General features: G+C 71.2%; 48 protein-coding genes and 1 tRNA gene (1 of these 49 running past the window's edge). 40 read left to right on the forward strand and 9 right to left on the reverse strand.

Features of this window, described 5'->3' with window-relative positions; genetic code table 11:
• The 16 genes from ACJJVL_RS02920 to pyk form a co-directional block, all read left to right on the forward strand.
• The coding region (locus ACJJVL_RS02920; RefSeq protein WP_405216818.1) for an RsmB/NOP family class I SAM-dependent RNA methyltransferase at positions 1–1,411 on the forward strand (1,411 nt) is incomplete at its 5' end.
• Between the two features lie 29 nt (positions 1,412–1,440).
• A complete protein-coding gene (rpe, locus tag ACJJVL_RS02925) occupies positions 1,441–2,178 on the forward strand; it encodes a ribulose-phosphate 3-epimerase (RefSeq protein ID WP_405216819.1) in 738 nt (245 codons plus the stop codon).
• Positions 2,175–2,438 carry a phosphoribosyl-ATP diphosphatase gene (locus ACJJVL_RS02930; protein WP_405216820.1) on the forward strand — a complete coding sequence of 88 codons (264 nt, stop codon included), beginning with the start codon at positions 2,175–2,177 and terminating at the stop codon, positions 2,436–2,438. The genes rpe and ACJJVL_RS02930 overlap by 4 nt, the downstream gene beginning before the upstream one ends.
• Positions 2,439–2,477: 39 nt before the next feature.
• A complete protein-coding gene (gene hisG / locus ACJJVL_RS02935) occupies positions 2,478–3,317 on the forward strand; it encodes an ATP phosphoribosyltransferase (protein WP_405216821.1) in 840 nt (279 codons plus the stop codon).
• Positions 3,318–3,351: 34 nt separating this feature from the next.
• Complete coding sequence (gene hisF, locus ACJJVL_RS02940; RefSeq protein ID WP_405216822.1) at positions 3,352–4,110, forward strand: imidazole glycerol phosphate synthase subunit HisF; 759 nt, start codon at positions 3,352–3,354, stop codon at positions 4,108–4,110.
• Positions 4,111–4,166: 56 nt separating this feature from the next.
• A complete protein-coding gene (hisI, locus tag ACJJVL_RS02945; protein ID WP_405216911.1) occupies positions 4,167–4,499 on the forward strand; it encodes a phosphoribosyl-AMP cyclohydrolase in 333 nt (110 codons plus the stop codon).
• Positions 4,496–6,010: a chorismate-binding protein gene (locus ACJJVL_RS02950; protein WP_405216823.1), complete on the forward strand. Its 1,515-nt coding sequence runs from the start codon at positions 4,496–4,498 to the stop codon at positions 6,008–6,010. The genes hisI and ACJJVL_RS02950 overlap by 4 nt, the downstream gene beginning before the upstream one ends.
• Positions 6,007–6,567: a Trp biosynthesis-associated membrane protein gene (locus tag ACJJVL_RS02955; protein WP_405216824.1), complete on the forward strand. Its 561-nt coding sequence runs from the start codon at positions 6,007–6,009 to the stop codon at positions 6,565–6,567. Before ACJJVL_RS02950 ends, ACJJVL_RS02955 begins: the two co-directional genes overlap by 4 nt.
• A gap of 98 nt (positions 6,568–6,665) precedes the next feature.
• On the forward strand, positions 6,666–6,884 hold the full coding sequence (locus tag ACJJVL_RS02960) for a DUF6704 family protein (protein ID WP_405216912.1): 219 nt from the start codon (positions 6,666–6,668) through the stop codon (positions 6,882–6,884).
• Between the two features lie 2 nt (positions 6,885–6,886).
• Positions 6,887–7,675, forward strand: coding sequence for an indole-3-glycerol phosphate synthase TrpC (trpC, locus tag ACJJVL_RS02965; protein ID WP_405216825.1), 789 nt, complete (start codon positions 6,887–6,889; stop codon positions 7,673–7,675).
• Positions 7,672–8,895 carry a tryptophan synthase subunit beta gene (trpB, locus tag ACJJVL_RS02970; protein WP_405216826.1) on the forward strand — a complete coding sequence of 408 codons (1,224 nt, stop codon included), beginning with the start codon at positions 7,672–7,674 and terminating at the stop codon, positions 8,893–8,895. The genes trpC and trpB overlap by 4 nt, the downstream gene beginning before the upstream one ends.
• Positions 8,892–9,752 (forward strand): tryptophan synthase subunit alpha, encoded by an 861-nt coding sequence (gene trpA, locus ACJJVL_RS02975; protein WP_405216827.1) that lies wholly within the window; start codon positions 8,892–8,894, stop codon positions 9,750–9,752. The genes trpB and trpA overlap by 4 nt, the downstream gene beginning before the upstream one ends.
• Positions 9,749–10,939, forward strand: coding sequence for a prolipoprotein diacylglyceryl transferase (gene lgt / locus ACJJVL_RS02980; protein ID WP_405216828.1), 1,191 nt, complete (start codon positions 9,749–9,751; stop codon positions 10,937–10,939). Before trpA ends, lgt begins: the two co-directional genes overlap by 4 nt.
• 71 nt (positions 10,940–11,010) lie before the next feature.
• Positions 11,011–15,591, forward strand: a complete 4,581-nt coding sequence (gltB, locus tag ACJJVL_RS02985) for a glutamate synthase large subunit (RefSeq protein ID WP_405216829.1) — start codon at positions 11,011–11,013, stop codon at positions 15,589–15,591.
• Positions 15,584–17,035: a glutamate synthase subunit beta gene (locus tag ACJJVL_RS02990; RefSeq protein WP_405216830.1), complete on the forward strand. Its 1,452-nt coding sequence runs from the start codon at positions 15,584–15,586 to the stop codon at positions 17,033–17,035. The genes gltB and ACJJVL_RS02990 overlap by 8 nt, the downstream gene beginning before the upstream one ends.
• A gap of 90 nt (positions 17,036–17,125) precedes the next feature.
• Positions 17,126–18,619, forward strand: coding sequence for a pyruvate kinase (gene pyk / locus ACJJVL_RS02995; protein ID WP_405216831.1), 1,494 nt, complete (start codon positions 17,126–17,128; stop codon positions 18,617–18,619).
• A gap of 271 nt (positions 18,620–18,890) precedes the next feature.
• Here the strand turns inward: pyk and ACJJVL_RS03000 are convergent.
• Positions 18,891–18,972: transfer RNA gene (locus tag ACJJVL_RS03000), tRNA-Leu, on the reverse strand.
• 48 nt (positions 18,973–19,020) lie between these two features.
• On the opposite strand from ACJJVL_RS03000, the gene ACJJVL_RS03005 reads away from it, so the two are divergent.
• Positions 19,021–19,671: an ANTAR domain-containing response regulator gene (locus ACJJVL_RS03005; RefSeq protein WP_405216832.1), complete on the forward strand. Its 651-nt coding sequence runs from the start codon at positions 19,021–19,023 to the stop codon at positions 19,669–19,671.
• Positions 19,672–19,817: 146 nt separating this feature from the next.
• Here ACJJVL_RS03005 and ACJJVL_RS03010 read toward each other — a convergent pair whose 3' ends face one another.
• Complete coding sequence (locus tag ACJJVL_RS03010; protein ID WP_405216833.1) at positions 19,818–20,249, reverse strand: PaaI family thioesterase; 432 nt, start codon at positions 20,247–20,249, stop codon at positions 19,818–19,820.
• 118 nt (positions 20,250–20,367) lie between these two features.
• On the opposite strand from ACJJVL_RS03010, the gene polA reads away from it, so the two are divergent.
• From polA to ACJJVL_RS03040, 6 genes are all read left to right on the forward strand, one after another.
• Positions 20,368–22,989 carry a DNA polymerase I gene (polA, locus tag ACJJVL_RS03015; protein WP_405216913.1) on the forward strand — a complete coding sequence of 874 codons (2,622 nt, stop codon included), beginning with the start codon at positions 20,368–20,370 and terminating at the stop codon, positions 22,987–22,989.
• A gap of 40 nt (positions 22,990–23,029) precedes the next feature.
• Positions 23,030–24,040, forward strand: coding sequence for an LLM class F420-dependent oxidoreductase (locus tag ACJJVL_RS03020; RefSeq protein WP_405216834.1), 1,011 nt, complete (start codon positions 23,030–23,032; stop codon positions 24,038–24,040).
• A 220-nt stretch (positions 24,041–24,260) separates the two neighbouring features.
• Positions 24,261–25,958, forward strand: a complete 1,698-nt coding sequence (locus ACJJVL_RS03025; protein ID WP_405216835.1) for a DUF885 domain-containing protein — start codon at positions 24,261–24,263, stop codon at positions 25,956–25,958.
• Between the two features lie 12 nt (positions 25,959–25,970).
• Entirely contained in the window at positions 25,971–26,438 is a 468-nt protein-coding gene (locus tag ACJJVL_RS03030; protein ID WP_405216836.1) for a hypothetical protein, read from the forward strand.
• Positions 26,439–26,572: 134 nt separating this feature from the next.
• On the forward strand, positions 26,573–28,033 hold the full coding sequence (gene rpsA, locus ACJJVL_RS03035; protein WP_405216837.1) for a 30S ribosomal protein S1: 1,461 nt from the start codon (positions 26,573–26,575) through the stop codon (positions 28,031–28,033).
• A gap of 90 nt (positions 28,034–28,123) precedes the next feature.
• Complete coding sequence (locus ACJJVL_RS03040; RefSeq protein ID WP_405216838.1) at positions 28,124–29,485, forward strand: serine hydrolase domain-containing protein; 1,362 nt, start codon at positions 28,124–28,126, stop codon at positions 29,483–29,485.
• 7 nt (positions 29,486–29,492) lie between these two features.
• Here ACJJVL_RS03040 and ACJJVL_RS03045 read toward each other — a convergent pair whose 3' ends face one another.
• Entirely contained in the window at positions 29,493–30,110 is a 618-nt protein-coding gene (locus ACJJVL_RS03045; protein WP_405216839.1) for a DUF4126 domain-containing protein, read from the reverse strand.
• A 98-nt stretch (positions 30,111–30,208) separates the two neighbouring features.
• On the opposite strand from ACJJVL_RS03045, the gene ACJJVL_RS03050 reads away from it, so the two are divergent.
• Positions 30,209–31,834, forward strand: a complete 1,626-nt coding sequence (locus ACJJVL_RS03050; RefSeq protein WP_405216840.1) for a sensor histidine kinase — start codon at positions 30,209–30,211, stop codon at positions 31,832–31,834.
• Complete coding sequence (locus ACJJVL_RS03055) at positions 31,831–33,030, forward strand: diguanylate cyclase domain-containing protein (RefSeq protein ID WP_405216841.1); 1,200 nt, start codon at positions 31,831–31,833, stop codon at positions 33,028–33,030. Before ACJJVL_RS03050 ends, ACJJVL_RS03055 begins: the two co-directional genes overlap by 4 nt.
• Here ACJJVL_RS03055 and ACJJVL_RS03060 read toward each other — a convergent pair.
• Positions 33,012–33,824, reverse strand: a complete 813-nt coding sequence (locus ACJJVL_RS03060; protein WP_405216842.1) for a response regulator transcription factor — start codon at positions 33,822–33,824, stop codon at positions 33,012–33,014. The genes ACJJVL_RS03055 and ACJJVL_RS03060 overlap by 19 nt on opposite strands.
• Positions 33,825–33,938: 114 nt before the next feature.
• Here ACJJVL_RS03060 and coaE point away from each other — a divergent pair, with 114 nt between their 5' ends.
• The 15 genes from coaE (at position 33,939) to ACJJVL_RS03135 (ending at position 51,966) form a co-directional block, all read left to right on the forward strand.
• Entirely contained in the window at positions 33,939–34,556 is a 618-nt protein-coding gene (coaE, locus tag ACJJVL_RS03065; RefSeq protein WP_405216843.1) for a dephospho-CoA kinase, read from the forward strand.
• Positions 34,557–34,565: 9 nt separating this feature from the next.
• Positions 34,566–36,617 (forward strand): excinuclease ABC subunit UvrB, encoded by a 2,052-nt coding sequence (gene uvrB, locus ACJJVL_RS03070; RefSeq protein ID WP_405216844.1) that lies wholly within the window; start codon positions 34,566–34,568, stop codon positions 36,615–36,617.
• Positions 36,618–36,636: 19 nt separating this feature from the next.
• A complete protein-coding gene (locus ACJJVL_RS03075) occupies positions 36,637–37,407 on the forward strand; it encodes a LamB/YcsF family protein (protein WP_405216845.1) in 771 nt (256 codons plus the stop codon).
• Positions 37,404–38,999 (forward strand): carboxyltransferase domain-containing protein, encoded by a 1,596-nt coding sequence (locus tag ACJJVL_RS03080; RefSeq protein WP_405216846.1) that lies wholly within the window; start codon positions 37,404–37,406, stop codon positions 38,997–38,999. The genes ACJJVL_RS03075 and ACJJVL_RS03080 overlap by 4 nt, the downstream gene beginning before the upstream one ends.
• Positions 38,984–40,714: an acetyl/propionyl/methylcrotonyl-CoA carboxylase subunit alpha gene (locus ACJJVL_RS03085; RefSeq protein WP_405216847.1), complete on the forward strand. Its 1,731-nt coding sequence runs from the start codon at positions 38,984–38,986 to the stop codon at positions 40,712–40,714. Before ACJJVL_RS03080 ends, ACJJVL_RS03085 begins: the two co-directional genes overlap by 16 nt.
• Before the next feature lie 62 nt (positions 40,715–40,776).
• Entirely contained in the window at positions 40,777–43,653 is a 2,877-nt protein-coding gene (gene uvrA / locus ACJJVL_RS03090; RefSeq protein WP_405216848.1) for an excinuclease ABC subunit UvrA, read from the forward strand.
• Complete coding sequence (gene uvrC, locus ACJJVL_RS03095; protein WP_405216849.1) at positions 43,650–45,563, forward strand: excinuclease ABC subunit UvrC; 1,914 nt, start codon at positions 43,650–43,652, stop codon at positions 45,561–45,563. Before uvrA ends, uvrC begins: the two co-directional genes overlap by 4 nt.
• Positions 45,560–46,423, forward strand: coding sequence for an RNase adapter RapZ (gene rapZ / locus ACJJVL_RS03100; protein WP_405216850.1), 864 nt, complete (start codon positions 45,560–45,562; stop codon positions 46,421–46,423). Before uvrC ends, rapZ begins: the two co-directional genes overlap by 4 nt.
• A gap of 14 nt (positions 46,424–46,437) precedes the next feature.
• On the forward strand, positions 46,438–47,415 hold the full coding sequence (whiA, locus tag ACJJVL_RS03105; RefSeq protein WP_405216851.1) for a DNA-binding protein WhiA: 978 nt from the start codon (positions 46,438–46,440) through the stop codon (positions 47,413–47,415).
• A 91-nt stretch (positions 47,416–47,506) separates the two neighbouring features.
• Complete coding sequence (locus ACJJVL_RS03110; protein ID WP_405216852.1) at positions 47,507–48,130, forward strand: superoxide dismutase; 624 nt, start codon at positions 47,507–47,509, stop codon at positions 48,128–48,130.
• A gap of 83 nt (positions 48,131–48,213) precedes the next feature.
• Complete coding sequence (gene gap, locus ACJJVL_RS03115) at positions 48,214–49,221, forward strand: type I glyceraldehyde-3-phosphate dehydrogenase (RefSeq protein ID WP_405216853.1); 1,008 nt, start codon at positions 48,214–48,216, stop codon at positions 49,219–49,221.
• A 5-nt stretch (positions 49,222–49,226) separates the two neighbouring features.
• Positions 49,227–50,450, forward strand: coding sequence for a phosphoglycerate kinase (locus ACJJVL_RS03120; protein ID WP_405216854.1), 1,224 nt, complete (start codon positions 49,227–49,229; stop codon positions 50,448–50,450).
• Positions 50,447–51,232 carry a triose-phosphate isomerase gene (gene tpiA, locus ACJJVL_RS03125; protein WP_405216855.1) on the forward strand — a complete coding sequence of 262 codons (786 nt, stop codon included), beginning with the start codon at positions 50,447–50,449 and terminating at the stop codon, positions 51,230–51,232. Before ACJJVL_RS03120 ends, tpiA begins: the two co-directional genes overlap by 4 nt.
• Before the next feature lie 129 nt (positions 51,233–51,361).
• Positions 51,362–51,610, forward strand: coding sequence for a preprotein translocase subunit SecG (gene secG / locus ACJJVL_RS03130; protein ID WP_347753586.1), 249 nt, complete (start codon positions 51,362–51,364; stop codon positions 51,608–51,610).
• Positions 51,610–51,966 carry an RNA polymerase-binding protein RbpA gene (locus ACJJVL_RS03135; RefSeq protein WP_405216856.1) on the forward strand — a complete coding sequence of 119 codons (357 nt, stop codon included), beginning with the start codon at positions 51,610–51,612 and terminating at the stop codon, positions 51,964–51,966. Before secG ends, ACJJVL_RS03135 begins: the two co-directional genes overlap by 1 nt.
• A gap of 25 nt (positions 51,967–51,991) precedes the next feature.
• On the opposite strand, the gene pgl is transcribed toward ACJJVL_RS03135, so the two are convergent.
• The 5 genes in view from pgl to tal are tightly spaced (each overlapping or abutting the next) and all read right to left on the reverse strand, a layout consistent with a single transcriptional unit that may run on beyond the window.
• Positions 51,992–52,702 (reverse strand): 6-phosphogluconolactonase, encoded by a 711-nt coding sequence (gene pgl, locus ACJJVL_RS03140; protein ID WP_405216857.1) that lies wholly within the window; start codon positions 52,700–52,702, stop codon positions 51,992–51,994.
• Positions 52,699–53,637, reverse strand: a complete 939-nt coding sequence (locus tag ACJJVL_RS03145) for a glucose-6-phosphate dehydrogenase assembly protein OpcA (RefSeq protein ID WP_405216858.1) — start codon at positions 53,635–53,637, stop codon at positions 52,699–52,701. Before ACJJVL_RS03145 ends, pgl begins: the two co-directional genes overlap by 4 nt.
• Positions 53,634–55,217 (reverse strand): glucose-6-phosphate dehydrogenase, encoded by a 1,584-nt coding sequence (zwf, locus tag ACJJVL_RS03150; RefSeq protein ID WP_405216859.1) that lies wholly within the window; start codon positions 55,215–55,217, stop codon positions 53,634–53,636. Before zwf ends, ACJJVL_RS03145 begins: the two co-directional genes overlap by 4 nt.
• Positions 55,214–56,809, reverse strand: coding sequence for a glucose-6-phosphate isomerase (locus tag ACJJVL_RS03155; protein WP_405216860.1), 1,596 nt, complete (start codon positions 56,807–56,809; stop codon positions 55,214–55,216). The genes zwf and ACJJVL_RS03155 overlap by 4 nt, the downstream gene beginning before the upstream one ends.
• Positions 56,806–57,671, reverse strand: partial view of a transaldolase gene (tal, locus tag ACJJVL_RS03160; protein WP_405216861.1) — the 3' portion only. It continues 244 nt past the right edge of the window; only the last 866 of its 1,110 coding nucleotides appear in the window; the start codon falls outside the window, past its right edge; its stop codon occupies positions 56,806–56,808. Before tal ends, ACJJVL_RS03155 begins: the two co-directional genes overlap by 4 nt.

The following is a 57,671-nucleotide window of genomic DNA, read 5'->3' on the forward strand; positions in this document are numbered from 1 at the left end:
GCCCGGGGGCGGCCGCCGCCCCCACGCCGGCAGCCGCCCCCGGGCCGACACCGACGCCCAGAGCGCCCGCCTCGTCGCGCGCGACGTGGTGCTCGACGTCGACCGCGACGACGCCTACGCCAACCTGCTGCTTCCGCAGCGCATCCGGGAGGCCGGCCTCGACGCCGCCGACGCGGGCTTCGCCACCGAGCTCGCCTACGGCACGCTCCGCTGGCAGGGCCAGCACGACGCGCTGATCGCGGATGCCGCGGGCCGTCCCATCGACGAGATCGACCCCGAGACGCTCGCGACGCTCCGCATCGGCTCGCACCAGCTGAGCCGCATGCGCGTGCCGTCGCACGCCGCCGTGCACGAGACGGTCGCGCTGCTGCGCCATCACCGCGGCCGCGCGGGCTTCGCCAACGCGGTGCTGCGCCGCCTCTCCGAGGTGCCGGCCGAGGAGCGGCTGGCGACCATCACCGAGGGCCTCGCCGACGACGAGCGGCTGGCGCTGGAAGCCGGCCATCCCGCCTGGGTGCTCCGCGCACTCCGCCGCACGCTCGAGCGCGAGGGCGCGGGCGACGAGCTGCCCGCGCTGCTGGCGGCCGACAACGTGCCGCCCGCCGTGCAGCTCGTCGCGCTGCCCGGACTGGCCGACCCCGACGGGCTCGGCCTCGAGCCGAGCGCGAGCCCCATCGGCCGCATCGCGCCCGCTGGGGACCCCGGCCGCATGGCGCAGATCGTCGACGGCACCTGGCGCGTGCAGGATGCGGGCAGCCAGCTCGCAGCGCTCGCCCTCACGCGAGCGCGCCCGGTGGTGCCCGGCGAGCGCTGGCTCGACCTGTGCGCCGGCCCCGGCGGCAAGGCTGCGCTCATGGCAGCGGAGGCCGCGATCGCACGCGTCGATCTGGAGGCGAACGAGGTGCTCCCGCACCGCTCGAAGCTCGTCCGCGAGGCGGTGCGCGCCATCGAGACCGCACACCCGGGGAGGGGCCCGCGCGTCGTCACCGGCGATGGGCGCCGCTACGGCGAGGGCGACACCGCGCAGGCCTTCGACCGGATCCTGCTCGACGCGCCCTGCACGGGGCTCGGCGCGCTCCGGCGCCGCCCGGAGGCGCGCTGGCGCAAGCACCCCGGCGACGTGCCCGCGCTCGCGACCCTGCAGGCCGAGCTGCTGGAAGCGTCCGCCAGGGCGCTCAAGCCGGGCGGCATCATCGCCTACGTCACGTGCTCGCCACACCTGGCTGAGACGCGCGCGGTCGTCGAGCGGGCCGCGGCGCTGGGTCTCACGCCGCTCGACACTTCAGCGGTCGTGCGCGAGCTCTCACCGGGCATCGCGCTGGGGGAGACCGGCGATGCCGTGCAGCTGTGGCCGCACCGCAACGGCACCGACGCGATGTTCATCCAGCTGCTCACCACGACTGAGCGGTAGGGAGCGCGCGGGTCGATAGGCTCGGAGACATGGTCAGGATCCACCCGAGCATCCTCTCGGCCGACTTCGTGAACCTCGAGCGCGACCTCGAGAAGATCGCGAGCGCCGACGGAGTGCATGTCGATGTCATGGATGCGCACTTCGTGCCGAATCTCACGTTCGGCCTGCCGATGGTGCAGCGCATCGCCGAGGTGACGAGCCTCCCCATCGACGTGCACCTCATGATCGACGACCCCGACACGTGGGCACCGCAGTACGCGATCACCGGCGTCGACACCGTCACGTTCCACGCGGAGGCCACCGGCGACGCCGTCTCGCTCGCCCGTGAGCTGCGCGCCCGCGGCACCCGCGCATCCATCGCCGTCAAGCCGGGCACGCACGTCGACGACGTGCTCGAGCACCTGCAGGAGTTCGACATGGTGCTCGTCATGACCGTCGAGCCCGGCTTCGGCGGCCAGTCGTTCATGGGCGACATGATGCCGAAGCTCGAAGCGCTTCGGGGCAGGGCGGAGGAGCTCGGCATCGATTTGGCGCTGCAGGTCGACGGCGGCATCACCGCCGACACGCTCCCGATCGCCGCGGCATCCGGCGCCAACGTCTTCGTCGCCGGCAGCGCCGTCTACGGGCACGCGTCGCCCGCCGACCGCATCGTCGAGCTGCGCGCCGCGGGCAAGGGCGCGTTCGACACGGGCATGATCGATTTGCGCGCCATCCACCGCGGGCTCGCGGCGGCGGGCGACGAGGCGACCGGTAGCCTGGAGACGTGAAGACCTTCGACGAGCTGCATGCAGAGCTCGAGCGCACGCTCGCCGAGCGCCCCGAGGGCTCACGGACGGTCGAGCTGATCGACGCGGGCGTGCACGCGATCGGCAAGAAGATCGTCGAGGAGGCCGCAGAGGTCTGGATGGCCGCAGAGCACGAGACCGACGATGACGCGGCGCTGGAGATCTCGCAGCTGCTGTACCACCTGCAGGTGCTCATGCTGGCGAAGGGCATCACGCTGCAGGACGTCTACCGACATCTCTGACGCGCCGTCCCACACCCGTCAGACCTGTTGAAGGAAGTCATGCTCAAGATCGCTGTGCCCAACAAGGGCTCGCTGGCCGAGACGGCCGCCTGGATGCTCGATGAGGCCGGCTATCGCGGACGCCGCGATGGCAAGGAGCTCATCGTCGTCGACGCGCGCAACGAGGTCGAGTTCTTCTTCCTGCGCCCGCGCGACATCGCCACCTACGTCGGCTCCGGCGCCCTCGACGTCGGCATCACCGGCCGCGACCTGCTGCTCGACTCCGGCTCGGCCGCCGTGGAGGTCGAGGGGCTGGGATTCGCGCGCTCCACGTTCCGCTTCGCTGGCCCCGCCGGCCGCTTCGAGACCGCCGCCGACCTGCAGGGCGTGCGCATCGCCTCCAGCTACACCCGGCTCGTCGAGGACCACCTTGCCGAGCACGGCATTACGGCCGAGCTCGTGCGCCTCGACGGCGCCGTCGAGTCGTCCGTGCGGCTCGGGGTCGCGGATGCGGTGGCCGACGTCGTGGAGACCGGCGGCACCCTGCGCGCGCAGGGCCTGGAGGTCTTCGGCGACCCGATCCTGACGAGCGAGGCCGTGCTGATCTCGAACGGCCAGAACCCGGCAGGGCTGTCGAGGCTCAAGCGCCGCCTCGACGGCGTGATGGTCGCGCGCGACTACGTGCTCGTCGACTACGACATCGAGCGGTCGCGGCTCGAGGCGGCGATCAGCATTGCGCGCGGCTTCGAGAGCGCCACCGTCAGCCCGCTGCAGCGGGAGGGCTGGGTGGCGGTGCGCGTCATGGTGCGCCGCGACGACACGAATCAGATCATGGACGCCCTCGACGACGTCGGGGCGACCGCCATCATCGTCTCGCGCATCCACGCCGCGCGCCTCTGACGCCAGGCCACCCCCGTCCGACAGGAGTCCTCCGATGCTCGCCACCCGCGTCATCCCGTGCCTCGACGTCGCGCACGGCCGCGTCGTCAAGGGCGTCAAGTTCCAGGGGCTGACGGACCAGGGCGACCCGGTCGAGCTGGCCGACCGCTATGCCGCGCAGGGCGCCGACGAGATCACCTTCCTGGACGTGAAGGCGACGGTCGACGACGCCGGCACGATCCTCGACGTCGTCGAGCGCTGCGCAGAGCAGATCTTCATCCCGCTCACCGTGGGCGGCGGCGTGCGCAGCCGCGACGATGTGGCGCGGCTGCTCGCGCACGGCGCCGACAAGGTCGGCGTGAACTCCGCGGCCATCCGCGACCCAGAGCTCATCGACCGCATCGTGGCCGACTTCGGCTCGCAGGTGCTGGTGCTCTCGCTCGACGTGCGCCGCTCCGCGGAGACGCAGAGCGGCTTCGAGGTGACGACGCACGGCGGCTCCCGCGGCGCGGGGCTCGATGCGATCGCGTGGGCGCGGGAGGGCATCGCGCGGGGCGTTGGCGAGCTGCTCGTCAACTCCATCGATGCGGACGGCACGAAGGCCGGCTTCGACCTCGAGCTGCTCCGTCTGGTGCGCGCTGCGGCGACGACGCCCGTGATCGCCTCCGGCGGCGCGGGGGAGCTGTCGCACTTCGCGCCGGCCGTCCACGCGGGAGCGGATGCGGTGCTCGCCGCGAGCGTCTTCCACAGCGGCCAGCACACGGTCGGCGAGGTCAAGGACGCGATGCGCATGGCAGGGGTGACGGTGCGATGACGAACGACGAGATCCGCGACGCGGGAGCCGAGGACGGCCCCGCACAGGCGGGCGCGATGCCCATGCCGACGCTGAAGCTGGACGCCGACGGCCTGGTCGCCGCGGTCATCCAGGACGATGCCACGGGCGACGTGCTGATGGTCGGCTACATGGACGACGAGGCGCTCCGCCGCACGGCGACCGAAGGTCGTGTCACCTTCTGGTCCCGGTCGCGGCAGGAGTACTGGCGCAAGGGCGACACGTCGGGCAACATCCAGGTGCCCCGCTCGATCGCGCTCGACTGCGACGGCGATGCGCTGCTGATCCGCGTCGATCAGACCGGTCCGGCATGCCACACGGGCGCCCGATCGTGCTTCTTCACCCCCGTGCCGACGATGGCCGCGCCGTGACGGGCCTCGATCGCGCTGGCTTCGACGCGCTGCTCGCCGGTCACCGCGTGGTGCCCGTGGTGCGCGAGGTGTTCCTGGATGCCGAGACGCCGGTGGGCATCTACCGGCGCCTCGCCGCGGGGCGCACCGGCAGCTTCCTGCTCGAGTCGGCGCAGCAGGGCGTGTGGAGCCGCTACTCGTTCGTCGGCGTCGCCTCTTTCGGGCAGCTCACGGCCGACCGCGACCGCGTGGTGTGGCGCTCGGAGCACGTCTCCGAGCAGCGGCTGCTGGGCGAGAACGCGCCGACGGGTGGCCTCGCGACGGTGGAGCACGTGCTCCGCCGCTGGGCGACCCCCCGCATCCCGGGTCTGCCGCGGCTCACGAGCGGTCTCATCGGCCACATCGGCTGGGAGGCGGTGCGCGAGCTCGAGCACCTGCCGCATGCCCCGGAGCGCGATGTCGACGTGCCGGCGGTCGCCATGCATCTCGCGGCCACGATGGTGGTGCTCGACCACCGCACCGGGGCTGCGCACCTGGTGGTCAACGTGCTCAACGACGGCGTCGACGATGCCGATGCGCTGTGGCTGGACGCGCAGACCCGGCTCGCCGACCTCGAGCGGCAGCTGGTGGAGCCCGCGCCGGGGTCCATCGCGCTGCTCGACCGCGACGCGCAGCCGGGAGCGACCTCGCTCGTGAGCCCCGAGCGGTTCCGCAGCATGGTCGAGCGCTCCCGGCAGCACATCGTCGACGGCGATGTCTTCCAGGTGGTGCTGTCGATGCGCTTCGACCTGCCCACCGACGCCGACGCGCTCGAGGTCTATCGCGCGCTCCGGATGCTGAACCCCTCGCCCTACCTCTACCTGCTGCGCCTCGAGACCGCCGACGGCGAGCCCTACGCGGTCGTGGGATCGAGCCCCGAGGCGCTCGTCACCGTGCACGAGCAGCGGGCGACGATGCATCCGATCGCCGGCAGCCGCCCGCGCGGTGCCGACGCGCAGGCCGATCGCGATCTCGCCGACGACCTGCTCGCCGACCCGAAGGAGCGCAGCGAGCACGTGATGCTCGTCGACCTGGCCCGCAACGACCTCGCGAAGGTGTGCGTCGCCGGCACGGTCGCGGTCACAGAGCTCATGGCCATCGAGCGCTTCAGCCACATCATGCACATCGTCTCCACCGTCGAGGGCGACATGCGCTCCGGCACGACTGCCGTCGACGCGTTCCGAGCGACGTTCCCGGCCGGCACGCTCTCGGGTGCGCCCAAGCCGCGCGCGCTCGAGCTGATCGACGAGCTCGAGAGCGCGCAGCGGGGCGTCTACGGCGGGGTGGTCGGATGGTTCGACCTCGCGGGGGACGCGGATCTCGCGATCGCGATCCGCACCGTCACGCTGCGCGCCGGCGTCGCCCACGTGCAGTCGGGCGCCGGCCTGGTCGCCGACAGCGATCCGGAGAGCGAGCTGCAGGAGGTGCGCAGCAAGGCAGCCGCGCCGCTGCGCGCCGTCGCCGTCGCCTCCTCGATGCGGACCCGGACGTGAGCGCGCTGCTCGCGCGCGGCAGGTCGATCACCGTGCTGCTGCTGCTGCTCGCGGCAGCGCTCGGCATGCTCGCCGCCACCCAGCCGTGGGGCACCGTGCAGCTGACCGATGGGCGCGTGCTCACGGTCGCCGGGCAGGAGCTCGCGGGCGGGGCCACGATCATGGCGCTCGCGCTCGCCGCGCTCGCGCTCGTGCTGCCGATCTCCGGCACGCTCTGGCGCTTCGTCCTGGCGCTGCTCGCGGCCGTGCTCGGCGTGGGTCTCGTGACGCACGTGCAGTCGAGCCGCGACGGCATCGTCGCGGCGCTCGACGCCCGCGTCGCCGACGCCACGGGCATCGCCGGATCCGCCCAGGGATCCGAGATCGTCGGCACCGTGGTCAGCGCCTGGCCCCTGCTCGGCATCGCGGGCGGCACGCTCGCGATCCTCGCCGGCGGCTGGGCAGCCGTCAGCGCTCGCAGCTGGCCGGCGCGCGCCACGCGCGCGGCCCGCTACGAGCGCACCGGATCGGGACTCGCGTGGGACGCCTTGGACGACGGCGAGGATCCGACTCGGTAGACTGGCTGTGTGACGCGCGAGTGCGTCTAGAGATCGACCCGAGGAGCATCGTGAACGCACGCAACGGCATCAGCGAGAACCACGTCACGGATCTGCACGTGGCCGACTACGACCCGAAGTTCGTCGACCCGGGCCATGGCGACTCGCGCGCCGCGTGGGCCAGCGTCGTCGTGATGCTCATCGCCGTCGCCGCGGGCACGCTCTTCTTCTTCCTCGACATGCCGATGCTCGTGTGGGCGAGCGCGGGGCTGCTGCTGGTGGGCCTGCTGCTGTGGCCGATCCTCGCAAAGGCGGGCTACGGCCTGCAGGACCACTGAGCGTGCTCGACGCGCTCACCCGGGGCGCACTGGAGGACGCGGCCCGACGACGAGAGAGCATGCCGCTCGAGCGACTCGAGGCGCTCGCGCTCGCTGCCCGGCAGCCGCTCGACGCCGCGGCCATGCTCGCAGCTCCCAAGCCCGGATCCTCCGGTCCGCACATCATCGCCGAGGTGAAGCGGGCCAGTCCGTCGAAGGGCGCGCTCGCCGACATCCCGGAGCCCGCGTCGCTCGCCGCCAGCTACGAGGCAGGCGGCGCGAGCGCCATCAGCGTGCTGACCGAGGGGCGTCGCTTCCTCGGCAGCCTCGACGACCTGCGCGCCGTGCGCGCCCGCGTGCAGATCCCGGTGCTCCGCAAGGACTTCATCGCCGACGAGTACCAGCTGCTGGAGGCGCGCGCCTTCGGAGCCGACATGGCGCTGCTGATCGTCGCATCGCTCGAGCCCGCGAGGCTCGCCCAGCTGCATCAGTTCGCGACCGACCTCGGCCTGTCGGTGCTCGTGGAGGTCCACGACGAGCACGAGATCGACGCCGCCCTGGCCGCCGACGCGCGCATCCTGGGCGTCAACACGCGCGACCTCAAGACCTTCACCATGCACCCCGAGCGCTTCGCCGAGCTGCGCGAACGCATCCCCGCCGGCATCGTCGCGGTCGCGGAATCGGGTGTGCGCACCGCCGCCGACGTCGCGAGCTACCGGCGTGACGGGGCCGACGCGGTGCTGGTCGGCGAAGCGCTCGTCATCGACGGCGACCCCGCGTCGCGCGTCGCAGAATTCGGGAGGGCCTCATGACCACTGCGCATCCGACCTCGCTGCGGGGGCACAACGGCCCCTGGTTCGGCTCCTTCGGGGGCGTGTTCATGCCGGAGCCGCTCATGGCCGCGATCGACGAGCTCGCGGCGTGCTACGAGGAGTGCAAGGCCGATCCGGCGTTCCAGGCCGAGTTCCAGCGCCTGTCGCGCGACTACACGGGGCGCCCGTCGCTGCTCACTGAGGCCACCCGGCTCAGCGAGATCGCCGGGGCCCGCATCCTGCTCAAGCGCGAGGATCTCAACCACACCGGCAGCCACAAGATCAACAATGTGCTGGGGCAGGCGCTCGTCGCCCAGCGGCTCGGCAAGACCCGCCTGATCGCCGAGACCGGCGCGGGCCAGCACGGCGTCGCGACCGCCACGGCAGCCGCGCTGTTCGGCATGGAGTGCGTCGTCTACATGGGCGAGGTCGACACGGAGCGACAGGCGCTCAACGTCGCGCGCATGCGACTGCTCGGTGCCACCGTCGTGCCGGTCACGAGCGGCTCGCGCACGCTGAAGGATGCGATCAACGAGGGTCTGCGCGACTGGGTCGCCAATGTCGACTCGACGCACTACCTGATGGGCACGGTCGCCGGGCCGCACCCGTTCCCGGAGATGGTGCGCGACTTCCACCGAGCCATCGGCGAGGAGGCGCGCGAGCAGACGATCGCGCTCACGGGGGCGCTACCGTATGCGGTGCTCGCCTGCGTGGGCGGGGGCTCGAACGCCATGGGCATCTTCCACGCCTTCCTCGACGACACCGACGTGCGCCTCATCGGCCTCGAGGCTGCCGGCGACGGCGCCGAGACCGAGCGCCACGCGCTCTCCATCGAGCGCGGCGCGCCCGGGCTGCTGCACGGCATGCGCACCTACCTGCTGCAGGACGACGACGGGCAGACGCTCGAGTCGCACTCCATCTCCGCCGGCCTCGACTACCCGGGCGTCGGCCCGCAGCACGCGTGGCTGCACGACATCGGCCGCGCTGAGTACCTGCCGGTGAGCGACAGGGAGGCGATGGATGCGTTCCTCGCGCTCACGCGGTCGGAGGGCATCATCCCCGCGATCGAGTCCGCGCACGCCATCGCCGGCGCGCTGCGCCTGGCGAAGGAGCACCCGGGATCCACGCTGCTCGTGTCGCTCTCCGGCCGCGGCGACAAGGACGTGGCGACCGCGGGCCGCTGGTTCGACGTGCTCGACGAGGAAGCGCAGCAGCAGTGAGCACCGAACGCTCCGATGAGCGCGCGAGCGCGACCGCGACCGCGATCCGCGCCACCGGCAACCGGGCCCTGATCGGCTACCTGCCGGTGGGGTTCCCCGACCAGGCGACCTGCGTCGATGCCGTGGTGGCGCTCGCCGATGCCGGCTTCACGGCCGTCGAGCTGGGCGTGCCGTACAGCGACCCGGGCATGGACGGCCCGGTCATCCAGGCGGCGACCCAGGCGACGCTCGAGCGCGGCTTCCGCCTCGAGGAGCTCTTCGAGACGATCGAGGCGATTGCAGCGCGCACCGACATCCCGGTGCTCGTGATGACGTACTGGAACCCGGTGCTGCGCTACGGCATCGATCGGTTCGCCGAGCGCTTCGCGGCTGCGGGGGGCGCCGGGCTCATCACGCCGGACCTCACGCCCGAGAACGCCGCAGACTGGCTGGCGGCTGCGGAGCGCCACGACCTCGACCGCATCTTCCTTGCGGCGCCCTCGTCCTCGGGCGCCAGGCTCGACGCCGTGATCGAGGCCTCGCGCGGCTTCGTGTACACCGTCTCGACGATGGGCACCACCGGCACTCGAGCGGATGTCGATCAGTCGGCGCGCGCGCTCGCCGACCGCATCGCCGCTCGCTCCGGCGAGCTCGGTCTCGAGACGCTGCGGTGCGTCGGCGTCGGCATCTCCACCTCCGACCACGTGCGACAGGTCGTCGACTACGCCGACGGGGCCATCGTCGGCTCCGCACTCGTGCGCGCACTCGGCGACGGCGGGGTGCCCGCGCTGCGCGAGCTCGCCGCATCGCTCGCGCTCGGTACACTCGACGGCGGCCCGGCAACCCCGGCACCAGCAGAGAAGGGCATCCCCGCGTGACTAGCCAGTCCGGAGCAGCACTGCTCCAGAGCATCCCCAGCCCGAGCCCCGAGTGGCAGCAGCTGGCCATCGGCCAGTGGCTCGAAGCGATCGGCCTGATGCCGCTCATCCAGGGCTCCGTGCTCGGGGCCGTGGTCTTCGGCCTCATCCTGGGCGCGGTCATCGCGGTCGTGGTGATCGCCGGCTGGCTCGTCTCCGGCTCGCTCACGCGCAAGGACGCGGGCTGGACGCTGCTGATGAGCCTGCTCTTCGGCGTCGCGGTGGGCTTCCTGCTGCGCATCGTCGGCCCCACCTGGGGCATCCAGACCTACGCGCTGTGCATCCTGGCGGGCATCGTGGTGGCGACGCTGCTGACCGGGTACCGGCTGCGGCAGCGGGGCGTCGACGCCGGCTACGTGATCGACATCGCGGTGTGGGCCGTGCTGCTCGGCATCGCGGCCGCTCGGCTCTTCCACGTGGTGACGCACCCGGATGACTACTTCGGGCCCGGCCGCGACCCGATGACCGCGTTCTACATCTGGGAGGGCGGCATCGCGATCTTCGGCTCCCTCATCGGCGGCGCGGTGGGCATCTGGATCGGCTGCCGCATGTCCGGGCTGCGCTTCACGACCTTCGTCGACGCGCTCGCGCCCGGACTGCTGCTCGCGCAGGCGTTCGGTCGCCTCGGCAACTGGTTCAACCACGAGCTGTTCGGGCAGCCGACCGACCTGCCGTGGGGGCTCGAGATCGAGGCGACGAATCCGGCCTTCCCGGTCGGGCTGCCGCCCGAGACGCTGTTCCACCCCACCTTCGCCTACGAGATCGTCTGGAACGTGCTCGGCGCCGCGCTGCTGCTGTGGCTGGACCGCAAGCGCGACGTGCAGTGGGGCCGCCTCATCGCGCTCTACCTCATCTGGTACGGGCTCGGCCGCTCGGTGTTCGAGACCATCCGCCTCGACCCGTCGGAGCTCATCCTCGGCATCCGCACCAACGTCTGGATGGCGTTCCTCGCCATCGCGATCGGCGTCATCGTCTGGATCGTGCAGACCAGGCGGCATCCGGGGCTTGAGCCGTCGCCGTGGGTGCCGGGGCGCGAGCCCGGCGCCGACGAGGGCGTAGACTCGGACCGCTACACGGACCTCCCCGAATCCCGCACCCAGGACGACGCCGAGGCCACCGCCGCAGAACCCGCGGCCGCAACCAGGTAGATCCGCGCTCCTCTGAGCGCTTGCGGGCCGACGGAGTCCCGCTCCCATGCAAGCGACAGCACAGGAGCACCATGCGCACGATCGACGACCGCTCGAACGGAGCCTTCACCTCGCGGGACTTGGGCCTGCCGGCAGCCGAAGGTCTCTACGACCCGAGGCACGAGCGGGATTCGTGCGGCCTGGCGATGGTCGCGACGACGCGCGGGACGGCAGGCCACGACATCGTCGCGCTGGCGCTGGATGCGCTGCGCAACCTGGAGCACCGCGGCGCGGTGGGCTCGGATGCGGGCACCGGCGACGGCGCCGGCATCCTGACGCAGCTGCCGGACGGCTTCCTGCGAGCGGTGGTCGACTTCGACCTCCCCGACGCCGGGACCTACGCCGCCGGGATCGCCTACCTGCCCCTGGACGCCGCGGAGCGCGAGCAGGTCAAGGAGCGCATCTGGGAGCTCGCCGGGCAGGAGCGACTGCGGGTGCTCGGCTGGCGGGAGGTGCCAACGGTGCCGGACGCGCTGGGCAAGCTCGCGCGAGCTGCCCTGCCGGCCATCGAGCAGCTGTTCGTGACCGGCGCGAACGGCCCGACGAAGGGCATCGAGCTCGACCGCCTCACCTGGCGCCTGCGCAAGCGCATCGAGCGCGAGCTAGGGGAGTACCTGCCGTCGCTGTCGAGCCGCACCATCACCTACAAGGGCATGGTGACCACGCTCCAGCTGGAGCCGTTCTACCCCGACCTCTCGGATGATCGCTTCGAGACGAAGCTCGCGATCGTCCACTCGCGCTACTCCACCAACACCTTCCCATCATGGCCGCTCGCGCAGCCGCTGCGCATGATCGCCCACAACGGCGAGATCAACACGGTCGAGGGCAACCGCAACTGGATGGCCGCGCGCGAGTCGCAGCTCGCGAGCGAGTTGCTCGGCGACCTGCGCCCGCTGAAGCCCATCGTCACCCCGGGGCTGAGCGACTCCTCCTCGTTCGATGAGGTGCTCGAGCTCCTCACGCTCGCGGGCCGCTCGCTGCCGCACGCGATCATGATGATGGTGCCGCCGGCGTGGGAGAACCAGACCGACATGCCGCAGGACCTGCGCGACTTCGCCGAGTACCACTCGCTGCTGATGGAGCCGTGGGACGGCCCGGCGGCGATCAGCTTCACCGACGGCTCGCTCGTGGGTGCGACGCTCGACCGCAATGGGCTCCGCCCCGGTCGCTGGCTGGAGACCGACGACGGCCTCGTCGTGCTGGCGTCCGAGACGGGCGTGCTGCCCATCGACCCGAGCCGCGTGGTGCGCCGCGGCCGGCTGCAGCCCGGCGTGCTGTTCCTGGTCGACACGGAGGCCGGCCGCGTCGTGCCGGACGCGGAGGTGAAGCGCGAGCTCGCGCAGCTGGAGCCCTGGGGCGAGTGGCTCGACTCCAGCCGCATCCACCTGGCGGAGCTGCCGGACCGCGAGCACGTGGCGCACACCCCCGCGTCCGTCACCCGTCGGCAGCGCACCTTCGGCTACACGGAGGAGGAGGTGCGGATCCTCATCGCCCCGATGGCGAAGCACGGGGCGGAGCCGCTGGGCGCCATGGGCTCCGACACGCCCATCGCGGTGCTCGCGGAGCGGCCGCGGCTGCTGTTCGACTACTTCACGCAGGCGTTCGCGCAGGTGACGAACCCGCCGCTGGACTCCCTGCGGGAAGCCATCGTCACGAGCATGACGATGGGCCTTGGGCCGGTGCGCAACCTGCTCACGGGCACCCCCTCGCACGCGAGCCAGATCATCCTCGACTTCCCCGTGATCGACAACGGCGAGCTCGCGAAGATCCGCTCGATCGACCGCACGCCCGGCTCCCGCCGCACCGTGGTCGTGAAGGGCCTCTACCGCGTCGAGGACGGGCCGGCAGCGACGCAGGCCGCGGCAATGGAGCGCCGGCTCGAGGCCATGTGCCGCGAGGTCGACGAGGCGATCCTCGACGGGGCCCAGTACGTGATCCTGTCGGATCGCGACTCCACCGATCAGCTCGCGCCGATCCCCACGCTGCTCATGACCAGCGCCGTGCACCACCACCTGATCCGGGCCTCCACGCGCATGCGCGTCGGCATCGTGGTCGAGGCCGGCGACGTGCGCGAGGTGCACCACGTGGCGCTGCTGATCGGCTACGGCGCGAGCGCCGTCAACCCGTACCTCGCGATGGAGACCGCCGAGCAGCTCGCGCTCTCCGGCCAGCTGGGCGCCGATGTCGACACGGCGGTGCGCAACCTCATCACCGCGCTCGGCAAGGGCGTGACGAAGATCATGTCGAAGATGGGCATCTCGACCGTCGGCTCCTACGGCGGGGCGCAGGCGTTCGAGGCGATCGGCCTCTCGCAGCAGCTCGTCGACCGCTACTTCACGGGCACCCACTCGCCGCTGGGCGGCGTGGGGCTCGACGTGATCGCGGAGGAGAACCGGATGCGGCACCGCGGCGCGTACCCCGACGAGCGGGCGCCGTTCGCGCACGAGCGGCTCGCGACCGGCGGCGAGTACCAGTGGCGGCGCGACGGCGCCCCGCACCTGTTCAACCCCGAGACCGTCTTCAAGCTCCAGCACGCGACCCGCACCGGCCGGTACGAGGTGTTCCAGGACTACACGCGCCTGGTCGACGAGCAGGCCGCGCAGCTGCAGACGCTGCGGGGCCTCATGCGGCTGCGCACCGACGGGATCGAGCCCATCCCGATCGACGAGGTGGAGCCGGTCGCCGAGATCGTCCGCCGCTTCTCCACCGGCGCCATGAGCTACGGCTCGATCTCGCAGGAGGCGCACGAGACGCTCGCGATCGCCATGAACCGCCTGGGCGGCAAGTCGAACACGGGGGAGGGCGGCGAGGATGTCGATCGGCTGCTCGATCCTGCGCGGCGCAGCGCCGTCAAGCAGGTGGCCTCCGGTCGCTTCGGCGTGACGAGCATGTACCTCACGCATGCCGACGACATCCAGATCAAGATGGCGCAGGGCGCCAAGCCCGGTGAGGGCGGGCAGCTGCCGCCCGGCAAGGTCTATCCGTGGGTGGCGCGGACGCGCTACGCGACCGCGGGCGTCGGCCTCATCTCGCCGCCGCCGCATCACGACATCTACTCGATCGAGGATCTCAAGCAGCTGATCTTCGACCTGAAGCGGGCGAACACCGCGGCGCGGGTGCATGTGAAGCTCGTCTCGCAGTCGGGCATCGGCGCCGTCGCCGCCGGGGTCGCGAAGGCGAAGGCCGACGTGGTGCTGGTCTCCGGCCACGACGGGGGCACGGGCGCGAGCCCGCTGAACTCGCTCAAGCACGCAGGCACGCCGTGGGAGATCGGCCTTGCGGAGACGCAGCACACGCTCATGGTGAACGGCCTGCGCGAGCGCGTGAGCGTGCAGGTCGATGGCCAGTTGAAGACCGGCCGCGACGTCATCATCGGGGCGCTGCTGGGCGCGGAGGAGTTCGGCTTCGCGACCGCGCCGCTCGTGGTCTCTGGCTGCATCATGATGCGCGTCTGCCACCTCGACACCTGCCCCGTGGGTGTCGCGACGCAGAACCCGGTGCTGCGGCAGCGCTTCACCGGCAAGCCGGAGTTCGTGGTGCAGTTCTTCGAGTTCCTCGCGCAGCAGGTGCGCGAGCTGCTCGCGCAGCTCGGCCTGCGCACGCTGGACGAGGCGATCGGCCGCTCCGATCTGCTCGACGCCGACCCCGCCATCCGGCACTGGAAGGCCGAGGGGCTCGACCTCGCACCGGTGCTCACGAGGCCGGCCGGCGCCCACGGCGCGCCGCGCCGGACCACCGACCAGGATCACGAGCTCGAGCAGCAGCTCGACACGCAGCTGCTGCCGCAGGTCGACGCCGCGCTGGACGCCGGGGAGCGGCTCGTGCTCGACCTGGAGATCGCGAACACCGATCGAGCCGTCGGCACCATGCTCGGCAACCTCGTCACGCGCCGTGCGGGCGAGGCGGGACTCGAGCCCGGCACGATCGATCTCACGCTGCGCGGCTCCGCCGGCCAGTCGCTCGGCGCATTCGTGCCGCGCGGCATCACCCTGCGACTGCACGGCGATGCGAACGACTACGTCGGCAAGGGTCTCTCCGGCGGGCTCATCACCGTGCGGCCGCCCGCGAGCGCCGCGCTCATCGCAGAGCAGAACGTCATCGCCGGCAACGTGATCGGCTACGGCGCCACGAGCGGCGAGCTCTACCTGCGGGGCGTCGTCGGCGAGCGCTTCCTGGTGCGCAACTCGGGCGCGACCGCCGTCTGCGAGGGCGCCGGCGATCACGCGCTCGAGTACATGACGGGTGGCATCGCCGTCATCCTCGGCGCGACGGGCCGCAACATCGGCGCCGGCATGTCGGGGGGCGCGGCGTACGTGCTCGATCTCGATCCGCGGCTGCTCAACCAGGATTCCTTCCACCAGGGGGAGCTGCGCGTCGAGCGGCTGCGCGACGAGGACGCGATCGAGCTGCGCGCGATCCTCGAGCGGCACCTCGAGCTCACCGGCTCGGCGGTCGCCTCGCAGCTGCTGGCCGGCGACCTGTCGCGCGTGTCGAAGCTCGTGCCGCGCGACTGGGCGATGGTGCGCGACATCCGGCTCGATGCGGAGCAGCAGGGCCTCGACCCCGACTCCGACAACATCTGGCGCAGGATCCTGGAGGTGACCGGTGGCTGATCCACGTGGATTCCTGAAGGTGACGGAGCGCGAGCTGCCGAAGAAGCGCCCGGTGCCCGTGCGCATCCTCGACTGGCGCGAGATCGGCGAGCCGGGGGACTCCGCCGTGCTCAAGCGGCAGGCGGGCCGCTGCATGGACTGCGGTGTGCCGTTCTGCCACCAGGGATGCCCGCTCGGCAACCTCATCCCGGAGTGGAACGACCTCACCTGGCGCAGCGAGGGCAGAGCCGCGAGCGACCGGCTGCACGCGACCAACAACTTCCCGGAGCTCACCGGTCGCCTGTGTCCCGCTCCCTGCGAGTCCTCCTGCGTGCTCGGCATCAACCAGCCGGCCGTGACGATCAAGGCGATCGAGCAGTCGATCGCCGATCAGGCGCTCGCGAACGGCTGGATCGAGCCGCATCCGCCGGCGCGTCTGACGGGCAAGACGGTCGCGGTGGTCGGCTCCGGCCCCGCGGGGCTCGCGGCCGCGCAGCAGCTCACGCGCGCCGGCCACACGGTGGCCGTGTACGAGCGCGACGACCGCATCGGCGGCCTGCTGCGCTACGGCATCCCCGATTTCAAGCTCGAGAAGCACGTGATCGACGCCCGGCTCGCCCAGATGCAGGCGGAGGGCACGCGCTTCCGCGCCGGCGTGCAGATCGGCCGCGACATCAGCTGGGAGGAGCTCTCGCAGCGCTTCGACGCGGTCGTGGTCGCGACGGGAGCGCCGGTCGCACGTGAGCTGCCGATCCCGGGCCGCGAGCTCGACGGCGTGCACCTGGCGATGGACTACCTGGTGCAGCAGAACCGCGCGGTCGCCGGCACGCATCCGTCCAACCAGATCACCGCGAGCGGCAAGCACGTCGTGGTGCTCGGGGGCGGTGACACCGGCTCGGACTGCATCGGCACCGCGCACCGGCAGGGGGCACTGTCGGTCACGAACCTCGCCATCGGCATCCAGCCGCCGGCCGAGCGGCCCGAGCACCAGCCCTGGCCCGTGCACCCGACGCTGTTCGAGGTGCAGACGAGCCACGAGGAGGGCGGCGACCGCGAGTACCTCGCGTCCACCGTCGAGTTCCGCGCGAATGCGTCGGGCGAGGTGCGGGCGCTGCTGATCGCCGAGACCGAGATCGTCGATGGCACGCGGCGTCCGAAGGCCGGCACCGAGCGGGAGATCCCGGCGGATCTCGTGCTGCTCGCCATGGGCTTCACGGGTGCGGATGCCGGGATCGGCGAGGCGCTGCAGCTCGCGTTCGAGCGCGGCCTGCCGCAGCGGCGGGACGACTTCTCGACCGACCGGCCCGGCGTGTTCGTCGCGGGTGACGCGGGCCGCGGCGCATCGCTCATCGTGTGGGCGATCGCCGAGGGCCGTGCGGCTGCGGCCGCTGTGGACGCCTACCTCGAGGGATCGAGCGAGCTGCCAGCACCCGTGCGCGCGACCGACCGATCCTTCGCGGCCTGAGCGCGTGCCAGCACGCGCAGGGCAAGTGAGAAGATGGAACCCGTTCGTGCCGACCCACCCAGGCGGCGCGATGACGAAAGCGAGTGAGTTGTGAGAAGAGCCAAGATCGTGGCGACGTGGGGGCCGGCCCTTGCCGGCTACGAGAACACGAAGGCCGCGATCGCGGCCGGCGTGAACGTCGCGCGCATGAACCTCAGCCACGGAGACCGCAGCGTGCACGAGCAGGTGTACGCCGACATCCGGCGCGCGTCCGACGAGCTGCGGGTGCCGATCGGCATCCTCGTCGACCTGCAGGGGCCGAAGATCCGGCTCGGGAAGATCCCCGGTGGGCCGTTCGAGCTTGCGCAGGGTGATCGCTTCACGATCACCACCGACGACATCGAGGGCGACGGCCAGCGCGCCGGCACGACCTTCGCGGGCCTGCCGGCCGACGTGCAGCCGGGCGACCCGCTGCTGATCGACGACGGCCGCATCAGCCTGCGCGCCGTCGAGGTGACGGCGACCGACGTCATCACCGAGGTGGTCGTCGGCGGTCCCGTGAGCTCCAACAAGGGCATCAATCTCCCCGGCGTGGCCGTCAATGTGCCCGCGCTGAGCGAGAAGGACGAGTCCGACCTCCGCTGGGCGCTGGACCTGGGCGCCGACATCATCGCGCTCTCGTTCGTGCGCGACGCGAAGGACATCGAGCGCGTGCACGAGATCATGGCGGAGGAGGGCAGGAAGCTGCCCGTCGTCGCGAAGGTCGAGAAGCCGCAGGCCGTCGAGAACCTCGCAGGCATCATCGACGCGTTCGACGCGATCATGGTCGCCCGCGGCGACCTGGGCGTCGAGCTGCCGCTCGAGCAGGTGCCGCTCGTGCAGAAGCGCGCGGTCGAGATGGCGCGCCGCTGGGCGAAGCCCGTGATCGTCGCCACACAGGTGCTCGAGTCGATGATCGACAACCCGCGCCCCACCCGCGCGGAGGCGAGCGACTGCGCCAACGCGATCCTGGACGGCGCGGATGCCGTGATGCTCTCCGGCGAGACGAGCGTCGGCAAGCACGCGATCACCACGATCGAGACCATGGCGCGCATCATCGAGGTCACCGAGGACGAGGGCCTCGGCCGCATCGCGCCGTTGGGCACCAAGCCCCGCACGCAGGGCGGTGCCATCACGCTGGCGGCGCTGGAGGTGGCCGAGTTCGTCGAGGCGAAGGCGATCGTCGTCTTCACCGAGTCGGGAGACTCCGCGCGCCGCATGTCGCGGCTGCGTCCCGCGATGCCCATGTTCGGCTTCACGCCCGATCCCGAGATCGAGTGCCGCATGCAGCTCATCTGGGGCATGCACACGCACCTCGTGGATCGCGTGACGCACACCGACGACATGATCGCGCAGGTCGACGACATCCTGATCGGCAAGCGGATGGCGGCGCCGGGGGACAAGGTCGTCGTCATCTCCGGCATGCCGCCCGGTATCTCCGGCTCGACGAACGACCTGCGCGTGCACCGCGTCGGCGACGTGCACGCCGAGGCTGCGCCCGCGTACCACGGCAAGCGGCGCATCGAGGTCGTCCACTCGGTGCCGCACCCCAGCGGCGAGCAGTGACCGCCGCGGCCTGACCTGCGCGCGCCCGTCGGTCGAGGAGCGCGGCCGCAGGCTGCGCGCCTCCCCGTCGGTCGAGGAGCGCTCAGCCGCAGGCTGCGCGCGTCACGAGACCAGCGGCCCGCGCACCCGTCGGTCGCGGAGCGCTCGGCCGCAGGCTGCGCGCGTCACGAGACCAGCGGCCCGCGCACCCGTCGGTCGAGGAGCGCTCAGCCGCAGGCTGCGCGCGTCACGAGACCAGCGGCCCGCCCTGTCCGGGCGGGCCGCCCTCGCGTGCCGGTGGTGGGACTCGAACCCACAATCCTTGCGGAAGCGCAGTTTGAGTGCGCCGCGTATGCCAATTCCGCCACACCGGCCGACGGGTCGCGAATGCCGTACCCGCGACGAAGACTAGGCTAGTGGACATGACCGACGACCTCTTCGCCGAGCCGCAGCTCGACACCGCCGACGCCGGTGACGCGCCCGCCGCATCCACCGCCCGCACCGTCCTCGTCGTCGAGGACGAGTCGCTCATCAGGCTCGACATCGTCGAGACGCTGCAGGCGGCCGGGTACGAGGTCGTGGGGGAGGCCGGTGACGGTGAGCGAGCGGTCGAGCTCGCCGCAGAGCTGCGGCCGGATCTCGTCGTCATGGACGTGAAGATGCCGAAGATGGACGGCATCACCGCCGCCGAGAAGATCGGCGAGGCCAAGCTCGCGCCGGTCGTGCTGCTCACGGCCTTCAGCCAGAAGGAGCTCGTCGAGCGCGCGAGCGAGGCGGGAGCGCTCGCCTACGTCGTCAAGCCCTTCACGCAGAACGACCTGCTGCCCGCGATCGAGATCGCGATGGCCCGCTGGGACCAGATCCGCACGCTCGAGTCCGAGGTCGCCGACCTCGCTGACCGCTTCGAGACCCGCAAGGTCGTCGACCGCGCGAAGGGCCTGCTGAATCAGCGCATGGGGCTCGCCGAGCCCGAGGCGTTCCGCTGGATCCAGAAGGCGTCGATGGATCGCCGTCTCACCATGGCGGAGGTCGCGCACGCCGTCATCGAGCAGCTGGACCCGAAGAAGAAGTAGCGCCCGCGACCCGCGCCGCGCGCCGCGCGCACGCGCCGCGGCGCGTGTCAGGTTGTTGCGGTTTCTCGGCGGCCTGACGGCAACAACCCGACACGCGCGCCCGGAGCGAGGCGCGGCGCGGCGGGGCGCGGCGCGGCGCGCGCTCGTCAGCGCGACTTGATGAAGTTCGTGATGCGCAGCGTCGACGCGCGCCTGCCCTCGTCGTCGGTGCAGACGATCTCGTGCACCGTCATGGAGCGGCCCAGGTGCACGGCGCGGCACTCGGCGGTCACCCAGCCGGTGGTGATCGAGCGCGTGTGCGTCGCATTGATGTCGGTGCCGACGGCGTAGTGCTCCTCACCCGCGTGGATGTTCGCGCTCACCGAGCCGAGCGTCTCGGCGATCACGCAGTAGGCGCCCCCGTGCACGAAGCCGACCGGCTGCGTGTTGCCCTCTGCGGGCATCCGAGCGATCGAGTGCTCGGCCGAGAGCTTGAGGAACTCGATGCCCATGCGCGCGGCCAGCTGCCCGCCGGGCTCGCCGTGCCGTCGCTCCAGCAGCGCCTTGGTCGCGTCGTCGGGTTCGGTGGGCAGGGTCATTGCAGGCTCCGCTCGCAGTGGTTGGGGGCAACCGCGGCGTTCGCCGCACGAACGCCGCGCAGCCGAGTCGGCCGCCCGGGATAGGGTGACTGCCGTGTCGGAAACGAAGCCTACCCTCATGGTCATCGACGGGCATTCGCTCGCATTCCGGGCGTTCTTCGCGCTCCCGCTCGAGAATTTCGTGAACTCCGAGGGGCAGCACACCAACGCCATCCACGGGTTCCTGTCGATGCTCCTCAAGCTGCTGCAGGATCACAAGCCCACCCACCTCGCCGTCGCGTTCGACATCTCCCGGTTCTCGTTCCGCACCCGCGAGTACCCCGAGTACAAGGGCACGCGCGACGAGACGCCGAAGGAGTTCAAGGGGCAGATCCCGCTGCTGGAGGAGGCGCTCCACGCCATGGGCGTGCGCACCATCTCGAAGGAGGACTACGAGGCTGACGACATCCTCGCGACGCTCTCCGTGGAGGGTCCGAAGGCCGGCATGGACGTCTTCGTCGTCTCCGGCGACCGCGACACCATCCAGCTCGTGAACGAGCACGTCACGCTGCTGTACCCGGCCGTGCGCGGCGTCTCGGAGCTCAAGCACTACACGCCAGAAGCCGTGCGCGAGCGCTACGGCATCGAGCCCGAGCAGTATCCCGAGATCGCGGCGCTCGTCGGCGAGACGAGCGACAACCTGGTCGGCATCGACAAGGTGGGCGAGAAGACCGCCGTGAAGTGGATCACGCAGTACGGCACGGTCGCGAACCTGCTCGAGCACGCCGACGAGATCAAGGGCGTCGTGGGCAACAACCTGCGCGAGCAGCGCGAGCGCGCCGAGCGCAACCGTCGGCTGAACAAGCTGCTCACCGACGTCGATCTGGGCGTCACGCCCAGCGAGCTCGAGCGCGGCAAGGTCGATCAGGCTGCCCTGCGCGAGGTGTTCCAGCGGCTGCAGTTCCGCACCCTGCTCGACCGGGTGCTCAAGCAGGAGGGCAGCGGCGAGGCCGCAGTCGAGCTCGAGCCCGAGGTGCAGGCGCCCGCGGTGCAGAAGCTCGTCGACGAGGAGCTCGACCTCTGGCTCTCACGCGCGAAGGGCACGGTCGCCGTCTCGATCGCCCCCGACGGCCTCGGCGGCATCGCCGGGTTCGGGGTCGCGACCGAGGGGGCGAGCGCCTACGTGCCGTACAAGGCAGGCACGAGCGACTACGACGGATTCGTGGCGTGGCTCGCGTCCGACGCACCGAAGGCGCTCCACGACGTGAAGCTCGCCATCAAGACGCTCGAGCGGGCGGGGCTGACCCTCGGCGGCGCGGTGGACGACACGCGCGTCTCCGCCTGGCTCGCCACGCCGACCGCACCGCCCAAGACCTTCGAGCTCGATTGGCAGACCGAGTCGCTGCTGGGCGCTCCGCTGCCGGCCCCCGACCCGAATCAGCTGGTGCCCGAGATCGCACCGGAGCAGCTCGGCACCGTCGCGTGGCTGACGGGTGCACTCGCCCGCACGCAGCGTCCGAGGCTCGACGACGGCACGAGGGGCGTCCTCGAGGACATCGAGCTGCCCCTGATGCCGGTGCTGTGCCGCATGGAGCGCCAGGGGGTCGCCATCGATGGCGACGTGCTGCAGCGCATCCACGACACCATGCGCGAGCAGGCCGCCGGGCACGCGGAGGCCGCGTTCGCCGAGATCGGTCACGAGGTGAACCTCGGCAGCCCGAAGCAGCTGCAGACGGTGCTCTTCGACGAGCTCGACATGCCCAAGACGCGCGCGACAAAGACCGGCTACTCCACCGACGCGCAGGCGCTCGCCGACCTGCAGGAGACGAACCCGCACCCGTTCCTGGGCCTGCTGCTGCAGCATCGCGAGACCACGAAGCTCGCCCAGATCATCGAGACACTGCTCAAGGCCATCCAGGACGACGGGCGCATCCGCACCCGCTACGACCAGACCGGCAGCGCATCCGGCCGCCTCTCGTCGAACGACCCGAACCTGCAGAACATCCCGGTGCGCACGGAGGTGAGCCGCGAGATCCGCTCGGCATTCGTGCACGGCGACGAGTTCGAGACCATGCTCACGGCCGACTACTCGCAGATCGAGATGCGCATCATGGCGCACCTCTCCGGCGATGAGGGCCTCATCGAGGCGTTCCTGTCGGGGGAGGACCTGCACCGCTTCGTCGGCAGCCGCATATTCGGCGTCGACCCCAGCGAGGTGACGGCGCTGCAGCGCGTGAAGGTCAAGGCCATGAGCTACGGGCTCGCGTACGGGCTGAGCGCGTTCGGGCTGTCGAAGCAGCTGCGCATCAGCCAGGCGGAGGCGAAGCAGCTCATGCTGGAGTACTTCCAGCGCTTCGGCGGCATTCGCGACTACCTGCGCGGCGTCGTCATGCAGGCGAAGGACGACGGCTACACGACCACGATCTTCGGCCGCCGTCGGCCGTTCCCCGAGCTCACCTCCTCCAACCGCGTGCTGCGCGAGAACGCCGAGCGGCAGGCGCTCAACTCTCCCATCCAGGGCTCGGCCGCCGACATCATCAAGCGCGCCATGATCGCCATCGACCGCCGCATCCTCGACGAGGGCCTCGGCTCGCGGATGCTGCTGCAGGTGCACGACGAGCTGGTGTTCGAGGTCGCGAAGGGCGAGCGGGAGACCCTCGAGGCGATCGTGCGCGACGAGATGGGCGGCGCAGCGGAGCTCTCGGTGCCGCTGGAGGTGCAGGTGGGTGTCGGACCGAACTGGGACGCCGCGGCGCACTAGACCCAGCCGCCCGCGCAGCTGCGGCATCTAGGCTGAGCGGATGACTGCAGACGCGCTTCGATTCGGCCTGTTCATCCCGCAGGGCTGGCGGCTCGACCTGGTCGGCATCGACCCCGCAGACCAGTGGCAGCGGATGCTGTCGGTCGCGCAGGCCGCCGATGCCGGCGCCTGGGACTCGGTGTGGGTGTACGACCACTTCCACACCACGCCGCAGCCGACGCGGGAGGCCACGCACGAGGCGTGGACCCTCATGGCCGCGCTTGCGGCATCGACGGAGCGCGTGCGGCTCGGCCAGATGTGCACCTGCATGGGCTACCGCAGCCCCGCCTTCCTGGCGAAGGTCGCGGCTACCGTCGACGTGATCTCGGGCGGCCGGCTCGAGTTCGGCATCGGCGCGGGCTGGTACGAGCACGAGTGGCGCGCGTATGGCTACGGCTTCCCGGGCGTGGGCGATCGCATCTCCGCCCTGCGCGACGGCGTGCAGCTCATCCAGCGGCTGTGGGCCGACGGCGAGGCGTCGATCGAGTCCGAGAGCTTCACGGTCGACGGCGCGATCTGCCAGCCGCAGCCGCTGCAGACCGGGCGCGACGGCAAGCCGCGCATTCCCACCTGGATCGCCGGCGGCGGCGAGAAGCGCACGCTGCGCTACGCCGCGAAGTGGGCGGATGCCACGAACTTCGGCGGCAGCCCGGAGCAGTTCGCGCGCAAGCGGGACATCCTGCTCCAGCACCTCGAGCGGGAGGGGCGCGACCCTTCCGAGGTGCGGCTGACGTCGAACCTCAACATCGTCGTGCGCGAGACCGAGGCGGAGGCGCTGCGCGTCGTCGATGCGGTGCAGGCGCGCGCCGACTCGGCGATGCCGGCGGAGCACGCCGGCACGGGCTTCTCGACCAGGGGCGCGATCGTCGGCACGCCGCAGCAGGTGCTCGACCACGTGGGCGCGCTGCGCGAGGCGGGGCTCGGCACGCTCATCGCGTACATGCCGGAGGTGGCCTACGACCGCGCCGGCATGGAGCTGTTCGAGCGCGAGGTCATGCCCGCGCTCGCGTAGCCGCAGGAGCGGCGACCGGGCGCGGCGGGCACGTCGGGCGTTGCGGGCGCGTCGGGCGAGTCGGCCGCGGCAGGCGTCGCGGGCGTCCCCAATGGAGGACGCGTCGCGAGCGGAGGATGCTCGCTCCTCCGCTCGGGACAGATCCCGAATCCATCCTCTGGCGACGACGACCTGGGCGACGCTGGGAGACGGTGGGCGGCCGCGGCCGTAGGCTGGCGGCATGACAGCTGAGAACGTCGGCGCATCGGCGCGCCCCCAGTCCGACATCGACCGCATCGCCGAGGACTACGTCCATCGCAGCGCGGCGCTCAACCCCGAGATCAACGTCTACGTCGGCCTCGAGGGAGACAAGGCCGGCTACGGCGACTACTCGCCGGCGGGGCGCCGCGAGGCGACCGAGCTCGCGAGTGACGTGCTCGGCAAGCTCGCGGCCGCGGAGCCGGTGGACGACATCGACCGGGTCACGAAGTCGGATCTGGCGCGCGAGCTGCAGCTGGAGATCGATATCGAGGCCGCCGGCTGGGGCGACCGCGACCTGAACAACCTCGCGAGCCCCGCGAGCGGCATCCGCGACATCTTCGACCTGATGCCGACGGCGGCGGAGCAGGACTGGGATGCCATCGCGCAGCGCATGCGCAACGTGCCAGCTGCCTTCGACGGCTACATCGCGTCGCTGCGCGCCGGGATCGCGGGAGGCAACACGCCCGCGGCTCGGCAGATCGAGAACGTGCTCGAGCAGTTCGAGGACTACGCGCCCGGCGCCGGCTTCTTCCACGACTTCGCCGCGAGCGCGAGGGCGGGCGAGGCCGAGCTGCCCGAGTCGCTGCGCCGCGACCTCGCCACGGCTGCGGGCGTCGCGACCGAGGCCCACCAGCGGTTCGCGACCTTCCTGCGCGATGAGCTCGCGGCATCCGCGAACCCCGTCGATGCCGTCGGCCGCGAGTTCTACTCGCTCATGTCCCGCCGCTTCCTGGGTGCAGAGGTCGACCTGGACGAGACCTACGCGTGGGGCATCGAGGAGCTCGACCGCATGCGCAGCGAGCAGGAGGCGATCGCGAACGAGATCAAGCCCGGCGCGAGCGTGCAGGAGGCGATCGCGCACCTGGACGGCGACGAGAGCCGCAAGCTGCACGGCACCGACGCCCTCAGGGCGTGGATGCAGCGCACGAGCGATCGGGCGATCGAGGAGCTCGGCCGCACCCACTTCGACATCGCCGAGCCCATCAAGGCGCTGGAGTGCATGATCGCGCCGACCGAGACGGGCGGCATCTACTACACCGGTCCCGCCGACGACTTCTCGCGGCCGGGGCGCATGTGGTGGTCGGTGCCGAAGGGCGTCACCGAGTTCGACACCTGGCGCGAGCTCACGACCGTGTACCACGAGGGCGTGCCCGGGCATCACCTGCAGATCGCGCAGCAGACCTACAACCGCGGCGAGCTCAACCTGTGGCGTCGCGCGTCCGCCGGCACCTCCGGCCACGCCGAGGGCTGGGCGCTCTACGCGGAGCGCCTGATGGAGTCGCTCGGCTACCTCGACGACCCTGCGGACCGGCTGGGGATGCTCGACGGCCAGCGGATGCGCGCCGCGCGCGTCGTGCTCGACATCGGCGTGCACCTGGGCAAGCCGCGCCTGGACGGCACGGGGGAGTGGGACTTCGACTACGCCCTCGACTTCATGCGTCAGAACGTCAACATGAACGAGCCGTTCGTGCGCTTCGAGGTCAACCGCTACTTCGGGTGGCCCGGGCAGGCGCCGTCGTACAAGATCGGCCAGCGCATCTTCGAGCAGATCCGCGATGAGGCGCAGGACGCTGAGGGCGACGCGTTCGACCTCAAGCAGTTCCACATGCGCGTGCTGAACATCGGCGGCGTGGGCCTCGACACCCTTCGCCAGGCCGTGCTGCGCCGTGACGCGTAGCGGCACCGCGGCGTGAGCGCCCGCGACGCGGCGGCTCTCCAGCGGGAGCCGGTCGAGCACTTCGATCAGCTGGCGCAGCTGGAGGTCGCCGCGCTGGGCGCGCACGCGGGGGAGCCGATCGCCGTGTGCGATCGCGCCCGCGCTTCGGCGCAGCGGCTGATCATCGAGGAGCCGCACGCGGAGGCTGCGCCGACCGGCCTCCGCGCGCTCCTGCACGGCCGGCGCGCCGAGCGCGAGCACGAGGCGCGCCTCGAGGCGTGGTACGACGCGCTCGACGCGCTCGAGGCGGAGACGGAGGCCGCGATCGGTCGGTGGCGCGCGGCGAGCGACCCGGCGCTGCTCGGCGCCGCGACCGCCGACCGCGACGCCGCGATCCGCTCGCTGGTCGAGCGCGGCCTGTTCGACGCGCGGCTGGGCGAGGGAATCTGCGCCGAGCCGCTCGGCACGATGCTCGTGCGATCGGCCCTCGTGCACGACTGAGCCTCGGTTGTCGGCGGTGTCGGCCCGGTGTACGCTTGCTGGGTCACTCGTGTGGTGACGACTCCACTCCGAATCGCTGGATGGGCATCCGCATGCTCTCCGGCCCGAGACCCCCAACAAGGCACATCATCTCTATGACCACTGCAACGACCACGGCTCCCAAGCAGGTCGCTGTGAACGACATCGGCTCGGCCGATGACTTCATGGCCGCCGTTGAGAAGACCCTGAAGTTCTTCAATGACGGCGACCTCATCGAGGGCACCGTCGTCAAGATCGACCGCGACGAGGTCCTCCTTGACGTCGGCTACAAGACCGAGGGCGTCATCCCCTCGCGCGAGCTGTCCATCAAGCACGACGTCGACCCCACCGAGGTCGTCGAGGTCGGCGACACCGTCGAGGCCCTCGTGCTCCAGAAGGAGGACAAGGAGGGTCGGCTGATCCTCTCCAAGAAGCGTGCGCAGTACGAGCGCGCCTGGGGAGACGTCGAGCGCATCAAGGAGGACGACGGCGTCGTCACCGGTACGGTCATCGAGGTCGTCAAGGGCGGCCTCATTGTCGACATCGGCCTGCGCGGCTTCCTGCCCGCATCGCTCATCGAGCTGCGTCGTGTTCGCGACCTCACGCCGTACCTCGGCCAGGAGATCGAGGCGAAGATCCTCGAGCTCGACAAGAACCGCAACAACGTCGTGCTCTCGCGCCGCGCCCTCCTCGAGGAGACGCAGTCGGCATCGCGCGGTGCCTTCCTGCAGTCGCTGCAGAAGGGCCAGGTCCGCAAGGGCGTCGTCTCGTCGATCGTCAACTTCGGCGCGTTCGTCGACCTGGGCGGCGTGGACGGTCTCGTCCACGTCTCCGAGCTGTCGTGGAAGCACATCGAGCACGCCTCCGAGGTGGTCGAGGTCGGCCAGGAGGTCACCGTCGAGATCCTCACCGTCGAGCTCGACCGCGAGCGCGTCTCGCTGTCGCTCAAGGCGACGCAGGAGGACCCGTGGCAGATCTTCGCCCGCACCCACGCCATCGGCCAGGTCGCACCGGGCAAGGTCACGAAGCTCGTCACCTTCGGCGCCTTCGTGCGCGTCGCGGATGGCATCGAGGGCCTCGTGCACATCTCGGAGCTCTCGGCGAAGCACGTCGAGACCGCCGACCAGGTCGTGTCGGTCAATGACGAGGTCTTCGTGAAGATCATCGACATCGACCTCGAGCGCCGCCGCATCTCGCTCTCGCTCAAGCAGGCGAACGAGGGCGTCGACCCGGAGGGCACCGACTTCGACCCGGCGCTCTACGGCATGCTCGCCGAGTACGACGAGCAGGGCAACTACAAGTTCCCGGAGGGCTTCGACCCCGAGACGAACGAGTGGAAGGAAGGCTTCGACGAGCAGCGCGAGGCCTGGGAGGCCGAGTACGCCGCAGCGCAGACGCGCTGGGAGGCGCACAAGGCGCAGGTCGCATCCGCGCGCGACGCCGAGGTGCTGGGCAACGACGTGCCTGCGAGCGCACAGTCGTTCGGCGGCGCCACCGAGGAGACGGGCGCCGGCACCCTCGCCGACGACGCGGCCCTCGCAGCGCTGCGCGAGAAGCTCACCGGTTCGTCCGAGTAGGTTCCGCACACAGAGAACGGGTCGCACCTTCGGGTGCGGCCCGTTCTTCGTCGCCGGGAGCAGCCGCGGGTCGCCAGGTGGCAGGATCGGATGGTGCTCACCGACGACGCGACGCTGTCCCGTGCCCTCGACTACGCCGACCGCTGGCTCGCGTACCGCTGCTGGCGGCTGCGCCTCCCAGGCGTGCAGGCCGCCGTGCGGGTGGGCGGAGCGCTGGTGCTCGAGACCGCGCACGGGGTGGCGGAGGCGGCCTCCGGCGAGCCGCTGACCCCGCAGCACCGCTTCCGCATCGCATCGCACTCGAAGTCGCTCGCCGCGCTCGCCGCGATGCGCCTGGTGGAGCAGGGCAGGCTGCGGCTCGACGACGCGGCCCAGGATCGTGTGCCGGCGCTGCACGGCACCGAGGCCGGCAGGCTGCAGGTGCGCGAGCTGCTCTCGCACGGCAGCGGTGCGGTGCGCGACGGCGATGACGTCGCCTTCTGGCACCTGCAGGCACCCTTCCCCGATGCCGAGCGGCTGCTCGCCATCGCCGCGGCGGGTGTCGCGCGCGTGCCCGCGAGCGCTGAGTTCAAGTACTCGAACGTGGGATTCGGCCTGCTCGGGCTCGTGATCGAGGCGGTCACCGGCACCGCCTACGAGGACGCGCTGCGGCAGCTGGTGCTCGCACCGCTCGGGCGCGAGGACGTGACGGCCGACCTGACCGACGACGCAGCCCAGCTCGTGACCGGTCACTCCGCGCTGCACTCCAGCGAGGAGCGCCGCGCACTGGGGAGCCCACGTGCCGGCGCGCTCGCCGCTGCCACCGGCGCGGTCGCGACGGCGTCGCAGCTCACCGACGTGCTCCGCACCGTGACGGATGACGACGACCGACTGCTGGGCGCCGAGGCCAAGCGACGCATGCGCCAGCAGCAGTGGACGACCGCGGCGCGCGACGGCGGCGCCGCCGGCTACGCCCTCGGGCTGATGCTGCGCTCCATCGATGGGCGGGAGTGGGTCGGGCACGGCGGCGCGTGGACGGGCCAGGCGACGCGCACGCTCGTCGACGTCGAGCGCGACATCGTGGTGAGCGTGCTCGCGAATGCCATCGATGCTCCGGCCGAGGAGCTGGCGGTCGGCGTCGCGCGACTCATCGACGCCGCGCTCGACGACACGGATCCGGCCGCGGACGAGACGCTCCACCTGGCACGCTCGTTCGAGGGCACCTTCTCGAGCCTCTGGGCACGGGTCGACGTGGTCGAGCTCGGCGGCCGGCTGCTGGTCGTCTCGCCGACCGCCGCCGACCCGATGGCGGCCGTGGATGTGCTCACACCGCTGGACGATGACCGCGTGCGGGTCGCGGCCGCGACCGGCATGGGCTCGGGGCACGAGATCGCGGTCGTGGAGCGCAATGCCGTCGGTCGCGTCGTGCGCTGGCGCGGGGCGATGCACCTCGACGCGGTCGAGGAGCGCTGACCCGGCGTCAGCCGCGTCGCTCGGTCGCCGGGCGGAGGTCGGCGTTCCGCTGCTTCCTGGCATTGCGAAGCAGCGACACCGCCAGCAGCCCCAGGAGCGCGAGCCCCAGCAGCACGAGCAGCGGCGCGGCGATCGCCAGCAGCGACATCCCGACCGCGCCGACGTCCTCGATGGTCGACAGCACGGGCGCGGCGGCGCCCACCGTCGCGACGTTCGCGGCCGGTCGGATCGCCGTCTTGCCCAGGTGCACCGCGAGCGCGATGGCGGCGCCCACCGCTATCGGCACCCACTGGTTCGACGAGAAGAAGGCGGCCGGATCGGTGACTGCGACGGTGGAGGAGGTGGACGAGGAGCCGAACACCAGCCCACCGGCGGTCGGCCGGACGATCGACTGCACGACATCGTTGATGCTGTCGACCGCGGGGATCTTGTCGGCGACGACCTCCACCACCAGCAGCACCGCGACGATGCCCAGCACCCATCCGTTCGAGATCCAGGCCCAGCCGTCGGGCAGTGCGAGCGCCTCGGGGAAGAACCGATTCGCGACGCCGACGATGAGCAGCGGGATGTACGCGTTCATGCCCGCGGCCGCGGCGAGGCCCGAGCCGGTCAGGAACTCCAGCATGGTGACTCCGATCGCGTGGATGTGAACGCTGTGTGCGGCGATCGTAGCGCTGCCCGCGGCGAGGCCCGTGGGAGCGCCGCGCACGGTACGGTCGACGTATGATCCCGGCCGTCACTCCGGGACGTACCGGATCGGTGCGGCCCGATCGCACGCGCGAACGGGCGACGGCCGTCAATCAGCTGCTGCTGGCCGCCGCCTGCCTCGTCGCGAGCGGACTGATCGTCGTGCTCGACAACGTCCAGGACGGCCAGACGCTGTTCTTCGGCGTGCTCGTGGTCTTCGCGCTCACGGTGGCTGCGCTCATCGTGCCCTGGAACCGCATCCATCCCCGCTGGGTCAGTCTCGTGCCGGTCGGCGACCTGATCGCGATCTTCTTCCTGCAGGTGGGGCAGCCCGCCGCGCAGCTCTGGCTCCTGTGGATGGTGCCCGCGACCTGGCTGGCGACGATCGGCGGTTGGAAGGGTCTCGTGGTCGGTGCCGCCGGCTCCAGCGCGCTGTACTGGATCGTGACGCTGCTGGAGGGCGGCTTCACCACCGCCGTGCAGATCGTGCTCGGGCCGCTCGCGCTCACGATGGCCGCGGTCGTCGCCTTCGTGGCGGCGCGACGATCGGCCGCGCAGCGAGCGCTGCTCGATGAGCAGGCCGAGTATCTCGACCACGCGGTCGAACGGGCGCGTCGCCAGGAGGACGCTGTGAGCGAGCTCCTGGACGCGGTGGACTTCGGGGTCGTGCGCATCGGCGCCGACGGTGCGATCTCGATCGAGAACGACGCCCACGCGCGGTTGAGTGCCGGCGGGATCGACGGCGAGCTGTTCGGCGCCGACGGCGAGACCCCGATCAGCGCGATCGACACGCCGCTCGCGCGCGCTCGGCGTGGGGAGACGTTCGACAACGCGCTGCACTGGCAGGGTCCGCCGGGCGAGAATCGACGGGCGCTGCAGTCGACGGCACGACGGCTGCTCGACGTCGACGGCACCGATGTCGGCGCGATCCTCGTGACCCGCGATGTCACGGCGGAGCGCATGGCCGAGTCGATGCGCGACGAGCTCGTCGCGTCGGTCTCGCACGAGCTGCGCACGCCGCTCACGAGCGTGCTCGGGCACATCGACCTCGCGCTGGAGGATGCCGGCGTGGGCCCGCAGACGCGACGCAGCCTCGAGATCGCCGAGCGCAACGCGTCGCGGCTGCTGGTCATCATCGGCGATGTGCTCGCGGCGACCGCGGACGGCCCTGGTCGCTTCGACGTGCGACCGGTGGAGGAGGATCTGGCCCGGGTGGTCTTCGCCTCCGTCGAGGCGCTGGAGCCGAAGGCCGAGAGTCGTGGGATCCGGATCGACACCACCGGCGTCGAGTCCGCACTCGCGGTGATCGACGCCCACCGCATCCGCCAGGTGGTCGACAACCTGGTCGGCAATGCGGTGGCCTACCACTCGGGAGACGGCCTGATCGAGGTCGGGGTGACGAGCGACGACCAGCACGCGTGGCTGGTCGTGCGGGATGACGGGCCCGGCATCACTGCCGACGCGCTCCCGCGGCTCTTCGAGCGGCGATTCCGCGGTGCCACGGGCCAGTCCATGCGGCCGCAGGGCAATGGCCTCGGACTGACCATCAGCCGCGATCTGGTGCGCGCGCACGGCGGCGAGATCAGCGTGCAGAGCGAGCCCGGCAGCGGAGCGACGTTCGTCGTGCGACTGCCGCTGCGCAGACCGGGAGTCAACCCATGAGCCTCGATGCGAACACCGTCACGCTCATCACCGCCCTCGTGGTGCACGTCGCAGGCGGTGTGTTCGTGCTGGAGACGATGCTGCGCAAGGACGACCGCGCGGGGCGCGTCTGGGCGCTCGGCTTCATCGCCGGCATGATCGCCACGGAGGCCTTCCTGCTCGAGGCCGTCACCGACGCGGGCTGGTGGCCCGTCGCGCTCGGCAGCGGAGCGTGGGTCGCGACCCTCGGCCTGCTGTGGATCGGGGCGCGGGTCTTCAACGGCAAGCGCGGCAGGTGGGCGGAGATCCTGGTCGCGATCGGCGCGCTCGCTGCCTGCACGGCCGCGCTCCTCGACGCGGGCGGCGCCGGCTGGAGCGTCCTGGTCATGTTCGCAGCCAACGCCGTCTTCGCCGCGCTCGGCGCCGTCGAGGCCATGCGCGGTGCCATGGGACGCACGCGCACCGCGCTCGGCTTCGCGGGTGTGCTCGCGGTCGCGTGCGTCTTCCAGATCGTGCGCTTCATCAGCGCAGCCACGCTCGGCACCGAGCACGAGCTCTTCCGGGAGTGGGTGAGCAGCGGCATCGCGGGCGTCGTGACGATCTGCCTCGTGATCGTGGTGGTGGTCACCGCCTCCGTGCTGCGCGCAGAGCAGGTGCGGCTGCGCGGCACCGAGGACTCCTCGCTCATGGCGATCGCGCCCGATGGCGTGCTGCTCGAGCCGTCGTTCGTGCGCGTGCTGGGCGGGCGCCTGATGCGCGCGAACCGGCGCGCGGAGCTCTTCGCGGTGCTCGTCATCCGGATCGACGCGCTCACGCGCATCGCGACCGCCTTCGGGGTCGATGAGGCCGATCACGTGCGGCAGGCCGCGCGTGCCGCGGCGCGGCGGCTGTCCCCGACGACCGCCGCGCTCGGCACGAACGACCACGGCACGCTCATGCTCGCGTTCCAGCCGACGTCTCCCGCCGATGCGCGGCAGCTCGCGGCCCGCATGCACCGCGCGATGCTGGATCAGCTGGCCACCGCGGGCGTGCCGGTGCTGCCGCCCATCGGCATGGGCGTCAGCCTCACGAGCGTGAGCGGCTACGACCGCGACACGCTGCTGGACGCCGCGCGGCAGGCGGCGAAGCGGGCCATCGCGAGCGACGACGTCACCGTGGTCGTCGCCGGTGAGGACGACAGCGACGAGCCGACAGCGGATCAGGCGGTGCGGCGGTAGCCGACCCCGCGGACCGTCTCGATCCAGCGCGGCTCAGAGGGCGACTCGCCCAGCTTGCGGCGCAGGTTCGCGACATGGACCTCGATCGCGCGCGCGTCGTGCTCGCTGAGGTAGTGGTCCGGCTCGCCGCGCTCGCCGCGCAGCATCCCCGCGAGCTGCATCTTGCTGACCACTCGACGGCCCGAGCTCAGCAGCATCCGCAGGATGTCGAACTCGCTGCGCGTCAGCTCGAGCTCGTCGCCCTCGAGCTCCACCACGCGAGCATCGGACTGCAGCCGCAGGCCGCGGTGCTCGAGCAGCTCATCCTCGGTGTCGTGCTCCATCGACGTCGCGTGATCGAGCTCGACCGTGGTCGTGCGGCTCGCGTACGGCAGCTCCTCGGTGCTGGAGGGCGGCATCGGGGGCGATGGATGCGTCGAGGCCATCATGCGCGGGCGGCGCATCATCGCCTCGATGCGAGCGCGCAGCTCGCGCGGCCGGAACGGCTTCACGATGTAGTCGTCGGCGCCGGTCTGCAGGCCGACGAGCGTGTCGATCTCGTCGCCGCGCGCGGTGATCATGACGATGTAGGCGGTGCTGATCGCGCGCACCTGCCGCGCGGTCTCGAACCCGTCGATGCCGGGCATGTTCACGTCGATCGTCACCACGATCGGGTCGTGCTCGCGCACGAGCTCGACGCCGGCGACGCCGTCGGGTGCGGTGTGCACCTCGAACCCGCCCTGCACCAGCACCTGAGCGAGCAGCTCACGAATGTCCTCGCCGTCCTCGATGACGACTGCGACGTCCTCGTTCATGAGGCCTCCCTGCACTTCTGCACCGCGGGCCACGGCGCCGTACGCCCGATGCTACCCTGACGCCGCTGACCGCTGACGCGGCGCATCCTCGCTCGTGCGTGCAAGACTCGTTCCATGCCTCTCATCGCGCTCACCGGCGGGATCGCGTCCGGCAAGTCGACCATCGCCCGCAGGCTGCGGGAGCACGGCGCGATCGTCGTCGACGCGGACGCGCTCGTTCGCGCGCTGCAGCAGCCGGGCATGCCGGTGCTGGCCGCCATCGCCGCGGCGTTCGGCGATCACCTGCTGCGGCCGGACGGCTCGCTCGATCGTGCGGCACTCGGCGCAGTGATCTTCACCGACCGTGACGCGCGGCAGCGGCTGAACGGCATCGTCCACCCCGCGGTGAGCGAGGAATCGGCCCGCAGGTTCGCCGCGGCCTTCGCCGATGATCCGGATGCGGTGGTGGTCTACGACGTGCCGCTGCTCGTGGAGGCGCGGGCGGAGGACCCGTGGGATCTCGTCGTGGTGGCGCACGCGCCCGCCGAGACGCGCATCCGGCGCCTCGTCGAGCTGCGCGGGCTGGACGAGGCGGATGCGCGTGCCCGCATCGCATCCCAGGCGAGCGACGACCGGCGACTCGCGATCGCCGACGTCGTGGTGGACACCGACACCGAGCTGTCGGAGACGCTCGAGCAGGTCGATGCGCTGTGGGAGCGGCTCTCGCAGGATCGTGTGGGCGGTCGCTCGTAGGCTGGGGGCATGGAACCGACCCGTGCCGTGCGGCCGTTCGAGGTCATCAGCGAGTACACGCCCTCCGGTGATCAGCCCAAGGCGATCCGCGAGCTCACCGACGCGCTGAACCGCGGCGAGACCGACGTGGTGCTGCTGGGCGCCACCGGCACGGGCAAGAGCGCGACCACCGCCTGGCTGGTCGAGCAGGTGCAGCGGCCCACGCTGGTGCTCGCGCACAACAAGACCCTGGCGGCGCAGCTGGCGAACGAGTTCCGCGAGCTGCTGCCGAACAACGCGGTCGAGTACTTCGTCTCCTACTACGACTACTACCAGCCAGAGGCCTACGTGCCGCAGACCGACACCTTCATCGAGAAGGACTCGTCGCTCAACGCCGAGGTCGAGCGACTGCGGCACTCGGCCACCAACTCGCTGCTGTCGCGCCGCGACGTCATCGTCGTCTCGACGGTGTCGTGCATCTACGGCCTCGGCACGCCCGAGGAGTACCTCGAGGCGATGGTGGCGCTGCAGGTGGGCATGCGGATCGATCGCCAGGCGCTGCTGCGCCGCTTCGTCTCCATGCAGTACCAGCGCAACGACGTGGCGTTCACGCGCGGCACCTTCCGCGTGCGGGGCGACACGATCGAGATCATCCCGATGTACGAGGAGCACGCGATCCGCATCGAGCTCTTCGGCGACGAGGTCGAGGCGATCTCCACGCTGCACCCGCTCACCGGCGAGGTGCTGCAGACCCACCAGTCGGTCTCGATCTTCCCCGGCAGCCACTACGTCGCCGGCAGCGACCGCATGCACAAGGCGATGGAGCGCATCCGCGATGAGCTCGACGGGCGCCTCAAGGAGCTCGAGCGCGAGAGCAAGCTGCTGGAAGCGCAGCGGCTCCGGATGCGCACCACCTTCGACCTCGAGATGATGGAGCAGATCGGCTTCTGCTCCGGTATCGAGAACTACTCGCGGCACATCGATGGTCGCGCTCCCGGCGAGGCGCCGCACTGCCTGATCGACTACTTCCCGGACGACTTCCTGGTCGTGATCGATGAGTCGCACGTCACGGTGCCGCAGATCGGCGCGATGTACGAGGGCGACTCCAGCCGCAAGCGCACGCTCGTCGAGCACGGGTTCCGGCTGCCCAGTGCGCTCGACAACCGGCCGCTGAAGTTCCCGGAGTTCCTCGACCGCACGCCGCAGAAGGTCTACCTCTCCGCCACCCCCGGCAAGTACGAGATGGGGCTCGCTGACACGGTGGTCGAGCAGATCATCCGCCCGACGGGGCTCGTCGACCCGCAGCTCGTGGTCAAGCCCACGAAGGGCCAGATCGACGACCTGCTCGAGCAGATCCGGGTGCGTGCCGAGCGCAACGAGCGGGTGCTCGTGACGACGCTCACGAAGAAGATGGCGGAGGAGCTCACGGAGTACTTCACCGAGGCCGGCGTGCGGGTGCGCTACCTGCACTCGGATGTCGACACGCTTCGCCGCGTCGAGCTGCTCACGCAGCTGCGACAGGGCGTCTACGACGTGCTGGTCGGCATCAACCTGCTGCGCGAGGGCCTCGACCTGCCGGAGGTGTCGCTCGTGTCGATCCTGGATGCCGACAAGGAGGGCTTCCTGCGCTCGTCGACCTCGCTCATCCAGACCATCGGCCGCGCCGCCCGCAACGTCTCGGGCGAGGTGCACATGTACGCCGATCGCATCACCGATTCCATGCGGCTCGCGATCGACGAGACCGATCGTCGTCGCGCCGTGCAGGTCGCGTACAACCTGGAGCACGGCATCGACCCGACGCCGCTGCGGCGCCGGATCGCCGACATCACCGAGGTGCTCGCGCGCGAGCAGGCCGACACGGCGGAGCTCCTCGAGGGCGCCAGGCGAGGGGCCCCGACGCCCCGCCTCGCGCACGATCGCTCCGACCTCGACGGGCCGGGCCAGCTGGAGTCGATCATCGCCGACCTGTCCGCGCAGATGACGGAGGCGGCCGGCGAGCTGAAGTTCGAGCTCGCGGCACGGATCCGCGACGAGCTGCACGACCTGAAGCGCGACCTGCGGCAGATGCGCGAGGCCAGCTAGGGCCGGGCGGGAGCAGCGCATGCAGACGATCGACCTGAACGCCGACCTGGGCGAGAACACCCCAGATCGGATCGTTTGCGACGACCAGGCGATGCTCCGCATCGTCACGAGCGCGAACGTCTGCGCGGGGTTCCACGCCGGCAGTCCTGAGGGCATCGCGACAACGCTGCGCGCCGCGGTCGAGCGGGGCGTCGCGATCGGCGTGCACCCCGGCTACCGCGATCACGAGCGCTTCGGCCGCGTCGACATCGACATCGATGCCGCCACGCTCCAGGCGCAGGTCGAATACCAGTTGGGAGCGGTGCAGGCGCTGGCGCGTGCCGCCGGCGGCCGCGCCGTCTTCGTGAAGCCGCACGGTGCGCTCTACAACGCCATCGCGCACGACGAGCACCGCGCCGGTGCCGTGGTCGCCGCGATCCGCGCCGTCGACCCGACGCTCGTGCTGCTCGGGCTGGCAGGGGGCGTGGCGCTCGACATCGCCGAGCGTCGCGGTCTCGCGACCGCCGCGGAGGCGTTCGCCGACCGTGCGTACACGCCGGAGGGGCTGCTGGTGCCGAGGAGCGTGGACGGCGCGGTGCTGCACGATCCGCAGCTGGTGGCCGCGCGCATGGTGCGGCTCGTGCAGGAGGGGGTCGTGGAGGCCATCGACGGGTCCGAGGTCGCGGTGCGCGCGGCATCCATCTGCGTCCACGGCGACAGCGCCGGCGCCGTCGCGATGGCGGCGGCCACGCGCGGTGCGCTGGAGGCTGCGGGCGTGACGATCGCATCGTTCGCGGCGCCGGCGCCATGACGCGCGTGCTGACGGCAGCCGACACCGCGCTGCTGCTGGAGGCCGCCGACCTGCAGGCGTCGATGCGCCTGCTGCCGGCGCTCGTCGCGGCTGACCTCCCCGGCGTCACCGAGCTGGTGCCCGGCGCCCGGACCATCCTGGTGCGCTTCGACGCGCATCGCACGACCGCCGCTGCGCTCCGCGAGCGACTGCTCGCGATCGCGCCGGGGTCGGCGCCCAGCAGCGATGCCGATCCGCTCGTGATCCCGATCCGATACGACGGGGCCGACCTGGAGGAGGTCGCGCGGCTGCTCGGCGCCTCCCCGGAGCAGCTCGTGACCCGGCACCTCGCCGCCAGCTGGACGGTCGCCTTCATGGGCTTCGCACCGGGGTTCGGCTACCTGGTGAGCGACGACCCGCGCTTCGATGTGCCGCGGCGCGCGTCGCCGCGCACGCGCATCCTGGCTGGATCGGTGGGGCTCGCCGGGCGCTGCTCCGGCATCTACCCGCAGGCGAGCCCCGGCGGCTGGCAGCTCATCGGCCGCACGGATCTCGCGATGTGGGACCTCGATCGCGACCCGCCGGCGCTGCTGCGGCCCGGCACCGCCGTGCGCTTCGAGCGCGCAGCGCGCGAGATGGTGCACGCCGCAGCGCCGCGGGCCGCGCCCGTCGATGCCCGGTGGATGATCGAGGTCGTTCGCCCCGGCGCGCAGCTGCTCGTCGAGGATCTCGGCCGGCCGGGCTTGGCCGCGCAGGGCGTCGCGGCCTCCGGCACCGCCGATCGCGCATCGCTGCGGGAGGCGAACCGTGCGGTCGGCAATCCGCCGGGTGCCGCAGGGCTGGAGCACGCCGGCGGCGGTGCGGTGCTGCGATTCCGAGGCAACGCCGTGATCGCGCTCGCGGGCGCGCGCGCCGACGCTCGAGTGCTCGTGGGCGGTCGTGCGCCGTCGCTCGCGGTCGAGCACGGCGAGCCGGTCGCGATCGAGGATGGTGACGAGCTCCGCGTCGGCGCGCTGTGGGACGGGCATCGCGTGCTGCTGGCGATCCGCGGAGGCCTCGACGTGGAACCGGTGCTCGGGAGCCTCGCCACCGACACGCTCGCGCAGCTCGGGCCCGCGCCGCTCGCGGCGGGCGCCGTGCTGCCGCTGCACGGCCCGAGTCGCGGAGCGCTCGCGGTGGAGCCCCTGCGATCGCCACACCTGCCGCTGCCGATCGCTGGCGAGACGGTCGAGATCGAGATCGTGCTCGGCCCGCGCGACGAGTGGTTCACGGCGGAGGCCACCGCGGCCCTCCTCGGGCAGGAGTGGCTGGTCACGCCGCACTCCGATCGCGTCGGGCTGCGCCTGCGCGGGAGGACACCGCTCGAGCGCGCCGTGCGCGGCGAGCTCGAGAGCGAGGGCACGGTCACCGGTGCCATCCAGGTGCCCGGCGACGGGCAGCCGGTGCTCTTCCTCGCCGACCACCCGCTCACCGGCGGCTATCCCGTGATCGGAGCGGTCGTGGACCGCGATCTCGATCTCCTGGGGCAGCTGCCGCCGGGCGCCCGCATCCGCTTCCACCTCGCCGCGTCGCAGGCAGCACCCGAACCGGGGGACCCGTGCAGAAGATCCTGATCGCCAATCGCGGCGAGATCGCCGTCCGCATCGCTCGTGCGTGCGCGGAGGCCGGCTACCGCTCCGTCGCCGTCTACGCCGACCAGGATCTCGACGCGATGCACGTGCGGCTTGCCGACGAAGCCTTCGCGTTGCCGGGCACGACCGCCGCCGAGACCTACCTGAGCATCGCGGCGCTGCTCGACGCGGCACGCGCATCCGGAGCCGACGCGGTGCATCCCGGCTACGGCTTCCTCTCCGAGAGCGCCGAGTTCGCCCGCGCCGTCGAGTCGGCAGGGCTCACGTGGATCGGCCCGAGCCCGGAGACGATCGATGCGCTCGGCGACAAGGTCAGTGCGCGAGCGATTGCCCTGCGCGCCGGAGCGCCGCTCGCTCCCGGCACCGACCGGCCGCTCGCGGACGCTGCGGAGGCCGTCGCGTTCGCGCGCGAGCACGGCGTGCCCGTGGTCGTGAAGGCGGCGTTCGGCGGCGGCGGGCGCGGCCTGAAGGTCGCTCGCACCGTCGAAGAGGTCGCCGACGCGTTCGACGCCGCCATGCGTGAGGCGGTCGCCGCCTTCGGGCGCGGTGCGTGCTTCATCGAGCGCTATCTCGAGCATCCCAGGCACGTCGAGGTGCAGGTGCTGGGTGACGGCGACGGCACGGTGGTGGTCGTCGGCGACCGCGACTGCACGCTGCAGCGACGCAGCCAGAAGCTCATCGAGGAGGCTCCCGCGCCCCGGCTGCACGACGAGCAGCGCGCGCGCATGCACGCGGCGGCGCGCGACATCTGCGCGGCGGTCGACTACCGCGGCGCGGGCACGGTCGAATTCCTGCTCGGCCGCGACGGCACCATCTCCTTCCTGGAGGTCAACACGCGGCTGCAGGTGGAGCATCCGGTCACCGAGGCCGTGACGGGCGTCGACCTGGTGCGCGAGCAGTTCAGGATCGCGGAGGGCCTCGGTCCGTCGTGCAGCACGACGCCGCCCAGTACCGGCCACGCGATCGAGCTGCGACTGAACGCCGAGGATCCGGGCCGCGGATTCCTGCCGAGTCCCGGGCGCATCGAGGCCCTGCGCGTGCCCGCAGGTCCCGGCATCCGCTGGGACTCGGGCGTCGAGGCGGGCGACCGCGTCGAGGCCGCGTTCGACTCGCTCGTCGCGAAGCTGATCGTGCACGCGGCCGACCGGGACTCGGCCATCGCGCGCATGCGCAGGGCACTCCGGGAGCTGCTGGTCACGGGCGTCGCCACGGTGGCGCCGGTCGCCACCGCTGTGCTCGGCGAGCCCGACTTCGCGACCGCGACGTTCTCGGTCTCGACCCAGTGGATCGAGGCGACGCTCATGCCGCGCCTCGCGCCGCAGGCGCGATCCGCGCGTGCCGACGCCCCCGCCATGCAGCGCGTGCCCATCGAGCTCGACGGGCGGCGCATCCTGGTCGGGCTGCCGGAGACGCTGCTGATGGCCGCGAGCGGAGCATCGCGCGCCGACACCGATGCTGCAGGCGGTGCCGTGTCGGCCCCGCAGGAGGACGCGGTGCTCGCGCCCGTGCCCGGCACCGTCGTGCGGTGGATGGCCGACGAGGGTGCGTCGGTCGAGGCGGGCACGCCGATCGCGGTGCTGGACGCGATGAAGATGGAGACCGTCGTGCTCGCGCACCGATCCGGCACGCTCGTGCAGCGCGCGCCGGTCGGGTGCGACGTGGCCCTGGACGAGGCGATCGCGCGCATCGAGCGGTGATCCGGGTGTGCCGGGCGCGAACAGCCAGGCTCCCTGTCAGTGGCCGCTTCTAGAATGATCGGGTGACATCCACCACCTCGAACACCCCGGAACTGCACGTGCGCGGCGCGCGCGAGCACAACCTGAAGGACGTCGATCTGCGCATTCCCCGGGATGCGCTCGTCGTCTTCACCGGGCTCTCGGGGTCGGGCAAGTCGTCGCTCGCGTTCGACACGATCTTCGCCGAGGGGCAGCGACGCTACGTCGAGTCGCTGTCCGCCTACGCGCGCCAGTTCCTCGGCCAGGTCGACCGCCCGGATGTCGACTTCATCGAGGGGCTCAGCCCCGCGGTCTCGATCGACCAGAAGTCGACCAACCGCAACCCGCGCTCGACCGTCGGGACGATCACCGAGGTGTTCGACTACATGCGACTGCTGTGGGCGCGCGTCGGGGTGCCGCACTGCGCTGTGTGCGGCGCACGCATCCAGCGCCAGACCGTGCAGCAGATCGCCGATCAGCTCATGGAGCTGCCGGAGCGCACGCGCTTCCAGATTCTGGCGCCGGTGGTGCAGCAGAAGAAGGGCGAGTTCGCCGACCTCATCCGCAACCTGACGGCGACGGGCTACGCGCGCGCCGTCATCGACGGCGAGCTGGTGCAGCTCGCCGAGGCACCGGCGCTCAAGAAGCAGAACAAGCACGACATCTCGGTCGTCGTCGACCGGCTGGTCGCCGACGCCGATGGGCTCGGTCGGCTGACGGACTCGCTCGAGACCGCGCTGCGGCTCGCCGACGGCCTGGTGACGATCGACTACGTCGATGTCGACGCCGACGACCCGGAGCGCCAGCGCACCTTCAGCGAGAAGCTCTCCTGCCCGAACGGGCATCCGGTCACGCTGACCGAGATCGAGCCGCGCACCTTCTCGTTCAACGCGCCGTTCGGCGCGTGCCCCGAGTGCGCCGGCATCGGCACCCGCATGGCGGCCGACGCCGACCTCGTGATCGCCGACGACGCGCTCTCGATCAGGGAGGGCGCGATCCTGCCGTGGACGCAGACCGGCAAGGGTCTCTACACCTACTTCGAGCGGCTGCTGCGCGGCCTCGCGACCGAGATGGACTTCTCGCTCGATACGCCGTGGGGCGAGCTCGGCGACGACGTGCAGAAGGTCGTGCTGCACGGCACCGACGGCAACGTCATGGTGCAGTGGCGCAACCGCTTCGGTCGACAGCTGAAGTACGCCTCCGGCTACGAGGGCGTCATGCCCTACATCCAGCGCAAGCACTCCGAGGCCGACAGCGAATGGGTGCGCGCGAAGCACGGCGAGTACCTGCGCGAGGTGCCGTGCCCGGAGTGCGGCGGAGCACGGCTGAAGCCGGAGGTGCTCGCGGTGACGGTGCACGGCAACTCGATCTCGCGGATCGCCGACATGAGCCTCGAGGACGCGCACCGCACCATGCAGGAGCTCGACCTCGACGAGCGCGAGGCCACCATCGCCGCGGCGGTGCTGCGCGAGATCCGCGCTCGGCTCGACTTCCTCATCCGCGTCGGCCTCGGCTACCTCTCGCTCTCCCGGGCGGCCGCCTCGCTGTCCGGCGGCGAGGCCCAGCGCATCCGGCTCGCGACGCAGATCGGCGCGGGCCTCACCGGCGTGCTGTACGTGCTCGACGAGCCATCGATCGGCCTGCACCAGCGCGACAACCGACGCCTGATCTCAACCCTGGAGGCGCTGCGCGACCTGGGCAACACGCTCATCGTGGTCGAGCACGACGAGGACACCATCCGCACCGCCGACTGGATCGTCGATATCGGTCCCGGTGCCGGCGAGCACGGCGGCGAGGTGGTGCACTCGGGCAGCTACGAGGATCTGCTCGAGAACGAGCACTCGCTCACGGGCGCCTACCTCTCGGGGCGCGAGCGCATCCCGGTGCCCACCGAGCGGCGGCCCATCGATCCCGCGCGCATGCTGCGCATCGAGGGGGCTCGGGCGAACAACCTGCAGCGCATCGACGTCGACATTCCCCTTGGGGTGTTCGTCGCGGTGACCGGCGTCTCGGGCTCCGGCAAGTCGACCCTCGTCAACGACATCCTGCACAAGGTGCTCTCGAACGCGCTGAACGGCGCGCGCCAGGTGCCCGCGAAGCACACGCGCATCACCGGCCTCGAGCACCTCGACAAGGTCGTGCACGTCGACCAGGGCCCGATCGGGCGCACGCCGCGGTCGAACCCGGCGACCTACACCGGGGTGTTCGACAAGATCCGCAACCTGTTTGCCGAGACCGTCGAGGCGAAGGCGCGCGGCTACCTCGCCGGTCGCTTCTCCTTCAATGTGAAGGGCGGGCGCTGCGAGGCCTGCCAGGGCGACGGCACGCTGAAGATCGAGATGAACTTCCTGCCCGACGTCTACGTCGAGTGCGAGGTCTGCCACGGCAAGCGCTACAACCGCGACACGCTGTCGGTCCACTACAAGGGCAAGTCCATCGCCGATGTGCTGCAGATGCCGATCGAGGAGGCTGCCGAGTTCTTCCGGCCGATCTCGTCCATCCATCGCTACCTGCAGACGCTCGTCGACGTCGGCCTCGGCTACGTGCGCCTCGGGCAGTCGGCCACAACGCTCTCGGGCGGCGAGGCGCAGCGCGTGAAGCTTGCGACAGAGCTGCAGCGCCGCACCTCCGGCCGTGCCATCTACGTGCTCGACGAGCCGACCACCGGCCTGCACTTCGACGACGTGCGGAAGCTGCTGGAGGTGCTCGACGGGCTGGTGCAGAAGGGCAACACCGTGCTGACCATCGAGCACGCGCTCGACGTCATCAAGAGCGCCGACTGGATCATCGACCTCGGCCCGGAGGGCGGCTCCGGTGGCGGCATGGTCGTCGCGACCGGGACGCCGGAAGCGGTCGCGGAGGTGCCCGAGAGCTACACCGGCGGCTTCCTGAAGGAGATCCTCGGCGCGGGCGTGCGATGAGTGCCGGCGGCCGGTCGCGCACCGTCCCGTACAAGCCCGCCGCAGGCACGATCCCGACGGCACCCGGCGTCTACCGATTCCGCGACGAGCACGAGCGCGTGCTGTACGTCGGCAAGGCGAAGAACCTGCGGCAGCGGCTGGCGAACTACTTCCAGCCGCTCGAGACGCTCCACGAGCGCACCAGGCGGATGGTGCTGACCGCCGTGCGGGTCGAGTGGACGATCGTCGCGAGCGAGTTCGAGGCGCTGCAGCTCGAGTTCACCTGGATCAAGGAGTACGAGCCCCCGTTCAACGTGCAGTTCCGGGACGACAAGTCGTACCCGTACCTGGCCGTGACGATGGGGGAGGACGTGCCGCGCGCGCTCATCACCCGCAATCGCAACATGCGCGGCGCCCGCTACTTCGGCCCCTACACGAAGGTCTGGGCGATCCGCGAGACGCTCGACCTGCTGCTGAAGGCGTTCCCGATGCGCTCCTGCAGCCAGTCGGTCTACGACCGTGCGGAGCGCTCGGGCAGGCCGTGCCTGCTGGGCGACATCGGCAAGTGCTCCGCGCCCTGCGTCGGTCGGGTCACGCACGCCGAGCACCGCGCCACCGCGCGCGAGCTCGTCGCGTTCATGAACGGCGGCGACCAGGAGTTCGTGGACCGCGTCCGCGAGGAGATGCAGCGGGCGAGCGCCCGGCTGGAGTTCGAGCGCGCCGCCCGGCTGCGCGACCAGCTGTCGGCGCTGGAGACGGTGCTCGAGCGCACGAGCGTCGTGCTCTCCGATCGCGTCGATGCCGACGTGTTCGGCCTCGTGCACGACGAGCTCAGCGCAGCGGTGCACCTCTTCGCCGTTCGCGGCGGTCGCATCCGCGGCACCAAGTCCTGGGTGGTCGACACCGAGATCGACCTCACCGACAACGAGCTCGCGACGCAGATCATGCGCATCGCCTACGACGGCGGCGACCCGCCCGCGCGCGAGGTGCTGCTGCCGAAGGAGCCGGACGCGCCGGCGGAGGTCGAGGCGTGGCTGAGCGACCGGCGGGCGGACCACGGCCTCACGGGACGCGTCGCGGTGCGGGTCGCGCAGCGGGGCGAGAAGCGGAAGCTCGCGGATTCGGCGACCATCAACGCCGCGCACGCGCTGCAGGTCGCGCGCACCAAGCGCACGAGCGACTACGTCACGCGCACGCAGGCGCTCGCCGACCTGCAGGAGGCACTCGGCATGGGCGAGGCGCCGCTGCGCATCGAGTGCTTCGACGTGTCGCACCTGGGCGGCACGGGAGTGGTGGCATCGATGGTGGTGTTCGAGGATGGGCTGCCGCGCAAGGACCAGTACCGGAAGTTCGCGATCGCGCAGACGACGGACGACACCGACTCGATCTACCAGATCATGCGACGCCGGGCGAGGTACATCGTCGACGGGGATCCGGAGGAGACCGGCACGCGCTTCGCCTACACGCCCCAGCTGCTCCTGGTCGACGGCGGCCGGCCGCAGGTGCAGGCGGCGCAGCGGGCCCTGGACGAGGCGGGAGTCCGCGGCATCGCGCTCGCCGGGATCGCGAAGCGGCTGGAGGAGCTGTGGCTGCCCGACGACGACTACCCGGTGATCCTGCCGCGCAGCAGCGAGGCGCTCTACCTCGTGCAGCGGCTGCGCGATGAGGCGCACAGGGTCGCGATCAGCTACCAGCGGCAGAAGCGCTCCAGCGCGATCGAGACCGAGCTGAGCGGCATCGCCGGCCTCGGACCCAACCGTGTGCGTGCGCTGCTCAAGCACTTCGGCTCCGCGAAGCGGGTGCGGGCCGCGTCCCCCGAGCAGCTGCAGGAGGTGCCGGGCGTTGGAGCCTCGCTCGCCGCGGCCATCGCGCGAGCGCTCGGCCCGGATACGATGGGGGCTGAGCCCGAACGACAGGAACCGCACGCGTGAACGCCAGAGACATCGTCATCATCACCGGCATGTCCGGTGCTGGGCGCACCACGGTCGCGAACGCACTCGAGGATCTCGGCTGGTTCGTGGTCGACAACCTGCCGCCCACCATGCTGCGTGCGCTCGTGCGCACCGCTGCCACGGACGACTCCACCGAGTCCAGGCTCGCGATCGTGGTCGACGTGCGCGGCGGCGCGCTGTTCGACGATGCCAAGCGCTTCGTCGAGATGCTGCGCGCCGAGCACAGCGTGCGCGTGATCTTCCTGGAGGCGAGCGACGCCGAGCTGGTCCGGCGCTACGAGGCGGTGCGGCGGCCGCATCCGCTGCAGGGTGACGGCACGATCCTCGACGGCATCCGCATGGAGCGCACGCGGCTCGAGCCGCTGCGCAGCATGGCGAACGACCTGCTCGACACCACGGGCCTGAACCCGCACCAGCTGACCACGCGCGTGGGGGAGCGCTTCGCGCCCGGCGGCGAGCTCGAGGTCACCCTCACCGTCATGAGCTTCGGGTTCAAGTACGGTCTGCCGGTCGACGCGGATCTGATCGCCGACATGCGGTTCCTGCCCAACCCGTTCTGGAACGCCGACCTCCGGGGGCACAACGGCACCGAGGCCGTGGTCTCCGACTTCGTGCTGCAGCAGCAGGGCGCACTGGAATTCGCCGAGAACTACCTCGAGGCGCTGCGTCCCGTGCTCGCGGGCTATGCGCGAGAGAACAAGCTGCACGCCGTGCTCGGAGTAGGGTGCACCGGTGGCAAGCACCGATCGGTGGCGATGGCCGAGCACCTGGCGAAGCAGCTGTCCGGCGCACCGGGCCTGCGCGTCGCCGTGAAGCACCGAGACCTGGGACGCGAATGACGAGAGGAGCAGGCGTGGCATTGACCGACGACGTCAAGGAGGAGCTCGCGCGGGTCCGCGTGACGCGGCCCCAGACGAAAGCGGCCGAAGTCGCGACCCTGCTGCGATTCGCCGGAGGGCTGCACGTGATCTCGAACCGCGTCGCGGTCGAGAGCGAGCTCGACTCCGCCGCGGCCGCGCGTCGACTCGCGAGGAGCATCCTCGAGCTCTACGGGGTTCGCGCAGAGATCGCGAAGATCGCATCGTCGACGAACCGGGCCAGCGGCGCCTACCTCGTGCGGGTCATCGCCGAGGGCGAGACGCTCGCGCGGCAGACGGGGCTCATGGATGCGCGCCGGCGCCCGGTGCGCGGCCTGCCCAACAAGGTGACCACCGGCTCGCTCGAGGATCTCGCGGGCATCTGGCGCGGGGCCTTCCTCGCGCAGGGCACGCTGTCGGATCCGGGCCGCTCTGCCGCGCTGGAGGTCGTCTGCCCGGGCAACGAGGCCGCGATGGCGCTCGTCGGTGCCGCCGGCCGGCTCGGGATCCCGGCGAAGTCCCGCGAGGTCCGCGGTGCGCATCGCGTGGTGATCCGGGAGGGCGAGCCGATCTCCCGCATGCTCACCACCATGGGGGCGCTCGAGACCGTGCAGGCCTGGGCCGAGCTGCGCCAGCGCCGCGAGGTGCGCGCAACCGCGAACCGGCTGGTCAACTTCGACGACGCCAACCTGCGCCGCAGTGCCCAGGCGGCAGTGGCGGCCTGCGCCCGCATCGAGCGCGCGCTCGAGATCCTCGGGCCGGAGGTGCCGGAGCACCTCGCCTACGCCGGCAGGCTGCGCCTGGAGCACCGAGACGCGAGCCTCGACGAGCTGGGCCATCTCGCCAGTCCCACCATGACCAAGGACGCCGTTGCCGGTCGCATCCGGCGCCTGCTGTCGATGGCCGATCGCGCCGCCCAGGATCAGGGCATCCCGAACACCGAGGCCGCCGTCCCGGAGGACATCGACGTCTGAGGAAGCGCTCCGCGTGCGTCAAGGATCGGGTGGCTAGGATCGAGCATGACGAATCGGCGCGTCCGACGCGCACGAGAGAGGAGAGCCTCCCATGGCCGTCTACACCCTTCCCGACCTGCCGTACGACTACGCGGCACTCGAGCCCCACATCTCAGCGAAGATCATGGAGCTCCACCACGACAAGCACCACAAGGCGTACGTCGATGGTGCGAACACCGCGCTCGAGAAGCTCGAGGCCGCGCGTGACTCGAACGACTTCGGCGCCATCAACAAGCTGGAGAAGGACCTCGCGTTCAACCTCGGCGGGCACACGAACCACACCATCTTCTGGAACAACCTGGCCGGCGACGGCGGCGGAGAGCCCGAGGGCGAGCTGCAGGCCGCGATCGGCGAGTTCTTCGGCGACTTCGCGAAGTTCCAGGCGCACTTCACCGCGAACGCCACGGGCATCCAGGGCTCCGGCTGGTCGGTGCTCGCGTGGGATTCGATCGCCTCGCGCCTGAACGTCTTCCAGCTGTTCGACCAGCAGGGCAACGTCCCGGTCGGCACGCAGCCCATCCTCATGCTCGACATGTGGGAGCACGCGTTCTACCTCGACTACCTCAACGTCAAGGCCGACTACGTCAAGGCGTTCTGGAAGATCGTGAACTGGCAGGACGCGCAGGCGCGCTTCGACGCGGCCAAGGCGCAGACCGCCGGGCTCATCGTCCGCTGACCACCCATCGTCACCAAGTGACCGGGGCCCCGGGCACTGCGCCCGGGGCCCGCTTCCACCCCAACCGTCAGGAACCCCATCCCATGACCTTGAAAGTAGCCATCAACGGCTTCGGCCGAATCGGCCGCAACTTCGTCCGTGCAGCGCTTGCCCAGGGCGCTGACATCGACATCGTCGCGGTCAACGACCTCACCGACAACAAGACGCTCGCGCACCTGCTGAAGTACGACTCCGTGTCGGGTCCGCTGGACGCGACCGTGTCCTCCGACGCTGGCACGATCACGGTCGGCGACGACACCTTCCGCGCGCTCGAGGAGAAGGACCCCGCCAAGCTGCCGTGGGGCGAGCTCGACGTCGACGTCGTGATCGAATCGACCGGTCGCTTCACCAAGGTGGAGGCCGCCTCCGCGCACCTCACCGCCGGGGCGAAGAAGGTCATCCTCTCTGCACCGGCCAAGGGCAAGGCGCCCACCTTCGTGATGGGCGTGAACCACGAGTCCTACGACCCCGAGAACGACCACGTCATCTCCAACGCCTCGTGCACCACGAACTGCCTGGCGCCGCTCGCGCAGGTCTTCCACCAGCAGTTCGGCCTCGAGCGCGGGCTCATGACCACCGTGCACGCGTACACGGCCGACCAGAACCTGCAGGACGGTCCGCACAGCGACCTCCGCCGTGCCCGCGCGGCAGCGCTCTCGATCATCCCCACGTCCACGGGCGCCGCGAAGGCGATCGGCCTGGTCATCCCGGAGCTGAACGGCCTGCTCGACGGCTATGCGCTGCGCGTGCCGACGCCCACCGGCTCGATCACGGACCTCACGATCAAGACGCGCGACGGCCTCACGGTCGACGAGGTCAACGCCGCCTACAAGTCGGCCGCCGAATCGGGGCCGCTCAAGGGCTTCCTGCAGTACACCGAGGACGAGATCGTCTCGTCCGACATCGTCGGGAACCCGTACTCGTCGATCTTCGACTCCGGGCTGACGCGCGTCATGGGCGATCAGGTCAAGGTCTCGGCCTGGTACGACAACGAGTGGGGCTACTCCTGCCGCCTCGTCGACCTCGCGGCCCACGTCGGTTCGAAGCTCTGACGCCGATGGCGATCCGAACCCTCGCATCGCTCGGCGATCTCGCCGGGCGGACCGTCCTGATCCGATGCGACTTCAATGTGCCGCTGGACGCAGGGACCATCACCGACGAGGGCCGGATCGTCGCATCGCTGCCCACCCTTCGCGCCCTGCTCGAGCAGGGCGCGAAGGTGGTGGCGATGTCGCACCTGGGCCGGCCCAAGGGCGAGCCCGACGCGCAGTACTCGCTGGCGCCGGTCGCACAGCGGCTGCGCGAGCTGCTGGATGTCGACGTCGCGTTCGCGACCGACACGGTCGGCGGCGACGCGCGCAGCGTGCGCGACGCGCTCCGGGACGGTCAGCTGGCGCTGCTCGAGAACCTCAGGTTCGACCCGCGCGAGACGAGCAAGGACAGCGGCGAGCGCGCGGCGTTCGCCGCCCAGCTCGCCGAGGGCGCCGACGCGTTCGTCTCCGACGGCTTCGGCGTCGTGCATCGCGAGCAGGCGAGTGTGTTCGAGATCGCCTCGGTGCTGCCGAGCGCGGCCGGCCTGCTGGTCGAGCGGGAGCTCGAGGTGCTCGCGCGGCTCACCGATGCGCCCGAGCGCCCGTACGCTGTGGTCCTCGGCGGCTCGAAGGTGAGCGACAAGCTGGGTGTCATCGAGCACCTGCTGCCGCGCGTGGATCGGTTGCTCATCGGTGGCGGGATGCTGTTCACCTTCCTCAAGGCGCAGGGCCACGGGGTCGGCGCGAGCCTCCTGGAGGAGGATCAGCTCGATCGCGTGCGGGGCTACCTGCAGCAGGCCGAGCAGCTCGGGGTCGAGCTGCTGCTGCCGACCGACATCGTCGTCGCCGCGGCCTTCGACGCCGATGCCGAGCACGAGACCGTGGCCGCTGACGCCATCGAGGGCTCGCGCTTCGGCGCGGCGGGCATCGGCCTCGACATCGGACCGGAGTCGGCAGCCGCGTTCGCCGACGCGATCCGCAGCGCCACGACCGTCTTCTGGAACGGCCCGATGGGCGTGTTCGAGATGGAGGCGTTCGCGGCGGGGACGAAGGCCATCGCCGAAGCACTGACCGAGGCCGCCGGGCTCACCGTCGTCGGCGGCGGCGATTCCGCAGCCGCCGTGCGCACGCTCGGCTTCGACGACTCGGCCTTCGGCCACATCTCGACCGGCGGTGGTGCGAGCCTCGAGTTCCTCGAGGGCGCTCGACTGCCGGGACTGGAAGCACTCGGATGGGAAGGACAGCGATGACGGAGCGCATCCCGCTGATCGCGGGCAACTGGAAGTTGCACCAGGATCACCTGCAGGCGATCGCACTGGTGCAGAAGCTCGCCTGGACGCTGCAGGACGGCAAGCACGATCACGCCGCCGTCGAGGTGGCGGTGTTCCCTCCGTTCACCGACCTGCGCAGCGTGCAGACGCTGATCTCCGCCGAGAAGTTCGAGCTGAAGTTCGGTGCCCAGGACGTGTCTGAGCACGAATCGGGTGCCCACACGGGCGAGGTCTCCGCTGCGATGCTCGCGAAGCTGGAGTGCGCCTACGCGATCGTCGGGCACTCGGAGCGCCGGCAGCACCACGGCGAGACGGATGCGCTCGTGGGCAGGAAGGCCGCTGCCGCGCTGCGCGCCGGTGTCACCCCGATCATCTGCATCGGGGAGACGGAAGCGGACCTCGAGCAGCACGGCGCTGCCGCCGTGCCGGTGCAGCAGCTGCGGGACGTGCTCGCAGAGCTCCCCGCCAGCGGCGAGATCGTGGTCGCCTACGAGCCGGTCTGGGCCATCGGATCCGGCAAGGCCGCCACGGCCGATCAGGCGCAGCAGGTGTGTCGCGCGCTGCGGCAGGCGATCGCCGAGGTGCGCGGTGAGGACGCGGCTGGCGCGACCCGGATCCTCTACGGAGGCAGCGTGAAGTCGGGCAACATCGCCGGCTTCATGCGCGAGCCCGATGTCGATGGCGCGCTCGTCGGCGGTGCCAGCCTGGACGCCGCGGAGTTCGCAGCGATCGCACGCTTCCAGCACCACGTCGGCACCTGAGCGGCGCGCTGACGCCGCGTCGCCGGCGGCAGGAATCCCTGCGGTAGGATCGGTGTTGGACTTGCCGTGGGCCGACCTTGTCGCGCGCTCACGGATGCGGCTTCGGCCGAGAGATTGAGAAGAGGGCTAGTGGAGATTCTCCAGATCATCATGCAGGTGATCCTCGGCGTCACTTCGGTGCTGCTGACGCTGTTCATCCTGCTGCACAAGGGTCGGGGCGGTGGCCTCTCCGACATGTTCGGCGGTGGCGTCGGCTCCTCCATGGGCTCGTCGGGCGTCGCCGAGCGCAACCTCAACACCATCACCGTGGTCGTGAGCCTCGCGTGGCTCGCATCGATCATCGTGCTCGGTCTGATCACCAAGTTTGCAGGTATCTGATGGCTTCCGGAGGCAGTGCAATCCGCGGCTCGCGCGTCGGTGCGGGCCCCATGGGCGAGCAGGACAGGGGCTTCCACGCCGAGCGCGTGGCGATCTCCTACTGGGACGCGATGGGCAATGAGACGGTCCGCTACTTCGCGGCCGACCTGCCAGAGGACGAGATCCCCGAAGTGATCGACTCGCCGTCGACGGGCCTGCCCGCCGGGCGCGACAAGGAGCACCCGCCCCAGGTCGCCAAGAACGAGCCCTACAAGACGCACCTCGCGTACGTGAAGGAGCGTCGCACGCCGGAGGAGTCGGTCGAGCTGCTCGACGAGGCGCTGCAGAAGCTGCGTTCTGCGGAGGGCCGCGGCTGAGCCACGACCCCGCAGCAGCTCGTCATCAGCGGCCGCCCTCCTCCAGGAGTGCGGCCGCTTCGGCATCCAGGAGCATGAGGGTCTCGTGCCGGCCCTGCGCGACGCCGGCCGGCGCCTCGGCGGCAGGCGCCCCGCTGTGAGCGAGCGCCACGGCCTCCGCCTTGTCGGCGCCCGCGACGACCAGCCAGACGCGATCGGACGCGTTGATGGCGTCGACCGTGAAGCTCAGGCGCGACGGCGGCGGCTTCGGCGAATCGGTCACGCCGATGACGGCGACCCCTGACTCGTGCACCCCCGGATGCCCGGGGAAGAGCGACGCGATGTGCGCGTCAGGGCCCATGCCGAGCAGCGTCAGATCGATCCCGCCGAGGTCGCGCAGCAGCTCGGTGCCCGCTGCTGCGGCCTCCGCGAGCGGCGTCCCGTCATCTGCCGGCAGCTCGCGGACGTTCCCTGCCGGGATCGGGACGAGGTCGAGCAGCGCCTCGCGCGCCTGCACCGCGTTGCGGTCGGGGGAGTCGGCGACGACGTAGCGCTCGTCGCTCCAGGTGATGCGCACCCGCTGCCAGTCGATCGCCCGATCGGCGAGCCCAGCGAGCAGCGCGATGCCGACGGAGCCGCCGGTGACGGCAATGGTCGCGTGCCCGCGCTCGGCGATCAGCGCGGCCAGCAGCGCTGTGAGGCGCTCGGCGGTGCGATCGACCAGCGCAGCGCGGTCCTCGTGGACGATGACGGTCATCGGACCTCCTCGGCCAGTGCCTGCAGCACTCGGCCATACATGTCGTCGGCGTCGAGCTTGCGCAGCTCCTCCGCCAGCTGATCCTCGAGCCCCCGGGTCGAGAGCGCGAGATGGTGCTCCGGCTGACCCGGTTGGATCAGCACGCCGACCGAGTCGCGCAGCCGCGTGAGGGATGACGAGCCGCTCGTGCGCTCGAGCGAGACCGCGTGCAGTCCGCTCGAGCCGGACGGGCTGTCGCCCGCGTCGACCTTCTCGATCGGCACCTGCAGCTGCAGGCGCAGCCAGGCGGCCATCAGGTGCACGCTCGGGTTCTCCAGGTCGCCCGCGACCCGACCGCGCTGCACGGCCTCGTACGGCGGCTGGTCGAGCAGCGCAGCCATGTGCGCGCGCCAGCTCGTGAGCCTGGTCCATGCGAGGTCGGTGTCGCCCGGCAGGTAGCAGCCGGCGAGCGCGACGATGGCGCCGTGCGGATCGCGCTGCTTGCCGGAGTCGGTGATGCGTCGCTGCGAGATCTGGCCGAGCTGCGAGAGCGACGGGGTGTCGGGCATGAAGCTCGGCCACCAGGCGACCACGGGTGCGTCGGGCAGCAGCAGGCCCTGCACGATGCCGAGCAGGTGCGACCCCAGTTCGCCGTAGCACTGCAGCAGCACGACCTCGCTCGCCCCGGCATCCGCGCCGACGCGGATCTCGGCGTCCAGGTGCGCAGCCTCGCCGGAGCTCACGTGGTCAGGGTTGCGGGAGACGACGATGACCCGCATCGGGTGCTCGCGCGATGCCTGGTTCGCGGCCCTGATCGCCTCCTCCTCGCCGCCGATCTGCGTGTGGATGACGAGCGTGAGCACGCGGCTGAGCGCGAGCACACCGCCCTCCTCACGGATCTCCAGCATGCGCTGCTGCACCTCCGCGGTGGTCGTGCGCGAGAGTCGGATGATCACGGTCGCCTCCACTGCCTGCTGTCGCGCGCGAGCAGCTCGTGCGCGCCGCTCGGGCCCCAGGAGCCCGGCTCGTACTGCTCCACCGGGCCGCCGACGGCCGCCCAGTGCTCCTCGATGGGGTCGAGGATCTTCCAGGAGAGCTCGACCTCCTGGTGCCGGGGGAACAGCGGCGGGTCGCCGAGCAGCACATCGAGGATCAGCCGCTCGTAGGCCTCCGGGCTCTCCTCGGTGAACGCGTGGCCGTAGCCGAAGTCCATCGTGACGTCGCGGACGTGCATGCCGGGCCCCGGCACCTTCGAGCCGATCCGCATCGAGACGCCCTCGTCGGGCTGCACCCGGATCACCAGCGCGTTCTCGCCCATGGTGCGCTCGGAGTCCGGGAAGAGGTACTGCGACGCGCGCTTGAACACGATCGCGATCTCCGTCACCCGGCGCCCCAGCCGCTTGCCGGCGCGAAGGTAGAACGGCACGCCGGCCCACCGCCTGGTGTCGACCTGCAGCTTGATCGCCGCGTAGGTCTCGGTGGCCGAGTCTGGGCGCATGCCCTCCTCGTCCAGGAATCCCCTGACCAGTGCGCCGCCGTGCCAGCCGGGGGCGTACTGCCCGCGGGCGGCGGACGCGTCGAGGGGGAGTGGGACGCGCGCGGCACGCAGCACCTTCTCCTTCTCGACGCGCAGGTCGGCGGCGTCGAACGAGACGGGCTCCTCCATGGCGGTGAGCGCGAACAGCTGCAGCAGGTGGTTCTGGATCACGTCTCTCGCGGCCCCGATGCCGTCGTAGTAGCCGGCGCGGCCGCCCACCCCGATGTCCTCCGCCATGGTGATCTGCACGTGGTCGATGTGGTTGGCGTTCCAGATCGGCTCCCACAGGCTGTTCGCGAAGCGCAGCGCGAGGATGTTCTGCACCGTCTCCTTGCCGAGGTAGTGGTCGATCCGGAAGACGCAGTCCGCCGGGAAGACCGACTCCACGACGGCGTTGAGCTCGCGCGCCGACTGCAGGTCGTGACCGAACGGCTTCTCGATCACCACGCGCCGCCACGCATCGCCCTCGCCCTCCGCGAGGCCGGAGCGCTTGAGCTGCTGGGTGACGAGCGGGAACGCGTTCGGGGGGATGGAGAGGTAGAAGGCGTGGTTGCCCATCGTGCCGCGCACGTCGTCGAGCTCGGCGAGCACCGCAGCGAGTCGATCGAAGGCCTCGTCGTCGTCGAAGTCGCCCTGCACGAAGCGGATGCCGTCGCTCAGCTGCCGCCAGACGGATTCACGGAACGCCGTGCGGGCGTGCTGCTGCACGGCCTCCCGCACGATGTCGGCGAACTGCTCGTGGCTCCAGTCCCGCCGCCCGAAGCCGACCAGGCCGAAGCCGGGCGGCAGCAGGCCGCGATTGGCCAGGTCGTAGACGGCAGGCAGCAGCTTCTTGCGTGCCAGATCGCCCGTGACGCCGAAGAACGTCATCGCGTTCGGTCCGGGGATCCGGGTGAGCCGCTGGTCGGCCTCGTCGCGCAGCGGGTTGCTGCCGGCCGCGACGCGGATCGTCGGGGCGGATGCCTCTGCGGCTTCCGCCCCGACGGTCGCGTCGGTCATCGAGCCGCCGCGCCGAGCAGCCGCTCCAGGCCCTCGTCCAAGTCCTCGAGCGTGAGCGTCAGCACGGGTCGGCCGTGCTCGGCGAGCACGCTCGCGTCGCCCGCCGCCTGCGCGCGGATGAGCTGGCCGAAGGTGAACGGTCGACCCGGGATCTCGAGGTCCTCGTGCGGCGTGCCCAGCAGCTGCAGGAAGACCCCGTTGGGCGTGCCGCCCTTGTGGTACTGGCCCGTCGAGTGCAGGAAGCGGGGTCCCCAGCCGAACGTGACGGGGCGGTGCGTGCGCGCCGCGAATGCCTGGCGCAGGCGCTCGAAGCGGGGCTGCCCGATGCGGTCGAGGTAGGCGTGCACCGACAGGTAGCCGTCGTCGCCGAGCTGCGCGAGCAGCGCGTCCACGGATGCCTCCACGGAATCCAGCGCGACGCCGTCCGTACCGCGCACCTCGATGCCGCCGTCGGTCGCGACCGGCGGGGCGGGCGGCTGCAGGTCGTCGAGCAGCCCGCGCGCGGCGGTCTTCGCCGATTCGACGTCCGGCTGGTCGAAGGGGTTGATGCCCAGGATCCGGCCGGCGACCGCGACCGCGAACTCCCACACCAGCAGCTGGGCGCCGAGCGTGCCGGCCACCTCGACTTCACCCTCGGCGACCTCTCTGGCTTCGCGGGCGGAACCGACCAGGCGGATCACCTGCAGGTCGGGCAGCTGCGCGTCGAGCTCGGCTGCGTCTCGCTCCAGCACCACCGGCAGCAGGCCGATGCCCTGCTTGCCGGTCGACTCCGCGATCAGCTGCTCTGCCCATTCGCCCAGGCCCACGATGTGGGTGCCGTCGGACACGATGCCGATCTTGTCTCGCAGCGGCCGCGTCGCGGCGATGGCGGCGGCCAGCTTGAGGCCGGGGTTGGTGTCGGCATCCTCACTGATCTCCGGCAGCGCCGCGATCGCCTCGTCGAGGAGCTCCCGCACGTCGACGCCCGCGAGCCCGGAGGGGACGATGCCGAAGGCCGTGAGCGCCGAGTACCGGCCCCCGACGTTCGGGTCGGCGTTGAAGACGCGATAGCCGGCCCGACGGGCTTCCTCGTCGAGCGGCGACCCGGGGTCCGTGACCACGATGATCCGGTCGGCAGGATCGATGCCCACCTCGCGGTACGCGGCCTCGAAGGCGCGGCGCTGGCTGTCGGTCTCGAGCGTCGAGCCCGACTTCGACGACACCACGAGCGCCGTGCGCGAGAGCCCGTCGCGGAGCGCCCGGCGCACCTGCTCCGGCTCGGTGGAGTCGAGCACCGTGAGGTCGGCGCCCTCGGTGCGGGTGATCACCTCGGGCGCGAGCGACGATCCCCCCATGCCTGCGAGGGCGATGCGATCGACCCCGTGCGCGCGCAGCTGCTTGCGCAGCGCCTCGATGTCGTCGACGAGGCCGCGCGTGCCCGCGGCGGCCTCCACCCAGCCGAGGCGGATCGAGGCCTCGGCCTCGGCCGCCTCGCCCCAGAGCGACGCGTCACCGGAGACGAGCCGGCCGGCGACACCGTCGGCGACCAGCTGGGGGACGACGCGCTCGATCGCCTCGGCCGCCGCACCGGATGCGGAGATGGTGAAGGTCATGCTCCTGCTCCCGCCATGTGCTCCTCGACGGTCTGCACGAGCTCGGCCCACGAGGCGTCGAACTTCTCCAGCCCCTCGTCCTCGAGCAGCTCCACCACCTCGGTGTAGGAGACGCCGAGCGCATCGAGCGCGTCGAGCACGTCGTCGGCTGCCTCGAAGTTGCCGGCGATCGCATCGCCCTGCACCTGCCCGTGGTCGGCGAGCGCCTCGAGCGTCTGCTCGGGCATGGTGTTGACCGTCTCGGGCGCGACCAGCTGCGTGACGTAGAGCGTGTCGGGAAGGTTCGGATCCTTGACGCCCGTCGACGCCCAGAGCGGGCGCTGCGTGTTGGCGCCCGCGGCGAGCAGCGTCTCGGCGCGCTCGGTCGAGAACGCCTCCTGCCAGACGCGGTAGGCGAGGTGCGCGTTCGCGATGCCCGCCTTGCCCTTGAGCGCCGTGGCCTCCTCGGTGCCGATCGCATCGAGCCGCTTGTCGATCTCGCTGTCGACGCGCGACACGAAGAACGAGGCGACCGAATGGATCTTCGACAGGTCCATGCCCGCCTGCTGCGCGCGCTCCAGGCCCGTCAGGTAGGCGTTGATGACGTCGCGGTAGCGGTCGAGCGAGAAGATCAGCGTGACGTTCACGCTGATGCCCGCCGCCGTTGTCTCGGCGATCGCCACCAGTCCCTGCTCCGTGGCGGGGATCTTGATGAGCACGTTCTCGCGACCGACGCGCTCGTGCAGCATCGCCGCCTGCGCGACCGTGCCGTGCGTATCACGGGCGAGACCGGGCTCGACCTCGATCGACACGCGGCCGTCCTTGCCGCCGGAGTCGCGATAGACGTCGGCGAAGACGTCGCACGCATCTGCGACGTCCTTCG

Origin of the sequence: Agrococcus sp. Ld7, from assembly GCF_045064095.1 — a bacterium.
Taxonomy (GTDB): domain Bacteria; phylum Actinomycetota; class Actinomycetes; order Actinomycetales; family Microbacteriaceae; genus Agrococcus.

What these genes read in the sequence shown, in the direction of transcription:
- ACJJVL_RS03075 (WP_405216845.1), top strand. Translation starts at nt 36,637, where the DNA reads ATGCAGACGATCGACCTGAACGCCGACCTGGGCGAGAACACCCCAGAT.
- ACJJVL_RS03050 (WP_405216840.1), top strand. Translation starts at nt 30,209, where the DNA reads ATGATCCCGGCCGTCACTCCGGGACGTACCGGATCGGTGCGGCCCGAT.
- hisG (WP_405216821.1), top strand. Translation starts at nt 2,478, where the DNA reads ATGCTCAAGATCGCTGTGCCCAACAAGGGCTCGCTGGCCGAGACGGCC.
- rpsA (WP_405216837.1), top strand. Translation starts at nt 26,573, where the DNA reads ATGACCACTGCAACGACCACGGCTCCCAAGCAGGTCGCTGTGAACGAC.
- uvrC (WP_405216849.1), top strand. Translation starts at nt 43,650, where the DNA reads ATGAGTGCCGGCGGCCGGTCGCGCACCGTCCCGTACAAGCCCGCCGCA.
- gltB (WP_405216829.1), top strand. Translation starts at nt 11,011, where the DNA reads ATGCGCACGATCGACGACCGCTCGAACGGAGCCTTCACCTCGCGGGAC.
- ACJJVL_RS03120 (WP_405216854.1), top strand. Translation starts at nt 49,227, where the DNA reads ATGGCGATCCGAACCCTCGCATCGCTCGGCGATCTCGCCGGGCGGACC.
- ACJJVL_RS03155 (WP_405216860.1), bottom strand. Translation starts at nt 56,809, where the DNA reads ATGACCTTCACCATCTCCGCATCCGGTGCGGCGGCCGAGGCGATCGAG.
- ACJJVL_RS03045 (WP_405216839.1), bottom strand. Translation starts at nt 30,110, where the DNA reads ATGCTGGAGTTCCTGACCGGCTCGGGCCTCGCCGCGGCCGCGGGCATG.
- hisF (WP_405216822.1), top strand. Translation starts at nt 3,352, where the DNA reads ATGCTCGCCACCCGCGTCATCCCGTGCCTCGACGTCGCGCACGGCCGC.
- rpe (WP_405216819.1), top strand. Translation starts at nt 1,441, where the DNA reads ATGGTCAGGATCCACCCGAGCATCCTCTCGGCCGACTTCGTGAACCTC.
- zwf (WP_405216859.1), bottom strand. Translation starts at nt 55,217, where the DNA reads ATGACCGACGCGACCGTCGGGGCGGAAGCCGCAGAGGCATCCGCCCCG.
- polA (WP_405216913.1), top strand. Translation starts at nt 20,368, where the DNA reads ATGGTCATCGACGGGCATTCGCTCGCATTCCGGGCGTTCTTCGCGCTC.
- uvrB (WP_405216844.1), top strand. Translation starts at nt 34,566, where the DNA reads ATGGAACCGACCCGTGCCGTGCGGCCGTTCGAGGTCATCAGCGAGTAC.
- ACJJVL_RS03080 (WP_405216846.1), top strand. Translation starts at nt 37,404, where the DNA reads ATGACGCGCGTGCTGACGGCAGCCGACACCGCGCTGCTGCTGGAGGCC.
- ACJJVL_RS03110 (WP_405216852.1), top strand. Translation starts at nt 47,507, where the DNA reads ATGGCCGTCTACACCCTTCCCGACCTGCCGTACGACTACGCGGCACTC.
- ACJJVL_RS03020 (WP_405216834.1), top strand. Translation starts at nt 23,030, where the DNA reads ATGACTGCAGACGCGCTTCGATTCGGCCTGTTCATCCCGCAGGGCTGG.
- ACJJVL_RS03055 (WP_405216841.1), top strand. Translation starts at nt 31,831, where the DNA reads ATGAGCCTCGATGCGAACACCGTCACGCTCATCACCGCCCTCGTGGTG.
- ACJJVL_RS03135 (WP_405216856.1), top strand. Translation starts at nt 51,610, where the DNA reads ATGGCTTCCGGAGGCAGTGCAATCCGCGGCTCGCGCGTCGGTGCGGGC.
- ACJJVL_RS03025 (WP_405216835.1), top strand. Translation starts at nt 24,261, where the DNA reads ATGACAGCTGAGAACGTCGGCGCATCGGCGCGCCCCCAGTCCGACATC.
- ACJJVL_RS03005 (WP_405216832.1), top strand. Translation starts at nt 19,021, where the DNA reads ATGACCGACGACCTCTTCGCCGAGCCGCAGCTCGACACCGCCGACGCC.
- coaE (WP_405216843.1), top strand. Translation starts at nt 33,939, where the DNA reads ATGCCTCTCATCGCGCTCACCGGCGGGATCGCGTCCGGCAAGTCGACC.
- ACJJVL_RS03010 (WP_405216833.1), bottom strand. Translation starts at nt 20,249, where the DNA reads ATGACCCTGCCCACCGAACCCGACGACGCGACCAAGGCGCTGCTGGAG.
- ACJJVL_RS03060 (WP_405216842.1), bottom strand. Translation starts at nt 33,824, where the DNA reads ATGAACGAGGACGTCGCAGTCGTCATCGAGGACGGCGAGGACATTCGT.
- gap (WP_405216853.1), top strand. Translation starts at nt 48,214, where the DNA reads ATGACCTTGAAAGTAGCCATCAACGGCTTCGGCCGAATCGGCCGCAAC.
- tpiA (WP_405216855.1), top strand. Translation starts at nt 50,447, where the DNA reads ATGACGGAGCGCATCCCGCTGATCGCGGGCAACTGGAAGTTGCACCAG.
- trpB (WP_405216826.1), top strand. Translation starts at nt 7,672, where the DNA reads ATGACCACTGCGCATCCGACCTCGCTGCGGGGGCACAACGGCCCCTGG.
- hisI (WP_405216911.1), top strand. Translation starts at nt 4,167, where the DNA reads ATGCCCATGCCGACGCTGAAGCTGGACGCCGACGGCCTGGTCGCCGCG.
- ACJJVL_RS03040 (WP_405216838.1), top strand. Translation starts at nt 28,124, where the DNA reads ATGGTGCTCACCGACGACGCGACGCTGTCCCGTGCCCTCGACTACGCC.
- pgl (WP_405216857.1), bottom strand. Translation starts at nt 52,702, where the DNA reads ATGACCGTCATCGTCCACGAGGACCGCGCTGCGCTGGTCGATCGCACC.